Consider the following 56328-nt stretch of genomic DNA (forward strand, 5'->3'; position numbering starts at 1 on the left):
CTACCGGCGCGGGAGGTCGGTACGTCGTGGTCAGAGACCGACCCAGCATCCTCGCCAGCACCCCGCGCCTCGCTCGGCCTACCGGCGCGGGAGGTCGGTACGTCGTGGTCAGAGACCGACCCAGCATCCTCGCCAGCACCCCGCGCCTCGCTCGGCCTACCGGCGCGGGAGGTCGCTACGTCGTGGTGGGAGGTCGACGCAGCATCCGTGTGAGGGCCCGGCACCTCGGTCGGCGTGGCCGCCGGATTGGAGGTCACCCCGGCGTCCTCCCCAGCGCTCCGCGCCGCGGTCGACTTACCTGCCGGGTGAGGCCCACTATCCGCGTGGGCGGTGCGCGGTGCGGGCGGCGTACTGGCTTGGTGGGAGGTCGGTGCGGCGGGCTTTCGGGTGGTGGAGGTGGGGGCGCCGGTTTGGTTGGTGGGGTTGGAGGGCTCGGGGACGGGGTGGTCGGAGTTGGTCGGGTTGGTTAGGCGCTGGTTGCGGGCTTGACGGAGGAGTTCTTCGGTGTAGTGGGAGTCGGTGATGATGCCGACCGCCTCCGAGCGGCGGTGCTGTAGGTTTCTGGTGTCGCCGATGTCCTTCAGCGCTGCGGCGATGCGGCCGATCTTGGCGTTGAAGAGGAGCGCGTTCCCAGAAGACGTGCGGATGAAGATCTTCTTGGTGCCGTGCTCGTCCGAGCGACTCACGTACACGCCGCGCTCCTGAGCCTTCTCCTCGGCATTCTTCCGGGCGCCCTCCGGGTCGGCGTGCTTCTTGGCGGCCTCGACGATCTTCTCCAGCCGGTCCGGGGTGAGCGAGTCCACGATTTTGGCGACGCGGCGGTCAACAGCTCTGGCGGCCTCTTCGGACAAATCCAGGCAGGCGGTGGCGATCTTGCGCGCCTTCCACGGAGTCGCCTCGCCCGCTTGGACCCGAGCCCAGGTGAACGGGAGCCGGTGTCGCAACGCCAGCGCCTGGCCGATGTAGTGCGCGGCGGCACCTGCCGAGACGCCGATCATCACGCCGAACTCGGCCGGCGCGAACTCGGCGATCTCCGGGCAACCCTCACCGCCCAGCACCACGGCTCGTTCGCGGCCATCACTGGACCGGCGGCCCGGCCGCTGCGCGCAGACGTCGGGGTGATGGCGGTCGGCGAAGATCTGGGCATGTTCGATCAGCCGAGCGGCGCGCCGGTTCTCCTCGGCGCGGTGCTCGGCGGCCGACTCCAGCAACTCCGGGGTCGGCAACGAGGTCAGGTCTCCATCGAACATGTGTTCGATCTTACGCCACAGCTCACCGCGAGACAAACCGGAAGATGACCAGAATCCCTTATCCACAAGGCGAAACGTCACACTCTCCTTACTCAGAAACCGGGTATGCATGAGCGCGGAGAGCCGCGCGACTTGGCGGGCGAGGGCGTCGGCTGCTAGGCCGTGTGGCTAAAGGTCTGGACCCAGTGGAGTGTGGCTGCGAGGCACTGCCCGCGTGGTTGTTTCGGGCAGTCTTGTCTGATCGCATTGCGAGCCCACGCCACATTTTCAGCCTGTTGAAGCACGGCTCTACGACGTTGCGGCCCCGGTAGCGCTCACGCTGCTCGTCACCGAAGTCGATCGGCCTCCCGGGCCGCTTGCGGCGGTGGGCGGTCTGGTCGTCACGTTCCGGGATCGTCGCGGCCACACCGCGCTCCCGTGCGCCGGTCCACAGGGAGGGCGGCCTGTTGCCTTCGGCGCCGGGAACAGCGGCCCGATCACCGCCCACGCCTTATCCGAGACCACGTCACGCGACACGAGCACAAGGCTGCGCCCGAGGACATCAAAGACCCTCTAGCAACGCGCCAGGTGACTGACCGAGACTCACTGCCCGCGCGCACCACGAAGCGTCGACTGGTCAGACGGGATCGGTGAACGAGATCGGCTTGCCGGTGGCGCGGGCGTATGCGATCTCCCTGCTCGTGGACTCGCCGATATACCCGCCGGGGTTGACGACGAGAACGCGGTCAGCCAGGTCGATCTTGCGCAGGTGGAGGGCGCCCAACGCGGTCTTCTGCTCGTTGGTGATGAACTCGTTTGCTTCGTGATCCTCGGCGCGCAGGAAGACGCCTGGCGCGACGACGATGACGCCTGCAAAGGTCAAGTCGCGGTTCGCCGCGCGCATCTCGTCCACGAACCGGGTAGAGCCGCAGATGCACACAATCTCAGGTCGGTCAGGCACAGCTCAGTCCTTGGATCGAACGGGTAACCGTCAGTACGCGCGTTGACGTCACGGACAGCAATACGAGCCAACAGTTTACGCAGCGAGATGGAGTGCGCCCGGCTCACCAACTCCCTTTAGCAACACGGCCTAGCGGCGCTGGACTTGGCTGCGGCGGCGCCGGCTTGGCTGCTGGCGGTGGTCGGTGGGGTCAGTCGTTCTGGGGTGCCTGGGGAGCGAGTTCGTCGAGAGGGCGGTGGGCGCGGTCGGCGGGGGCGCGGCGGGTGTGGAGGTTGTGGCGGCGGGTGGATCGGTCGGCGGGGCGGTGGCGGCGGCTGAGGGTGATCAGGAGGGTGATCAGGGGGATGGTGATCAGGTAGGCGGTGCGGAGGTCGGCGACGCGGGCCAGGGCGGCTAGGGCTGCGGGTGTCAGGAGGATTGCTGTGCCGGATGCGAGGGCGCCGATCGCTGCCAGTCGGGTCGGATTGAGGCCGGGAGTGGCGACCAGTGCGGCCAACGTGACCGGGTAGAGCGGCGCGACTCCGACGCCGGCTGTCACCAGGCCGATCGTCACAGCGGCGGGTGCGTCGAAGAGGCTGACGAGTAGCGTGCCGATGATCGCGAGCAGACCGGCGGGCACGACCGGCGACCAGCCGCGCCAGTGGATCGGACCGATCGCGCGTCCAACCGCCATCCCGATCGGGAACGCACTACCCAGGAGCGCGGCCGTTGCCATCGGCAACCCTGCGGCCACCAACCGGGCAACCGCCCAGACGACGAAGCAGAACTCGACCCCAACCGCCAGTACCACCCGCAGCCACCCCAGCGCGATGGTCACAGCCGCAGCCTTGGTCGGTGACGGCTCCCCGCGCAGGGGCTCAGCGCCCGCCTTGCCCTTCACGACGGCGAGAGCGACAAGCGGCGGTACGGCGGCCAGCAGCGCCAGACGGCCGGTGGGACCGAAGGAGTCGACTGCACCGATCGCAATAGGCGCAAGGATGCCCACAGCGCTGGCAACAGCGTTGACGCGACTCAGCCGGGCAGCTGCAGTCGGCCCACGCAGTACGAGTGGAGCGACCAGAACGAGCAGTGCGCCACCCAGCCCGATACACAGCCCGCCTGCGACCGCTACGCCGTACGTGGGCGCGAGAGCAAGCAGAACAGCGCCGACGGCACAGATGAGGGAGCCGATGCGCAGGGCGGTCGTGAGCGGCCACGACTGCAGCAGTCTGGGGCCGACAACCGCGATGACGATCAGCCCGACGGCGAAGGCGGACGAGAGTAGGGCGAGTTTGCCGGTGGGCTCGTTCAGGTCCCGTGCGAGCATCGCAATGCACGCGCCAAGCCCGGTCAGCAGGAAGCCCATCGACGAGAGGCCGACTCCGATCCGGAGCTGGTCCGTCCGGCCGGTCATCCCGCTGACAAGTCGGTAGACCCGGTGTCGGCTGAGAGCAGCTCAGCGAGCTGGTGGAGGTCAGTCAGCTGGATGTCCGCCTGCAGCCCCTTCAGACCCGCTGTGACGGCTCCAGCTGCGCGGCCGGCGGCCAAGCCGACCTCAGCGTCTTCCACGACCAGGCAGTGCTGCGGCGGTACGCCGAGCAGCTCTGCGGCACGCAGGTACCCCTCGGGGTCGGGCTTGCCACGAGTGATGTCTTCGACCGTGACGAGGACAGGTGGTTCGATGCCGGCTACTGCGAGGCGTACCTTTGCCAGCCGGTTGTCCGCACTGGTGACGACCGCCCACGGCAGTCGCAGGGTGCTCAACAGCTCTACCGCGCCACGCGTGGCCACGACGTCGGACAGGTCGTCGTACTGGAGTTCCAGCTGGCGGACCGCGGCGGCGGCTCGCTCTTCAGCGGAGAGGTCGGGGCGAAGACGGTCGACCGTTGACTCGGCCGGACTGCCGTGAGCGATCGCGAGTACGTCGGCAGGGTCCACGCCGTACTCATGCGACCAGATCGTCCACGCGCGCTCGACTGCGGCGTCGGAGTCGACCAAAGTGCCGTCCATGTCGAACAGGACGGCCCGGATGTGCCTCATCACCCCTCCAAATAAACTCGCTCTCCGAGCATAAGGTAGAACGATGCCATGACGACAGGGGTACGCCGCGGCCAGTGGCAGACGGCAGCCGACGTACTGGCGCGGGTGAGCCGCCAGCCTGGGATCACCCGCGCGGCGGTGGCGCGGGAGCTGCGGCTGAGCACCGGTTCGGCGACTGAGATCACTGCTCGGCTGCGCGACGTACACCTCCTCACTGAGGCGCCCGCGCCCAGCCAGGGACGTGGGCGGCCGACCACTGTGCTGCGGGCGCATCCGCAGGGTCCGGTGGCCCTGGCACTCGACCTGCGGCAGGGCAGTTGGCGCAGTGCCGTGGTTTCGCTCGATGGATCGTTCCTGGATCAGCAGTCCAAGCGGCACCGGAGCCGACGGCCGCAGGTGGTACTTGGCAACCTGCAGAGAGTCGTCAAGGACACACAGCAGCAGTACGGCGAGCGCCTGCAGGTGGTGGGCCTCGCAGCACCAGGCACCATCCGTGACAACCGTCTGATGCAGGCTCCGACACTGGACTGGGCGGAGCTGGACCTCGAGACGATCACAGACCTCCCACTGCTTGCCGGGAACGACGCAACGCTCAGTGGTGTGGCAGAAGCTCGCACGGGAGCTGCCGCAGGGGCTGGTACGGCGTTGCACCTCATCGTCGAGGTGGGTATCGGCGGCACCTTGCTCATCGACGGCGTACCGGCGCAGGGCGCCTCAGGAGCTGGTGGCGAGTACGGGCACGTGCCGTTCGGCGACCGCAGTCGGCCATGCCCTTGTGGCGCCAGAGGGTGCTGGGACCTGGAGATCGATGGGCGGGCGCTGGCACGCCATCTGAAGGAGCCGGCCCCGAAGGACCCGTACGGCTACACCGAGGCGGTCCTTCAGCGCACAGACCGCGCAGCCGCGCGCGCTGTCGCCAGAGTGGTCGCCGCACTCGCCGCAGGCATCGCCGGCCTCGTCAACGCGCACGACCCCGACGTGGTGACGCTGGGCGGCCTGGCGATACCACTCCGCGCTGCAGCGGAGTCCACCTTCGAGCAGGCGTACCTAGCCGGCCTGATGAACTTCCATCGCGCCTCTCCCCCGCCAGTGCTCCCCGCTGCGCACCAGCCCGACGGTCCGCTGCGCGGTGCGGCAGCGCTGGCCCTCGACTACCTCACCGCCGAGCCGTTCATAGCTGGCTGGGCGGATCGTCCGTAGCCGCCTCGTCCGGCTTGGGCTTGGGCACAATCGGCGGTTCGACCCGAGCCAGGATCGTGATGATGTCGTGGCGGTGGTGCTGGATCTCGTGAGCCGTGTGCCGGATGATCCAGCCCAGCGTGCGCGGCGCTCGCACCGGGTAGTTGTAGAGGCCCAGCTTGCCCAGCTGAGGCGGTGTGAGCACCCGGGCAGCGGCACCGAACTCCCGTGCGAACCGCATGAGCGCGGCCGCGACCTCCATCGGGTCCTGGTCCTCGTACTTGAGCTGCTTCACCCGCCCAGTTCGGTCCATCGGCGCGTAGACAGGCCGGTCCTCGGCTAGACACTGCGCGATCCGCGCCCGCTGGGTCTCCAGTACGTCGCGCACGTGGCACGCGTATTCGATCGCCGACCACACCTCAGGCTCCGGCCGCAGCCGTACGACGTCCGGGTCGGGACCAGCCGCGGCCTTGGTCAGCGCCATACTGCAGTCCGCAGCCTGCCGGATCAGCGTGGTCACAGTGCCCTGCAAGTCACCCGTGTCGTAGTCGAACCCGCACTCGTCACAGCGCCCGTCCACCGGTGGCTGCTGCTTGGTCAACTGCTACTCCCTCTGAATCGCCAGGCGTGATCGACCGGGCCGATGCCACCGCCGAGTGCGAACCCGGCCGCGATCGCCCCAGTCACGTACTCCTTGGCCGCGCCCACCGCGGCAGGTACGTCGTACCCACGGGCCAGGTACGACGCGATGGCACTGGCCAAGGTGCATCCGGTGCCGTGGGTGTGGCTGTTGTCGTGCCGTGGTGCGCTGTACTCCCGTCGTACGCCGGGACCGTGCAACACGTCCACCGCGACCGGTCCGTCGTCGTGGCCGCCCTTGACGAGCACCCACTTGGCACCGGCCTCCAGCAAAACCTCTGCGGCCAGTTCGCGGTCGTCCACGCCGGAGACCGGACCCAGCTCGGTCAGGTTCGGTGTCAGGACTGTTGCCAGCGGCACGATCTCCGACCGTACGGCGTCCATTGCGTCGGCAGCGAGCAGAGCGTCACCGTGCTTGGACACCGACACCGGGTCGACCACTACCGGCACTGACGGCGGCAGCGTCCGCAGCAGCGAGGCCACGACCCGGACCATCGACGCGGAGGCCAGCATGCCGGTCTTGACCGCGTCTACACCGATGTCGTCCACCACGCTGCGGAACTGCGCCCGGACCTGCTCCTCCGGCAACTCCCACGCGCCCTGGACGCCGAGGCTGTTCTGGGCTGTGATCGCGGTCAGCACGCTCATCCCGTGTACGCCGTTGGCCAGCATCGCCTTCAGATCCGCCTGGATGCCGGCTCCGCCTCCCGAGTCGGATCCGGCGACGGTCAACACTCTGGGCAGCATCTCAACTCCTGAAATGGGCATGGCCGGACTCATAGGCGTACGGCGCGCCGTCCACCGTCACGGTCCCGGCCGGCCGGTCCTCGTTGCCCTCCGCAACCGAACCGATCACGGTCCAGCCCTCGGGCACGTCGGCCGGCTCGAATGTTCCGACCAGTGCGTGGTCCTCGCCACCGGTCAGGATCAACTGCAGCGCGTCCGCCCCGGTCGCAGCCGCCACAGCCTGCAGTGGCTCGGGCACGGTCATCGCCTGCGTGTGTACGTCGATCGTCACCTGACTGGCGACCGCGATGTGCTCGAGGTCGGCGAGCAGGCCATCGCTCACGTCGCACAGCGAGGAGGCGCCTGCGAGCGCCGCACGCGGACCTTCGGCGTACGGCGGCTGTGGCCGGCGGTGCGCATCCACGACGGACCGGGGTGAGCGGAAGCCGCGAGACAGCACCATGTAGCCCGCCTCCGCCCAGCCGAGCCGGCCGGTCACGGCGACCTCGTCACCGGGCCGGGCGCCAGATCGCAGTACGGGCGGACGGCCGTCCAGCGAACCGAACGCGGTCACCGAGACGACGATCTTGTCGGACTGCACGGTGTCGCCACCGACAATGCTCACCTCGACCAGCTCGCACTCGTCGACCAGGCCCTGGTTGAGCTCCAGCGCCCACGCCGTCGGCAGGTCGGCGGGCGCGCCGAACCCGACCACCAGAGAGGTCGGCCGGGCACCCATCGCCATGATGTCGGCCAGGTTCTGCGCGGCGGCCTTACGGCCCACGTCGTACGCCGACGACCAGTCCCGGCGGAAGTGGCGGCCCTCCACCAGCAGGTCCGTCGTGATCACCATCCGGCCGTCCGGCACCGCCACCACGGCCGCGTCGTCGCCCGGTCCGACCAGAACGTCCTCAGCTGTGGACAGCCCCTTGGTCACGGCCGCGATCAGGCCGAACTCACCGGTGCTCCCCAACGTCTCTGTCACGTCAACAGACCTCCCATGTACCCACGGGGAGTCTAGGCGGTACCGTGACCGGGCAACGAAGAGTACGCCCGGCCGTCTCGCAGTACCCCCGCAGTGTCACGGCCGGAGCCCAGCTGAGGACGACTGAGTGGAGAACGACGTGGTGGTCCAGGCCTACATCCTGATCCAGACCGAGGTCGGCAAGGCAGCCGATGTCGCGGCACAGATCGCCGAGGTCCAGGGCGTCACCCTGGCCGAGGACGTCACCGGTCCGTACGACGTGATCGTCCGCGCGGAAGCCCGCAACGTCGACGAACTGGGCAAACTGGTGGTTGCCCGGGTCCAGAACGTGCCCGGCATCACCCGCACCCTGACCTGCCCCGTCGTCCACATCTGACCGATCCGGGGTCCCGCCTCGTTTCCGCATGCCCAAAGTACTCTTCGCCGCACTCGGCTCCGTAGTGGTCGTGGCCGGGTGCAGTCCGGGCCCGGCGCCGGTCGCCGTACCGTCTCCAGCGCCTGAGGTGGTCGCTGCCTGCGCGCAGTTGGTGAAGGCGCTGCCGGAGAAGGTGCTCGACGCAAAGCGGCGCAAGACGTCGCCGGAGAGTCCGTTGACCACGGCGTACGGCGATCCGCCGATCGAGGTGACGTGTGGAGTCGCCCCGCCGGCGGGGATGGCGCAGGCGCAGTCGCAGTGCTTCGAGGTGAACGGCGTGGGCTGGTTCGCCAAGGAGGTCGGCAACGGGGTCATCTTCACGACCATCGGCCGCGAGGTCTATTTCGAGGTCGCGGTCCCGTCGAAATACGCGCCCGAGGCGAACGCGCTGACAGACGTTTCGGACGCTGTCCACAGGTTCGACAAACTCGTCACGCCCTGTACGTGACGACGGCATACTCCAGTCGAAAGCAAAAAGTTCGTCGGCGGTGTCCGGTTCGATCCGGCGGGGGCGACGTACCAGGCGAGAGACACCGCGGTGGTGTCCGGACGACGGGAGATTCCGATGAAGTACATGATCCTGACCTACGCGTCGCAGCAGGACTACGACGGCATGGCGGGCAAGGAGACTCAGAAACCGGCCTGGACGGCCGAGGACTTCGCGGCGATGGGCGCGTTCATGGAGAAGTTCAACGCCGATCTGGCCGAATCCGGTGAGCTGGTCGAGACCCGCGGGCTCGCGGCGCCGGTGCTGACCAGGCGTCTGGGCTCGAAGGACGGCGCTTCGGTGGTGACGGATGGGCCGTACGCCGAAACTCAGGAAGTGCTGGCCGGGTACTGGATCGTCGAGTGCGAGTCGTTCGACCGGGCGACCGAGATCGCGGCCCGGCTCGCCGACACGCCAGCGCCAGAGTCCGTCCGGGCGACCGCGTACGCCGATGTCCGGCCAGTAGTCGAAGGCCGCGACGACATGCTGGGCTGATCACCATGTCCGCTGCTCTCGAGCACCTACTGCGTGAGCTGGCGCCGCAGGTGCTCGGGGCACTCGTCCGGCGGTACGGGCACTTCGACACGGCTGAGGACGCCGTGCAGGAGGCGTTGCTCGCGGCGGCGCAGCAGTGGCCGGCTGAAGGTGTGCCGGACAGTCCGCGGGCGTGGTTGATCACGGTGGCGTCGCGCCGGCTGACGGATCTGCTACGGCGGGAGCAGGCTCGTCAGCGGCGTGAGGATCGGGTGGCTGCCTGGGCTTCGGCGACGGCTGAGCCGATCGCGGACGCCGACGACACCTTGATCCTGCTGTTCATGTGCTGCCATCCGTCGTTGTCGCCGGCATCGCAGATCGCGTTGACGTTGCGCGCGGTCGGCGGTCTGACGACCGCGGAGATCGCCCGGGCGTTCCTGGTGCCAGAGGCAACGATGACGCGGCGGATCAGCCGGGCGAAGGCGAGTGTGAAGGACAGCGGTGCGCGGTTTGCTTTGCCGGCGGACCGGGACGAGCGGCTCGGCGCGGTCTTGAAGGTCGTCTACCTGATCTTCAACGAGGGCTACGCGAGTACGACGGGACCGAGCCTGCAGCGGGTGGAACTGTCCGCCGAGGGCATCCGGTTGGCGCGGATGCTGCACCGGTTGCTGCCGGACGACAGCGAGGTCGCGGGGTTGCTGGCGTTGATGTTGCTGACGGATGCACGCCGTCCGGCGCGGACGGGTCCGTTGGGTGAGTTGGTGCCGATGGACGAGCAGGATCGATCGTTGTGGATCCCCGAGTTGATCCGGGAAGGAGTCGAGTTGATCACCGAAGCGTTGCCTCGCGGTCCAGTAGGGCCTTATCAGTTGCAGGCGGCCATCGCAGCCGTGCACGACGAGGCGCCGTCCGCGGCGGAGACCGACTGGGCGCAGATCGTCGCGCTCTACGAGGTGCTGCTGGAACTGACGGACAATCCGATGGTGGCGCTGAACCACGTAGTCGCGGTGGCGATGGCTCGTGGGGCGGACGAAGGGTTGAAGCTGCTCGCCACGACCTCCACAGACGAGCGGATCTCGACCGATCATCGGATGTTCGCGGTTCGGGCCCATCTGCTGGAGATGTCAGGGGATGTGGTCGGGGCCCGAGCCGCCTATGAGGAAGCGGCGCGCAGGACGACGAGTCTGCCGCAGCAGCGCTACCTCCACGACCGAGCGAGGCGACTGTGACTGGCTACACGATCAGGTCGGCGAAGACCACGAGATTGGCTTCGTACTTTGCCGACACGGAGTCGAGCCCGCCGCAGGTGATCAGTCGCAGCCCGGCGTGGTCGATATCGCCGTACACCGCGGCGCTGGGGAAGCTGGCCTTGGGATACTGCTGGACCCGGCTCACCCGGAATACCGCGGTCGTGCGGTCCTGCCGGGTCACCACGATCGTGTCGCCGGGCTCGAGCCACGCCAGCCGGGCGAAGACGCCCGCCCGGCCGGCCCAGCGGACGTGGCCGGCGATCACGGCTGGGCCTGTCTCGCCCGGTGTCGGGGCCCCGGTGAACCAGCCGGCCGGGAATCCGTTCGGCGGCACCTGCAGACTGCCCTTTCGTGTGATGCCGAGACGAATCAGGCCTGAATCCACCCCGATCGCTGGGATCGTGACCCGGATCGGGGTGGACTTCCGCATCGAAACCGGCTGTCTGCGTCCCTGGCCGGGGGGTGGCCGAGACGGTTCGGCGGATGGCTCCGAGCGGAGCGTCGGGCTGGGCTTGCCTACTGCAGTGGTGCGTTTCGGCGTGCCCACGCTCGGTGTGCTCGGCGCACTTGGTGTGGGTGTGATCACGGTGGTAGTTGGCGCAGCGGTTCCCTCGGGCGCGACGTCGGCCGTAGTGGGGCCGGGCTGAGTCGGCCCCGTGCCCGACTCATTGGTGCACCCGGTTACGGCCAAGGCGGTCGCGAGGAGCAGAACCGCTGCGCCGGTCCTCATGGAGTGCCGGCCCCGATCCAGCCGAACCATGAGGTGCTCTGGGGCTCGACGAGGAAGATCCACGGGCCGGACGCATCACCTGTTCCGACAGGGCCTTCCGGGGTCTCGGTGACCTGCGGCGGCCTAGGCGTGACCGTCGGCACCGGCCGAGAAGTCGGCGGTGAGGTGGGCCGTGTAGTCGGCGGCGTCGTTGGGTGTGTGGTCGGCGGCGTCGTTGGCGGCGTCGTAGGCGGCGTCGTTGGCGGCGTGGTCGGCGGCGTCGTTGGCGGCGTCGTAGGCGGCGTCGTAGGCGGCGTGGTCGGCGGCGTCGTAGGCGGCGTCGTTGGCGGCGTCGTAGGCGGCGTCGTAGGCGGCGTGGTCGGCGGCGTCGTAGGCGGCGTCGTAGGCGGCGTCGTAGGCGGCGTCGTAGGCGGCGTCGTCGGCGGCGTCGTAGGCGGCGTCGTAGGCGGCGTGGTCGGCGGCGTCGTAGGCGGCGTCGTAGGCGGCGTCGTAGGCGGCGTGGTCGGCGGCGTCGTAGGCGGCGTCGTAGGCGGCGTCGTAGGCGGCGTCGTTGGCGGCGTCGTCGGCGGCGTGGTCGGCGGCGTGGTCGGCGGCGTGGTGCTGCACGACGGTTTGGTGATTGTGTTGGTGTCCAGCGTCACGGAGCCGTTGCGAGCCAGCATCCGGCCGACGGCCGTGGCGCCGGTGTCCATGGTGATGGACGTCAACGCCAGGATGGTCCCGCGGAACTGGGTGGCGGTACCGATGGTCGCCGAGCTGCCCACCTGCCAGAACACGTTGCAAGCCTGGGCGCCGTTGGTCAGCACCACGCTGCTGCTGGTCGCGGTGGTGAGGGTGGACCCGGCCTGGAACACGAAGACGGCCCCCGCGTCGCCCTCGGCGTTGAGGGTCAGTGCTCCGGTCAGCCCGATCGAGGAGGCCGAGTTGTAGACGCCCTGGGTCAGCGTCTTGCCACCCAGGTCGTCAGTGATCGGCGTCGGCGGCGACTCCCCGGCGGCGACGTTGTAGGCCGTGACCAGATCCTTCTTGGCCTCCTTGGTCACGTTGTCCCCAGCATGGTTGGTTCCGGTGATCGTCATCGTTCCGGTGCCGGTGATCGACGGGTTCGGGAAGCTGCCGATGTCCCCGGTCAGCACGGTGGGTCCGGTGTTGGTGATTCCCGCCCCGGCGAGAACCACGAAGCTCTCTGCGGTGCCCAGAGGCACCGGCACGGCCGCCGCCTGGGCATTGCCGCCGGTGGCCAACAGACCGCCCGCGGACACGACGAGCGCCGCCGCGACCGCCAGCGCGCTCAGCCGCAACCGGCCGCCAGGTGGCACGTATGTGGACAACTTCATGATCGGTTTCACCCTCAGTCCATCGATAGCCGCCTGATCCGGTGATCGGCACGGCTTGTTATCCGGGCAATGCGTCGTAAAGGAGGATCCGCGGTCGCAGGAACGACATCGAGCGATCCGGGCGGGTCCAGGCCCGGTAACAGGACATCGGGAGACCGCCACGAGCAACAGGACGATTCATGGTCCTGCCATCTTGATGGCACCCCGTTCGATCGGCCGCGGCCTTGCAAGGCCGTCCAGCGCCGATCACAATTCGTTACTAAAGCCAGACGTTAGGTCAAGGGTGACGCACTGTCAACCACTCACTGGATGCATTGGGCAACTATCCGAAGTGGTTGCTTCATTCAACTAGCGCGTTTGCGCTCAGCTACGCACCGGATGTGCCGTTGTGCGGAGACCTGTCCGGGATTGTGGGCAGGCCGAGTCCGACTGCTCGATGAGTCCGGGTGCGTTTGCTGCGAATGAGGTGAAGTTGATGCCGTCGGCCACAGCACGCCGCGGGTGGGGGTTGTGGCCGGCGGCAACTCCGGCGACGCTGAAGTCTGCCCGTCTGGGCAGCGCTCGCGGTGACCTAGCGGAGGCCGGTTGGGCGGGTCATCGCCAGAGTGAGCAGGCGGTCTACCAGCGCGGGGTAGTCCAGGCCGGAGGCGGCCCAGAGCCGGGGGAACATGCTGGTCGGGGTGAAGCCGGGCATCGTGTTGATCTCGTTGATGATGACGCGGCCGTCGTCGTCCAGGAAGAAGTCGACGCGGGCCAGGCCCTCGGCCTCGATGGCATCGAAGGCGGTCAGCGCCTTCGCGCGGATATCGGCTGCGACGTCGTCCGGCAGGTCGGCCGGGACCGACAGCGCGGTGTACTCCTCGCCCTCCGGCAGGTATTTGGTCTCGAAGTCGTAGAAGTCGTGCCCGCCACCAGAGACCGCGACCTCGCCGCAGACGCTGACCTCCGGCTGACCGCCGTTCAGGCCGCCGAGTACGCCGACCTCGATCTCGCGCGGGTGCTTAGCCGACGCCTCGACGATCACCTTCGGGTCGTGCGCGCGCGCCTCGGCGACGGCGTCGTCGAGCTCGTCGAGGTTGTTCACCTTGCTGATGCCCAGGCTGGATCCACCGCGGCACGGCTTCACGAAGACCGGGTAGCCGAGGGCGTCGACCGCCTCCCGGGACGCCTGGGGGTCGCGGATCCAGTCGCGGTCGCGGATGACGACGTACGGGGTGACCTCGAGGCCGGCGGCCTGGAAGACGACCTTCATGTAGTGCTTGTCCATGCCGACCGCGCTGGCGAGGACGCCCGCGCCGACATAGCGGATGTCGGACATCTCGAGCAGGCCCTGGATCGTGCCGTCCTCGCCCCACGGGCCGTGCAGCAGCGGGAAGACCACGTCGACCTCGCCGAGCGTGCTCGGGACCCGGTCCGGCTCGCTGACGACGAGCTCGCGGTTCGCGCCGAACAGCACCGGCAGGGCGGTTACGTCGACCTCCGGCAGCTTGCCGTCGGTGATCGACAGCCGCTCCGGGTCGCCGCTCTCCAGCACCCAGTGACCACTGGTGCTGATGCCGATCGGGACCACGTCGTACTTGTCCCGGTCGATCGCCTGCAGCACGTTGGCCGCGGTCACGCAGGAGATGGCGTGCTCGCTCGACCGGCCGCCGAAGACCACGGCGACACGGGGCTTGCGTTGTTCCCTCGAGTACTCACTCACCGGCTCGACTGTAGCGGTCACGGGATCAGGATCCGATCGGGGTCGGGTTAAGAGCTCTTCAGATCGCAGTCAGTAGCGGCACCGTGGCACGTGACCACAGCGTGATCACGTTGTCACTCCCAGGTGATCGATCTAGTAGTTTGACGCTGCCCCGGATGGCTGTGTTCGAATCCGCGTCCGGGAGAATTCAGCTATGACGCCTGAGCTCGATCCCTCGACCATCGTGGTACACGCCGGACGGCCTGAGCGGGTGCCGAACGCACCGGTCGGTGAGTCGCCTGTGTTCAGCTCGACCTATGTCGCAGGTGGGGACCGGGGTTACGGCAGGTTCGGCAACGACGCCTGGGTGGCGCTGGAGGAGACGCTCGGGCAGCTCGAAGGTGGTCGTGGGCTGACGTTCGCGTCCGGCATGGCCGCCGTCGCCGCCATCGTCGATCTCGTGCCCGTCGGAGGCCGGGTGGTCGCGCCGCAGCATGCGTATTCCGGCGTACTCGCGCTTCTCGACCAGCAGACGGCGACTGGACGGCTGGAGGTGGTGAAGGTGGACATCGCCGACACCGATGCCGTCAGCGCCGCCATCCAAGGGGGCGACATGCTTTGGATCGAGTCGCCGACGAACCCGGCGATGGAGGTCGCCGATCTGCCCGCGATCTCCGCGGCCGGGCGTGCGGCCGGCGCAACAGTTGCCGTCGACAACACGTTCGCGACGCCGCTGCTGCAGCAGCCGCTCCGGCTGGGCGCGGACATCGTGATGCACTCGGCAACGAAGTTCATCGCGGGCCACTCGGATGTCGTCCTGGGCGCGGTCGTCACCGCCGACGACGAACTGTGGTCGGCCGTCGAACTGCGGCGCCGGAGCCTCGGCGCGGTGCCCGGACCGATGGAAGCGTGGCTGGCTTTGAGAGGTCTGCGAACGCTCGCGCTGCGGCTGGAGCGGGCGCAATCCAACGCGGCCTTCCTCGCCGACCGGCTACTCGAACACCCGCGCGTCAGCCGGGTTCGGTACCCGGGCCTTCCGACGGACCCCGGTCACGCGAGGGCGGTCGCGCAGATGTCCGGGTTCGGGGCGATCCTGTCGTTCGAGCTCGGCGGTGACGCCGAGGGTGCTCAGCGAGTGTGTGAAAGTACGGCGCTCTGGGTGCACGCGACCAGCCTCGGCGGCGTCGAGTCGATGCTGGAACGCCGTCGCCGATGGGCGGCCGAGGTACCCACGATCCCGGCCGACCTGATCCGCCTAGCCGTCGGGATCGAGCACCCGGACGATCTGTGGGCCGACCTGGAGCAGGCGTTCAAGACCGCCGGGCTTTGAGCACAGGCCCACCGAAGAACGTCAGCACACACAGCACCACCGGCAGGATGAACGCGATGTTCAGCGGCATCCAGTGCGCCAGGCCGCCGATCAATGCCGGGCCGGCGAGGAGTCCGACGTACCCGAGCCCGACTACGCGGGCCATCAATGCGCCCGCGGCTCGCGGGTCGAGGTTGCCGGCGGCGGTGAACAACTGCGGTACGCCGCCGGCCAGGCCGAGGCCGAACAACGCCCAGCCGAAGAGCGCGACCGGCACCCACGGTACGACGATCACGATGGTGAGCCCGACCGCCGCCATCGCCGCGCCCCACCGGACGATCGCGGCCGGTCCGACGATCGCCGCCACGCGGTCGGTGAGGAAGCGTCCGACGGTCATCGCGACGGCGAAGGCGCCGTACGCGTAGGCCGCCGTACTGACCGAGGTGCCGAGGATGTCGCGGAACTGCAGGGCGGCCCAGTCATTGGCAACGCCCTCGGCCAGCATCAGGCCGAACGCGAGACCGCCGAGGGCCCACACCAGTTTGGCCGGCGGCTTGGCACGATCCTCGTGCTCTTCCGCTTCGTGCGCCGAGGACTCGATCAGGAAGCGGCTCGCGGCCAGGGAGACCACGACGACGAGCGCGCCGCACAGGCTGAGGGTGACCTCGGTCGGTACGCCGGCGCGCAGGGTGGCGGCGCCGATCAGTGCGGCGAACGCCCCGCCGATGGACCACATCGCGTGGAACGCGGCCATGATCGGGCGTGGGTAGCCGCGTTCGACCACGACGGCCTGCGCGTTCATCCCGACATCGAGCGAACCGTTGCCGAAGCCAACGACCATCAAAGCGAGGCCGAGCGTCCACCAGTTGTGAGCGAGGCCGGGCCCGGCGAGGGCGAGGCCGAGTACGACGCCGGCGGCCGGCACGAGGCGGCGCTGGCCGAGGCGGTCGGCCAGTGGGCCGGCGACCTGCATGCCGATGAAGGCGGCGCCGCCGAGGACCAGCAGGAGGAGCCCGAGGGTGCTGTGGGTGATGCGGGTGGCGTGCTCGATGTTGGGGATGTGCACGACCCACATGCCGACGGCGAACCCGTTCAGGCCGAAGTAGGTCCACGTGGCGATGCGGGCGGCTCGTGGCGGTGCGGTCTGCTGCAGTTCCGAGGTGGCGGTCAAGAGGCCACCTCGACGAGCACCCCGCGTTGGGCGAGCATGGTGCGCTGGTCCTCCGGTGCGGTCGAGTCGGTGATGATCAGGTCAGGACGGTCCGCTGGGCAGACATAGGCCAGGGCGGCCCGGTCCCATTTGGCGCCGTCGGCAAGCACCATCGAACGAGTGGAGACGGCGAGCGCCTCCAGCTTGACCTCGGCGTCGCCCAGGTCGAACGCGGTCAGCCCAGCGTCCAGACTGAAGGCGCACGGGCTCAGCACGGCCAGATCGAAGCGCAGCGCCCGCAGGGAAGCGACGGTCAGCGGGCCGACCAGCGACAGCTCTCCCCTGCGCGCCTCTCCCCCGGGCATCAGCAGCCGGATCCGCGGCGCGTCGGCCAACTCTTGGGCAATGCGCAGCGACAGAGGCATGACGGTGAGGGCGCGGTCATGCAGGAGCTTGGCGACTTCGAGAGCCGTCGTACCGCTGTCGAGGACGATCGTCTCGCCATCGTGGAGGTGCTCGACTGCAGCCGCGGCGATGGCCTGCTTCGCGGCGACGGCCGCCTGGGCGCGCAGCGAGTACGGCGGCTCGACACCGGTGGGCATCGCCGAGACCGCTCCGCCGTGGATGCGCTTCAACACGCCCTGGGCGGCCAGGAAGTCGAGGTCGCGGCGGACCGTCATGTCCGACGCTTCCGTTGCCTCGACCAGTTCCTGGACCGACACTCGGTCCGCCCTGCGTAGTCGTTCTACGATCACTTGGTGCCGTTCTGCGCTCCTCACGCACAGAAATCTACCATTCTGATGTGCGATCGAACAAAGGGAATGTTTGCCTGTGGCTGATCTGGTCCGCCGGTCCCGGTACGCTGTCGCCGCGGTGTTCTGCGTGCATGGGGCGGTGACGGGTTCGTTCGCCACCCGGGTGCCGTGGATCCAGGAGCACACCGGGGTGTCGGCCGGTCAGCTGGGATTGGCGCTCGCCTTCCCGGCGCTGGGCGCGGCGCTGATGATGCCGCTGGCTGCCCGAGTCACCCACAGCTTCGGTAGCAGGACCGCCCTCCGCGGCCTGCTCGCGCTCTGGACGCTCGCACTGGTGCTGCCGTCCCTCTCCCCCAACCTGCTCACGCTGTGCGGCGCATTGTTCGTGTACGGCGGCACGGCGGGGATGGCGGACGTCGCGATGAACGCACTAGGCGTGGAGGTCGAGCACCGGCTGGACAGGTCGATCATGTCCGGCCTGCACGGCATGTGGAGTGTCGGTGCGCTGATCGGGTCAGCGGTGGGCACAGTCGCGGCCCACACCGGGCTGAGTGCGCAGGTCCACCATGCGCTGGCGGCCGCCGTACTGACGGTCGTCGGTGTGGTCGTGTGCCAGTTCGTGCTGAATCTGCATCCGCATGAGGACGAGGAGCCGCCGGCGCGGTTCGCGTTGCCGCCGCGGTCGGCGCTGCTGATCGGAGCGGTCGGGTTCTGCGCGGTGTTCGCGGAGGGTGCGAGCCTGGACTGGTCGGCCGTCTACCTGCGCGACATCCTCGACAGTTCGGCGGGCGTGGCGGCGGGTGCGACTACGGGCTTCACGCTGACGATGGCGATCGCCCGGATCACCGGCGATGCTGTGGTCGACCGGTTCGGCGCCGTACGCACGGTTCGGTGGAGCGGGGTGATCGCGACGGCCGGTGGCGCGCTGGTGGTGGTCGCTCCGAGCCCGGTCGTCGCCATGGCCGGGTTCGGGCTGATCGGCATCGGCATCGCGGTCGTCGTACCGCTGGCGTTCGCAGCGGCTGGTCACACCGGCCCCAACCCGAGCCACGCCATCGCCGGCGTCGCCACCGTCACCTACGCGTCCGGCCTGGTGGCGCCTTCGATCATCGGCGGCATCGCCCAGACGACCAACCTGACCATCTCGTTCCTGGTCGTGACCGCGCTCGCCTTCGGACTGGCGTTGTTCGCTCCAGTACTGCGAACCAGGAGCAGAACTCGGGCAGCCTAGTACCCGGCTCTAGCGCCTGGGCCGGGGAGGATGTCGACGTCGGCTGCGTGCATGGGCTTGTCGCAGTGGGTGCAGTGAAGGTCGACGTCGGCGATTTCGCCGCAGGCGTGGTGGCGGTAAAGCACCGGCGGGCCGGCCGCGCCCGCGAGCCACTTGTCGCCCCAGCCCTTCATGACCATGAGCAGGTCGACGAGTTCGGCGCCCTTCTCCGTCAGGTGGTACTCGTACCGCGGCCGGTTGTCGTACGGCCGGCGCTCGAGCACGCCGTGGTCGACGAGGTGGCCGAGCCGCTCGGTCAGCACCTTGCGCGAGATCTTGAGATCGGCCTGGAGTTCGTCGAACCGGCGCATCCCGACCCACACGTCGCGCAGGATCAGGGGCGACCACGGCTCCCCGATCACGTCGAGCGTACGCGCGATCGAGCAGACCATCTCGCCGAAATTGGTGCGCTGCATGACCTCAGCGTAACAGGCAGGGTTCCCTTACAGAACTCCATCTGCTACGGTCGTGGAGTCTCTTCACGGAACTCAGCTGAAGGAGTACGGCGATGAGCAAGGTCTTGAGCGCACTGTCGGTCTCGGTCGACGGCTACATCACCGGCCACAACCCCGGTCCTGGGCACGGGCTCGGCGACGGCGGGATGCTGTTCGACTGGTACTTCGCCGGCGACGTACCCAGCCAGGTGATGGACGGCTTCAAGCTCAGCGAGCCGAGCGCCCAACTGTTCGACACCCTCGCCAGTCGCGTCGGCGCTTCCCTCGCGGGTCGCAACACCTATGACGATTCCGAAGGATTCGGCGGCGGCAGCCCGCACCCGACCGCATCGCTCGTCGTCCTCACGCACCGGCCGGTGCCGGAGGCGAGTGACCGCCAGACGATCGTCACCACCGGGATCGAGGACGCGGTCGCGGCAGCCAAGGCGCAAGCCGGCGACAAGGACGTCGCGCTGATGGGCGGCGGTGTCGTGACCGAGGCTCTCAAAGCGGGCCTCGTCGACGAGTTGGTGCTCCACCAAGTCCCGATCCTGCTCGGCCGCGGCCGTCCGTACTTCCAGGAACTGCCTGAGCACATCCAACTGCGCCTGATCGAGGCCGTGCCGGCCGCGGGCGTTACCCACCTCCACTACGAGGTCCAGCGATGATCCCCTGCCCTACTTGTCGGTGGCGAAGGCCGCGTCGAAGGCGGCTGCGGGCTTGTCGAAGGCCATTGCGCGGATGACGTTGACGGCCTCGGCAGCGCCCACCTTGCGCTCCATCCCGGCGTCTTCCCACTCGACCGAGATCGGGCCGTCGTACCCGATGGAGTTGAGGACGCGGAAGCAGTCCTCCCACTGCACGTCGCCGTGGCCGGTCGAGTAGAAGTCCCAGCCGCGCCGCGGGTCGCCCCAGGGCAGGTGCGAGCCGAGCCGGCCGTTGCGGCCGCCGCCGGTCCGCATCCGGGTGTCCTTGCAGTCGACGTGGTAGATCCGGTCCTTGAAGTCCCACAGGAACGCGACCGGGTCGATGTCCTGCCAGACCATGTGGCTAGGGTCCCAGTTCAGGCCGAACGCCTCCCGGTTGCCGACCGCCTCCAACGCGAGCTTGGTGGTCCAGTAGTCGTAGGCGATCTCGGACGGGTGCACCTCGTGCGCGAACCGTACGCCGACCTCGTCGAACACATCCAGGATCGGGTTCCACCGGTCCGCGAAGTCCTGGTAGCCGGCGTCGATCCGGGCAGCAGGCACCGGCGGGAACATCGCGACGTACTGCCAGATCGACGAACCGGTGAACCCGATCACCGTCTTCACGCCGAGCTTGGCCGCGGCCCGCGCGGTGTTCTTCAGGTCCTCGGCGGCCCGCTGCCGGACGCCTTCGGGATCGCCGTCGCCCCAGATCCGGGACGGCACGATCGCCTGGTGCCGGAAGTCGATCGGGTCGTCGCAGACCGCCTGGCCGACCAGGTGGTTGGAGATCGCCCAGACCTTCAGGTTGTACTTCGCCAGGATGTCGTGCCGGCCCTGGACGTACGAGTCGTCCTCGATCGCCTGCTGGACGTCGAAGTGATCACCCGAGCAGGCGATCTCGACACCGTCGTACCCCGATTCGGAGGCGAACTGGCAGACCTCCTCGAACGGAAGGTCGGCCCACTGGCCCGTGAACAACGTGATCGGACGTGGCATCTGACTGGCTCCTAAGAGTTCTCGACGGTGATCCAGGCGCTGTCCGCGGCGGCGGACCGGAGTACGGCGTCAACCAGGCGAGCCGAGCGCGCGCCGGCGGCGAAGTCGGGCAGGCCGTCCGGGCGGTCCCCCAGTACGGCGGCATAGCTGTCGGCGACAAAGCTGTCGAACGCGTCCTGGTAGCCCTGCGCGTGGCCGGCCGGCAGCCGGTTGACTCGCGCAGCGGGCGGGCTCAGCGTTTCGGGGTCGCGGGTGAGCAATTGTGATGCGGTACGACGGCCGACCCACAGGCGGTCCGGGTCCTCCTGGTCGAAGCCGAAGCTCGACTCGGTGCCGGAGACCTCCAGGTAGAGGCGGTTCTTGCGGCCGGCCGCGACCTGGCTGACCACGATCGTGCCGACCACGCCGGCTTCCGTGCGGAACTGCGCGGTGGCCAGGTCTTCCGTGCGTACGTCGGCGCCACCACGGCTACCTCGGATGGTCCGCAGCTGCGCACTGATCGCGTTGATCCGGTCGCCGGTGACGAACTCGGTCAGGTCGCACCAGTGGGAGCCGATGTCGGCGAACGTCCGCGACGGACCGCCGGCTTCGTCGTCAACCCGCCAGTTCTGGTCGTCCTCGCCGGCCAGCCAGTCCTGCAGGTACGACCCGTGCAGGCTGGTGATCACGCCGGCTTCGCCCGCGGCGATGCGGGTGCGCAGCTCGCGGACCATCGGGTGGTAGCGATAGACGAACGGCACGGTGCCGACCAACTCGGCCTCGCCCGCAGCGGCGAGCAGCCCGGCCGCGTCCTGCACCGACGTCGCCAGCGGCTTCTCGCACACGACGTGCTTGCCGGCTTCCAGCGCCTTCAACGTCACCGCGAGGTGGGTGTTGTTCGGCGTACAGACGTGAACGACGTCGATGTCGGCGGCAAGCAATTCGTCGAGGCTCTCGAAGCCGCGCTCGGCGCCGGTGGCCTCCGCCGCGGCCTCTGCGCGGCCCGGCGATGACCCGACCGCGCCGGCCACCTGTGCGCCCGCGACCAGCGCGGACCTGCCGTGGACACGACCCATGAAGCCGCCGCCGACGATCCCGACCCGGAGCTTGCGCGCACTGGTGGACACGTCGAAGGACGCTATGTGAGACTTTTGAATCCTGTCAAGCAAAAGTCCGGCGACTCGGAGACGGAAGTCCATGAGCGATCTCAGTGGTCCAGTACTGCGGCTGCTGCTGGACGGGCAGCCGCGGACCCGGGCCGAGCTGATCGATCTCAGCGGGCTGGCCCGGTCGACGGTCACGGGCCGGATCGAGGAGCTGGTCGCGGCGGGTCTCGTCGTACCGTCCGGAGAAGCGGCGTCGACCGGTGGGCGGCCGCCGGCGCGGTTCCGGTTCAACCCGGAGGCGCGGCTGATTCTGGCCGCGGACGTGGGTGCGACGCATCTGTCGGTCGCGCTGACCGATCTGACGGGCGAGATCCTCGATCGGTCCACAACGGCACTCAACATCGCGAAAGGGCCCGAGGCGGTGCTCAGCGCGGTCGTACGCGCGGGGCACGCACTGCTCAAGAAGGCCCAGCGATCGGCCGACGACTTGGCCGGCACCGGAGTCGGACTGCCGGGCCCGGTCGAGCACAGCACCGGCCGGCCGAACCATCCGCCGATCATGCCGGGATGGGACTCGTACGACGTCGTCGCGCGGCTGGCAGGTGAATTCGCCGGACCGGTCCTGGTCGACAACGACGTGAACATCATGGCGCTCGGCGAGCACGCGACGGCGTACCCGGAGGTCGAGCACCTGCTGTTCGTGAAGGTCGCGACCGGCATCGGCGCGGGCGTGATCAGCGGCGGGCGGCTGCATCGCGGCGCGCAAGGCGCGGCCGGGGACATCGGCCACATCCAGGCGCCGGGTCACACCGAACTCTGCCGCTGCGGCAACACCGGCTGTCTCGAAGCCGTGGCGTCGGCCGCTGCCATCGCCGCGCAGCTCAACACCTCGACCAGTCAGGACATCGTCGAGCTCGTACGCGCGGGCAACGCCGCTGCGACGGCGGCCGTTCGACAGGCGGGTCGCGAGATCGGCACCGTACTCGCGGCCTGCGTGAGCCTGCTCAACCCGTCGGTGATCGTGGTCGGCGGCTCACTGTCGCAGGCCGGCGACAGCCTGCTGGCCGGCATCCGGGAAGCGATCTATGCCCGATCGTTGCCCCTGGCCACGACCGATCTTCGCGTCGTGACCTCACGCACCGGTCGAGACGCGGCTCTCCGCGGCGCCGCGGCGCTGGTCCTTCAGCACCAGCTGACCGCGAGCTGATCCGCCAGCGCGATGATGCGATCCAGGAGCGGACCGCTGCGAGCGCGGCCGAACCCGTAGCGCCTGCCGTGGAAGGCCGCCTGCACAAGCTGGAGATGCGCCCACCGCCGGACGCGTTCGCGATCAAGCTCCGCAGCCTCGGCAAACACGTCCAGCTCGCGTTGCAGAGCCTTCGTCAGGTCCGCGGAGTCGATCAGCGCCAACGCGCGAGGCTTGAGCAACGTACCGCCGTCGTACGCCGGATCGCCCACGTACCCCTTGGGATCGACCGCTAGCCACGGTTCGCGCTCGGCCCGGAGGATGTTGCGCGGATGGAAATCGCCGTGCAGAAGGAGATCCGGTTGAGACCGGCCCAGCTCGTCAACCACCGCCAGCGCGGCCTCGACCACCGCAGCAGGCAACGCGTCCGGGAAATCCGCGGCACCTCGGCGCAGCTCGTCTTCCCAGCTGTCGGCCTGATCCGCCAGGCGGGGTAGTTCGGGAGGCGCCGGAATCGACAGCCGACGACTGAGGCTTCCCGCCACGGCAGCGATCTCGTCGCCGGCGCCGAGCTCGGCAAGCGTCGAAGGATGCACTCGCTCGAGCAGCATGGCGAACCGCTCGTCGTCACGCTCGTACAACCGCACCGCGCCCTGCCCGTCCCAGGCTGTGAAGGCGTCGGGCTCGTGCACGTTGCCTGGATGGGGAAACGACACCTTGATGACAGCATCCTGAACAGGCACGACCACGCCGACCCGGCCATGCACCACCGGCCCATCAGGCTTGCATCCCCAACGCTCCATCAGCTCAGCCACGATCCCGGGGAGCTCGGCGAGCCAGGTCGCGCCTGCCTCACCTTCGCGTTCGATCGTGGACCGGGTGAAAGCTTCGGGGATCATCCCCAGCGTTCTGACTTGGCGGAGCGGGAGACGAGGCTGAAGAGCATGTCTTTGGGGGTCATTTCGCCGGAGACGACCTTGGTGACGTGTTCGACGATGGGCATTTCGACGTCGTGATGGTGGGCGAGTTGGGTGATGGACGCGCAGGACTTCACGCCCTCGGCGACCTGGCGGGTGGCACCGGCGATCTCGGCGACGGTCATGCCCTGGCCGAGTTTCTCGCCGAACGTACGGTTGCGGGACAGCGGCGACGAGCAGGTCGCCACCAAGTCACCCAGTCCTGCCAGGCCGGAGAACGTGTGCTCGTCAGCACCGAGCGCCGTACCGAGGCGAGCGGTTTCCACCAGACCGCGGGTGATCACCGACGCGCGGGCGTTGTCGCCGAAGCCGAGACCGACGGCCATCCCCACCGCGAGCGCGATCACGTTCTTGGTGGCGCCACCGAGCTCGCAGCCGACGACGTCGTTGTTTGTGTACGGGCGGAAGGTCGGTGAGTGACACAGCTTCTGCAGCCGGGTCGCGGTCCCCTCGTCGGCACACGCGACCACCGACGCGGCCGGCTGTCCTTCGGCGATCTCGCGCGCAAGGTTCGGACCCGACACCACCGCGATCCGCTCCGGACCGGCACCGGTCAGCTCGGCGATCACCTCGCTCATCCGCTTCGTCGTACCGACCTCGACGCCCTTCATCAGGCTCACCAGCGGTACGGCATTCGGCAGCACCTCGGCCCAGTCCTTCAAATTGTCGCGCAGTGATTGCGACGGAACCGCGAGTACGACGGCTTCCGCGCCATCGGCTGCGACGGCCGGATCGTGGGTCGCGGTGATCGCGTCCGGGAGGCGCAGCCCGGGCAGGTAGTCGGGGTTCTCGTGCCGGGTGTTGATCGCCTCGCACAGCGATTCACGCCGGCCCCAGATCGACACCTGGTTTCCCGCGTTGGCCAGCACCGTGGCGAACGCCGTACCCCAGGAGCCCGCCCCGAACACCGCGACTTTCGTCATGCCTTCTCCTCACCGTCGTCCTTCTCAGCAGCCCGGGCTTTCCGGAGGTCATAGAGCTCCTTGGGCGGGGTCTCCCCGCGCAGCTCGCCCAGTGTCTCGGCGACCGCCATCATGATCACCTCGGTTGCCTCGTGCAACAGCTGGTTCGTGATCGGCTTGCCCCGGAAGGCGCTCAGATCGACCGGCTTGCCGGCCCGCACCTGGATCGTCTTGCGCGGCAGCAGCCGGATCCGCAGCTTGCCGGTGTAGGACTGGAAGATCTCGTGCGCACCCCAGTTGGCCAGCGGGATCACGGGGCAGCCGGTCATCAGCGCGATCCGGGCCGCGCCGGTCTTACCGGTCATCGGCCACAGTTCCGGGTCACGCGTAATCGTGCCCTCGGGGTAGACGCCGACACACTCGCCGCGCTCGACCGCGGCAACCGCGTCACGGAAGGCGTCCGCGGCGTGGATCGAATCCCGGTAGACCGGGATCTGCCCGGCGCTGGAGATGATCCGCCCGACCACCGGCACCTTGAAGACCGACGCCTTGCCGAGGAACCGCGGGATCCGGCGGCACTCCCAGATGAAGAAGCCGAGCACCACCGGGTCGAAGTGGGAGATGTGATTGGGCGCGAAGACCACGCCGCCGGAGCGCGGCATGTTCTCGCGGCCGGTGAACCGCGGCTTGGTGAAGACGAGCAGGAACGGCTTGACGATGGCGACCACGAGCCCGAACCAGAAGCCCCGGCGCGGCCGAGGGTCCCGTGCGTCCACTGGTGCCTCCTGGTGCTGGTCGTGCGCGTCCGTCATGGGAGAATCCTGCCTGATGGCAGACGTACAGGTCGCTCCCTGGACCCTGGTAGTCCCGGTGAAGCGTACGGCGATCGCGAAGAGCCGGCTCGCTGCCGCCTACCCACAGCACCGTCCGGAGCTCGCTCGCGCCTTCGCGGTCGACACTACTGCGGCCGCGCTCGCCTCTCCCCTGGTCCGCGCCGTACTGGTCGTCACCGACGATCCTGTCGTCGCCGCGGACGTCACGGCCGTGGGTGCGCGGGTGATCCCAGACCTGCCCGCCACGGGTCTCAACGAGGCCTTGCTGCACGGAGCCGCTGTCGCCGCTGCGGAGTTCCCGGACAACGGAGTCGCTGCCCTCTCGGCCGATCTCCCCGCCCTGCGCCCCGCCGAACTGACCGCCGTACTCGCGGCCTGTGTGGCGCCGCGGTCGTTCGTCGTCGACCTTCCTGGCACCGGTACGACGTTGCTCGCGGCGACTCCGGGTGCCTCGCTGGATCCACGCTTCGGCGTGGGTTCCGCACTAGCCCACCAAGCGTCCGGTGCGGTCTCGATCGAACTGACGGGCATCGAGTCGGTACGGCGTGACGTCGACACCGCGGCTGATTTGGCCCACGCCGTACAACTTGGAGTGGGTCCAGCAACAGCGGAGGTGATGTCGCTGGTGCTCGGTGCCGCGACGGGGACCGAGGGTCTAGCCTGCTGACATGCAAGCAACTGTGAGCCGCTACGACACCGAGACCTTCTCGGGTGCGGTGCTGACCGATACCGGTGTCGAACTGCCCTTCACCGTGCACGCCGTTGCCGACACCCCGGTGCGTCATCTCCGCGTCGGGCAACGGGTTCGCCTGCAAACCACGGGTTCCGGAGCAGGTCTCAGCATCACCAAGGTGGACTTCATCACCGAGCTGTAAACGTTGCCGGAGGCATCGTGACAGAGCGAAGGCCGGTCGCCCCTGGAGTGGGGTGACCGGCCTTCGCTGGTGTTGCGGTGCTGCAGTGCTTGAAGGTCAGCGGGCGGTTGCGCGCTTCGCCGGAGCCTTCTTGGCGGGGGCCTTCTTGGCCGGCGCCTTCTTGGCAACGGTCGCCTTCTTGGCCGGAGCCTTCTTGGCAACGGTCTTGGCCGGCGCCTTCTTGGCAACGGTCTTGGCCGGGGCCTTCTTGGCCGGCGCCTTCTTGGCGACGGTCTTGGTGGCTGCGGTCTTGGTCGCCGCGGCGGCCTTCTTCGCCGGGGCGGCCGCCTTGGTGGCGGTCGCGGCCGGCTTCGGCACGACCAGCTTCGGCAGCTTCTTCGCACCGGAGACAACGGCCTTCAGCTCCGCACCGGCGCGGAACTTCGGAACCGTGGTCTTCTTGGCGCGCTTGGTCTCACCGGTCCGCGGGTTGCGGACGATGCGAGCACCACGCTCGATGGCCTCGAAGGCACCGAACCCGGTGATGGCGACCTTGCCGCCCTTCTTGGTCAGCTCACGCTGGACGGTGTCGATCACCGATTCCAGCGCGTGCTGGGCCTGGCGGCGGTTTCCGTCGAAGTGCACTGCGAGCGCTTCGACCAACTGGCTCTTGTTCACTGCTTCCCTCCGTGAACACTAGGCGTCGAGCACAGCGCTCGATCTCACGTGAACGTTATGGACTCAACACGCCGTTCACAAACACCAACGCGGCAATTCGTCCTTGTTTTGGGCGATTCGTGCCACAATTTCGCCCGAATCGGCCCGGATCGGGTCCCCGAATCCCTTCAGAGCAACGATCCGGTCCCCAACAGTGACCACTCGAGGGACCACCTCATCAGCGCTTGCCGCGCACTGTTCGCAGGCCTGAGCGGGCCATGTCGAGGCCGCGGGTGACCCCGGACTCGCCCTTCCTGGCCCGCAACTCGTCACTCACTTTGCCCAGCAGGTAATCCAGCAACGGTACGGCGATCGCCAGCACCACCCACCAGATCAGTCGCCGGCGCAGGAACAACCACATGGTCCGCCTCCAAAGCTCAACAGGTGACTCAGGAGACTAGTGCCCGCGCCGGGCCGCCCGCATTCAGAGCCAGCCGCGGCGCTTGAAGATCTGGTGCAGACCTCCACACACCAACGCCATCAAGGCGATCGCGAACGGGTACCCGTACTGCCAGTGCAGTTCCGGCATGTTGTCGAAGTTCATCCCGTAGACGGTGCCGATCAGGGTCGGCGCGAACAGGATCGCCGCCCACGCGGAGATCCGCTTCACCTCTTCGTTCTGCTCGCTGCTGGCGATCGCGAGGCTCTTCATCTCCTCGTTCTGCTGCTGCGCGACCAGGGTCGCGTTCACGGTCAGGATGTCGCGCAGCAGTTCGCGGAACCCGTCGACCTTCTCCACCACCTCGGTGACGTGGTCGGCGACGTCACGCAGTGAACGTTGCAGTTCCTCGTCGACGCCGTACTTCTCGAAGCCGCCGCGCAAAGCCTCGAGCATGCCGACCAGCGGCCTGGTGGCGCGCTGGAACTCGATCACCTCGCGGGACAGTTCGTAGATACGCCGCGACACCTTGGGATCGCCGCGGAACACCTCGGTCTCGATCTCGTCGATGTCGTTCTCGAGACCGGCGACCACCGGCGCGTAACCGTCCACGACCTTGTCCATGATCGCGTAGAGCACGGCTTCGGTACCGCGGTTGAGCAACTCGGGGTCGCGCTCGACCCGGCGCCGTACGGCGGCCAGATTCGGCGCTTCGGCATGCCGGACCGTCACCACGAAGTCCGGGCCGACGAACACGTGCACCTCGCCGAACTCGACCTCCTCGGTCGCGTCCCGGTAGCGAGCGGCCTTCAGTACGACGAACAACGTGTCGCCGTACCGCTCCAGCTTCGGCCGCTGGTGGGCCTCGTTGGCGTCCTCGATGGCGAGCTCGTGCAGGTCGAACTCCTGGGCCAGGGAGGCGAGTTCGCGGCGGTCCGGCCGATACAGGCCGATCCAGGCCAGGCTCTGCGGCGCCTTGTGCAGGACGCGATAGGTCTCGGCCAGCGACTCCGGCGACGCGACCCGGCGGCCGTCACAGTAGATCGCACTGTCGACGACGCTGTGTCCCTTGGGCTTCGGGGCGGTGTCGCGGATCTGCAGCTCGGCCGGCTCCGGAGCGGGCCGGCGGGGAGCGCGGAAGGGGGTGCGGCTGAACGCACGCAGCGGACGGATACGAAGGTCGGACATGAGTCCCCCAGATGCGGTGGTGCGGGTGTGTGGGCACGCGTCTGCCCGACCCCCGCGACCCAGAGGGCCGCATCAAGAAAAGAGAGAGAACTCAGATCTCAAGGTCGAGCGAGATCGGTATGTCTGGAGGGTTCGCTGCTGTTCATCAGCGCCTCACCTCCCTGATCTCGCAAGCCTTGTACTGACAACCCCAGAAGGGTAACACCAGAGTTATCGCCACGGATGTTCTGTCCGTTACACAAAGGTTTCGCCCACCCCCACAGTGGGGATGGGCGAAAGCTCGGCGTACGAACTAGGCCTTGGCGGGCAGGGTGGCCGGCTTGAAGGACGGCCGGGTCGCTTCGTAGGCAGCGATCTCGTCCGCGTGCGACAAGGTGATGCCGACGTCGTCCAAGCCGTTCAGCAGCCGGTACCGGGTGTAGTCGTCGATCTCGAACGGTGCGGACACGTCCCCGGCCGAGATCGTCTTGTTCTCCAGGTCAACCGTGACCTTGGTGCCCGGGTCGGCCTCGATCGTGGTCCACAGCTGCTCCACGACGTCCTGCGTCACCAGGGCCGCGAGCAGCCCGGCCTTGCCCGAGTTGCCGCGGAAGATGTCACCGAACCGCGACGACACCACGACCCGGAAGCCGTAGTCGAGCAGGGCCCAGACCGCATGCTCCCGCGACGATCCGGTGCCGAAGTCCGGCCCGGCCACGAGCACCGAGACACCGTCGTACTCGGGCTGGTTGAGTACGAAGGACGGATCGTTGCGCCAGGCCGCGAACAGGCCGTCCTCGAAGCCCGTCCGAGTGACCCGCTTCAGGTAGACGGCCGGGATGATCTGGTCGGTGTCGACGTTGCTGCGGCGCAGCGGAGCCGCCGTACCGATGTGCTGGGTGAAGGCTTCCATGATTCCGTTGCTCCTCAGACGTTCTCGGGTACGGCGACGTCGACCGGCGGCAGATCCGCCGGGGCCGCGAGGGTTCCGGTGACGGCGGTGGCGGCGGCAACCAGCGGCGAGACCAGGTGGGTCCGGCCGCCCTTGCCCTGCCGGCCTTCGAAGTTGCGGTTCGAGGTGGAGGCGCTGCGCTCACCCGGGGCGAGCTGGTCCGGGTTCATGCCCAGGCACATCGAGCAGCCGGCGCCACGCCATTCCGCCCCGGCGTCCTTGAAGATGCGGTCCAGACCCTCGGCCTCGGCCTGCAGCCGGACCCGGCCCGAACCCGGGACCACCAGCATCCTGGTGCCCTCGGCAACCTTCCGGCCGGCCAGCACCCCGGCCGCGGCCCGCAGGTCCTCGATCCGGCCGTTGGTGCAGGAGCCCAGGAACACCGTGTCCACGTGGATCTCGCGCATCGGCGTACCGGCGGTCAGGCCCATGTACTCCAGCGCACGCTCAGCCGCGACCTTGTCGTTCTCGTTGTCGAAGTCGTCCGGCGACGGGACGTTCTCCGACAGCGGGATGCCCTGGCCGGGGTTGGTGCCCCAGGTGACGAACGGGGCGATGTCCTCGGCGCGCAGGACGACCTCGCGGTCGAAGGTGGCGTCCTCGTCGGTGGCGAGGCTCTTCCAGTACTCGACCGCGGCTTCCCAGTCGACACCCTGCGGCGCGTGCGGCTTGTCCTGCAGGTAGGCGAAGGTGGTCTCGTCCGGCGCGATCATGCCGGCCTTGGCGCCCCACTCGATCGACATGTTGCAGATCGTCATCCGGGCTTCCATGCTCAGCGCGCGGATCGCCTCGCCGCGGTACTCGACGATGTAGCCCTGGCCGCCGCCGGTGCCGACCTTCGCGATCAGCGCCAGCACCAGGTCCTTCGCGGAGACGCCGTCGGGCAGTACGCCGTCGACCGTGACAGCCATCGTCTTCGGCCGGGCCTGCATCAGGGTCTGGGTGGCGAGCACGTGCTCGACCTCGCTGGTGCCGATGCCGAAGGCGATCGCGCCGAACGCACCGTGGGTGCTGGTGTGGCTGTCACCGCAGACCACGGTCATACCGGGCTGGGTCAGGCCGAGCTGCGGGCCGATGACGTGGACGACGCCCTGGTCCGGGTCGCCCAGGGTGTGGATCCGGATGCCGAACTCCTCGGCGTTCTTGCGCAGCGTGTCGACCTGGGTCCGCGACACGGGGTCGGCGATCGGCTTGTCCACGTCGTACGTCGGGACGTTGTGGTCCTCGGTGGCGATGGTCAGGTCCGGGCGCCGTACTGGCCGGCCGGCCAGCCGGAGGCCGTCGAAGGCCTGCGGGCTGGTCACCTCGTGCACCAGATGGAGGTCGATGTAGAGGAGGTCGGGCTCTCCGTCGGCATGGCGCACGACGTGCGCATCCCAGACCTTTTCCGACAACGTCCTACCCATCAGACTTCTCCTCCTTGGATACTTTTCCCGCCCCACCGCCCCGGTCGGGTGAGTCTTGTGGTGAGGTGCTCTCGCTCACAGTGCTCCGACTGCGTCTTCGTAGCGTGCTCCGCATTAGGCACCGGAAGCGACTTGCGTTCCACGATTCGAGACGGCAATATCGTCTCATGGACAACTCTAGCGGAGTCGGCGTTCTCGACAAAGCAGCCCTGGTTCTGTCCGCGCTCGAGTCCGGGCCGGCGACCCTGGCCGGACTGGTGGCGGCCACGGGACTGGCCCGACCAACGGCACACCGCTTGGCGGTGGCGCTGGAGCACCACCGTCTGGTCGGCCGGGACATGCAGGGACGGTTCGTGCTCGGACCGCGACTCAGCGAGTTGGCCTCGGCTGCTGGTGAGGACCGGCTGCTCGCGACGGCGGGTCCGGTGCTGGCGCGACTGCGCGACATCACCGGTGAGTCGGCGCAGTTGTTCCGCCGGCAGGGTGAGTACCGCGTCTGCGTCGCCGCTGCAGAGCGTCCGTCGGGTCTTCGGGACACGGTCCCAGTCGGCAGTCAGCTGACCATGGCGGCCGGGTCGGCTGCGCAAATACTGCTTGCCTGGGAGGACCCGGAGCGGATGCACCGCGGTCTCCACAACGCCACCTTCAACGCCGCGGCGCTGGCCGGCGTCCGACGCCGTGGCTGGGCCCACTCCGTCGGCGAACGCGAGCAGGGCGTCGCGTCCGTCTCCGCTCCGGTCCGCTCCCCCAGTGGCAAGGTGATCGCCGCAGTCTCCGTCTCCGGCCCGATCGAACGTCTCTCCCGCCAGCCCGGCCGCATGCACGCCCCCGCCGTGATGGCCGCCGCCGAACGCCTCTCCGAAGCCCTCCGCCGCGCCTCCGAGTAACTAGAGCGGCCAGACCTGCCCCGTGCCGCTGTCGATCAAGGCGGCATGGTCAGCAGTCGTCTCGAGCGGCAGTACGTCGTACACGGCCGCCGCAAGAATCGGCAGCGCGACCAGTGGCACGCGAGGTGCGAGGGTGCAGTGCGGCACCCAGCGACCCGGTTGGTAGTGCCGATGCAGATCGGCCCCGGTCGCAGTGACCGCCGAAACCGCCTGCTCCTGTCGGTGCAGCACCTCCACACCAACCGCAGGCACCAGCCAGGCCCGGCCGCGCCGGAACGTTCCGAGCGCATCGAAGTAAAGGTTGACAGGCCCGCCGTCCATCAGTGGCTGGACAGCCTTCATCACTTTGTCGTGGTCCCACTCGCGCAGCACCGCGAGCGACAGGTGCGGCACGTGCCGACCGTGCGTGTGTGACTTCAGGGTCGGTACGCCGAGCTCCTCCAGCCGATCCCAGAGTCCCCGAAGGATCCGCTCGGACCGCCGGTCGAACAGCAAACACACGGCGAGTGCCACACCACCACGGTAGGCCGGATCGCCAGAACAGCATGCAGGCCTGGACGGCGGGCCTACAGTGAGTGCTGTGGCGTTGCGAGTTGTCTTTGCGGATGACAACTTCCTCGTGCGCGAAGGCATCTCCGCGCTGCTGACCGAGGCCGACGATGTCGAGCTCGTCGACGTGGTCACCGATCCTGCCGCACTGCTGGAGTCCGTGGCCCGGTACCGGCCGGACGCCGTCCTGACCGACATCCGGATGCCGCCCACATTCACGACCGAGGGCATCGACGCCGCCAAGCGGATTCGCGCCGACCACCCGTCGATCGGGGTCGTCGTGCTGTCCCAGTACGTCGAGGACGACTACGCCTTCGACCTCCTGTCCGACGGCGTCGCCGGCCTCGGGTACCTGCTGAAAGAACGGGTGTCGCAACGCGACGAGCTGCTGCGAGCCCTGTACGACGTTGCGCGCGGCGGCTCCGTCCTCGATTCCAGAGTCGTCGAGGGTCTGCTGGCGCGAAAGGCACAGGAAGCGCGGTCGCCTTTGCCCGGCCTGACCGATCGGGAGCGCGAGGTCCTCCAGGAACTCGCCGCCGGCCGCAGCAACGAGGCGACGGCCAAAGCCCTCTTCATGAGCACCCGGGCCGTCGAGAAACACATCAGCTCGGTCTTCCAGAAACTCGGCCTGGCCGACGAGTCCGACGTCAACCGTCGCGTCATGGCCGTCCTCGCCTTCCTCGAGGCGACCGGAGGGCCGGCCGAGCACTGACGACGGTGGGGGTCAGCCGCACCAGTCAGGCGGACAACACCATGTCGCCTCGGTGCCTTATCGGCCACGATGGCGGTGAGGAGGTGAGCCAGTGGCCGACGTACGCGTCCTGATCGTGGACGACCAGGAGCCGTTCCGCCGGGCGATCGCCGCCGTCGTGTCGGAGACGGACGGTTTCGTCGTCGTCGCGTCCACCTCGTCCGGCGAGGAGGCGCTGCTCGCCGTCACCAGCCTGCGCCCGGGCCTCGTGCTGATGGACGTCAACCTGCCTGGCATCAATGGCATCGAGGCCACCCGGCGGATCACCCGGGACGCCGACCCGCCGATCGTCGTACTGCTCTCGACCTATGACCAGGACGATTTCGACATCTCCGGCTGTGGAGCTGCGTCGTACCTGGCCAAGGCCGCGTTCGGTCCGGACTTGCTCACTGCCGCGTGGGCTCGTCGGCGTCGACCGGAATTCTGACCGACAGCAGACCCGCCTCATCGAGCCACAGCCGGCCACCCGCCGCCTCGACCCGGTCGACGATCGCCTGTACGTCGATCTGGTCGCGGGCCACGCCACGGATCTGCACGACCAGCTCCGCTGCGACGATCCGGAGGTCGATCCGGGCCGCCACGGTGCCGGCGCGCACGGACTCCACACAGCAGAAGTAGACCGCCGCCTCGACCCGCGTCGCGAACCGCCGGTCGGCCGACGGCTCGACGTGCAGCGCGATCGCCTGACCGTTCCGCGCCAGGTGTGACCTGAGCGCGCGGGCCAGCCCTGCCCTGGCAAGCTGGGTGGGGAACAGCCCCCGGGTCAGTACGCGCAGCGACTCGAGTGCCGCGTTTGTATCGTCGACGAGTTGCTCGATCTCGTCCGTCGCCGCGCTTCCCGACTCCGCCACGCTGAGGCCACTCAGCCGCCCGGGCATCAGCTCGAGATGGGACAGCACCTCCTGGGAGATCGCGGACTCCAGTTCGCGGCGAGTGGCGTCATCGGCAGCGATGATCCTTCGCCTGGACTCCGCCAGCGCATCGGTCGTGCGATCGAGGGCAGCGACATGCCCTGCCAGTTCGGACTCCATCGCAGCGTTGCGGAATGCCAGCGCGGTTTGGTCGGCCAGATCGTGCAGCAGTTGCTCGTCCGCGGGCCGGAGCCCGCGCCCCTTCGGCATCGTGACGCCGATGCTGCCGAGGGTGTCGCCACCTTGCCGGACAGGCACCTGGAAGTCCGGTGTTCCGCCGGCAGGGCCGGGCCAGACGCCCGAGATTCCCACCCGGTCTGGAACCTGCAGGACTGCGGTCGAGGTCCGCGCGGAAACCGCGCGCCCGGCCGCTTCCGCGACAGCAGGCAGCAGGGCACTCGGTGACGGGGGTTCCGCGAGCCGACGGCCGAACTCGGAGAGCGCCTCGTAAGGCAGCGCCCTGGCGCCATAGGCCAGCCGGTTCGCCACCCGGACGATCCGTTGACGGAGCGGCTGGAACGCGACAGCGACCAGCGCGGTGGCGAGCAGCGACAGCCAGAATCCACTGGTCCGGGTGTTGAGGAGGGCTGCGACCGCAAGGACCAGACCGGCGTAGCCGATGCCGGCAAAGATGGTGCCCAGGGCAAGGACGACGGCCCGGTTGATGATCAGGTCCAGATCGAACAGCCGGTAACGCAGGACCGCGACGGCGAACAGCAGCGGTAGACAGAAGTAGGAGAAGAACAGTGGGAGGCTCGCGATCCAGGTCTGCCGTCCGCCATTGAAGAGCTGGACGACGAGAAGGAAGACGAAGCTCAGGGCAACGAACACCACCGACAGTGCGATCAGCCGCAACTGCTGCCGCTGCACTCCCCGGCTCCGGCGCAGCCGGAGGACCATGGACACCATCGAGGCGACCAGGCCGCCGGCGATGAAAGGCAGACCCACCAGGGACAACAGACTGCCGATCGGCCCGCCGACCTCCTGCCGATCGATGTCGAACTCGGCCGGCGACAGGGTGAGCAGGCTGCCGGCGTAACCGGCGTACCCCACCAGCGCCACGACCACCGCGGCGCGCCAACGGCGGGACAGGAGCCGGCCGTCCGGCGCAACCAGGAAGAGGATGGTCAGCAGAGCCAGGGCACACTGTCCACCCAGCAGGGCGGCGATCCAGCCTGCGATTCCGCCGAGGCTCCGCGACCCCGGCCCGTCGGCCGAGACCACCCACACGCCGTACGCCTCGGTCAGCAACGAGATCGACGAGAGGAAGCCGGTCAGGCAGAGCAGCCAGCCGATCGGGTGCCGCGCCCACCGGGCCACGATCAGCGCGCCCATCGCCGCGCATCCCACGACCGCGGCGGTGACAAACGGGAACCCGTGGACGGCGACGGCTTCCTCGGACAGCAGCGGCCGGTAGGCCGAGGTGACCCAGACGTCGCCGCCGGCGATGAGCACAGTAAGCGCCGTCAGCACCCAGGCCGCTCGCGCGTACATGTCAGTCCCCCGGCCGGCGCGCACCCGGCAGGCTCGCTGCTACCAAGGTGCCGCCCGAGGGTGTCGTCTCGATGGTCAGCGTGCCACCGGCGGACTCGACCCGATCACGCATGTTGATCAGACCTGTGCCGGCCGGCGCGGCCTTCAGATCGAACCCGGCACCATCGTCTTGGACCGTCACCTCCAGGAGTGCGGGACCGCCCCGCAGTTCCAGGCGGATCGCCTTCGCCGATGAGTGCTTGGCGGAGTTCTGCAGCGCCTCCAGCGCGCAGAAGTACGCCGCGGCCTCAACGCCCGCCGGGTATCGGCCGACGTCACCCGCGACCAGTTCGGCCGGCAGCGGGCTCCAGGAGATCGCCGTCCGGAGCGCGACGGCAAGCCCTTCGTCGACGAGCAGGCTCGGGTAGATGCCGCGCGAGAGACTGGTGATCGTCTCGATGGTTACGGTGGCCGCCTTGCACTGCTCCGCAAGCAGCCGATCGGCCCGCTCAGGCGACCGTCCGGCCAGGGTGTGGGCAAGCCTCAGGTTGACTGCGAGCGCGACCAGATGCTGTTGAGCGCCGTCGTGGATGTCGCGCTCCAGCCGTTTCCGCTCGGCGTCCTGAGCGTCGACGAGTCGTTGCCTCGACCTTCGCAGTTCCTCCGCCAGCCTGGACAGTTCCGCGAGCCGGTGCACGAGCTCGGCCCGTAACCGCGCGCCGCGCAGGACCATTCCGGCCTGGTTCGCCAGTCCTGCGAAGAGCCGTTCCTCGACCGGAGTGAGCGGTACGTTCTCGTGTTCCTGCACGACCAGAACGCCCAGCAGTTCGCCGGCCTGGCGCACCGGCAACTCCCGTCGGCCGGGCACGTCGCCGACTGCGGCTCCATCGGCGGGCCAGGTTGCGGCGAGCCTCAGTCGGCCGTCCACCATCAGCCACACCTGCGCTGCCTTCGCTCCCGTCCCACCGGCCAGTACTTCAGCCATCCTGGCCGGTAGGTCATCCTTCGCCGAACCGCCGGTCACCGCCGGCGAGAACCGGCTCAGGACCTCGTACGGCGACTGCGATCCGCCATGCACCAACCGCGACATGACGTCCTCGAGCCGTGACTGCACCCGCCCGAAGGACAACGCCACCACCGCGGTCGCCAGCACCGACAGCCCCGCGTGCGGCGACGAGGTGTGGCCGATCAGCGCACCGCCGCCCAGAACGATGACGACGTACACCAGCACCACGAACACCACGAGCCCGCCCAGCACCAGCAGAGCGGCGAGTTGTTCACGGCCGGTCCGCCAACGCCCCCACAACTTCACCTCTGCAGTGTGCGCCCACCGACGCCGGGATGGGAGTACCCGAACCCCCAGGGTGGGGTCAGCCGCACGATCGTCCGCCGATTGCCCGCGGCCAGCGCCCAGGTGCCGTGTGCCCAGCCCGATGGGATCAGGCGACAGGAACGTCTTTGCTGGGATCACACCGCTCGACCGGGGGGTCGAAACCAGGCACCACGAATCCAGGCACAGGGAGAAATCACACATGTCTGCCACCATCAGCATGACCGGAAGCAGCACCGCTCCGGTGACGGCCGCAGCCCGGGCCGAGGGCGTCAGCAAGTTCTACGGCACCGGCGACGCGACCATCGCCGCGCTCAAAGACGTCTATGTCAGCCTCGAGGCCGGCATGTTCACCGCGATCATGGGGCCGTCCGGCTCGGGCAAGTCGACCTTGCTGCACATGCTCGCCGGCCTCGACCGGCCCACCTCGGGTGAGGTGTTCCTCGGCGACACTCAGCTCACCTCACTCAACGACAAGGCGCTCACGCTGCTGCGCCGAGACCAGATCGGCTTCATCTTCCAATCGTTCAACCTGCTGCCGACGATGAGCGCCGCGGAGAACATCGTCCTGCCGATCCGCATCGCCGGGCGCAAGCCCGACGAAGTCTGGGTCAAGTCGATCGTCGACAAGCTGGGGCTCGCCGACCGGCTGACCCATCGCCCGACCGAACTGTCCGGTGGGCAGCAGCAACGGGTGGCCGCGGCTCGCGCGCTCGCTTCGCGTCCGCAGATCGTCTTCGCGGACGAGCCCACCGGTGCGCTCGACTCCGCCGCGGGAACCGAACTGCTCGGCTTCCTGCGCAAAGCCGTCAAGGAGCTCGGCCAGACGGTCGTGATGGTCACCCACGACCCGACGGCCGCCAGCTACGCCGACCGGGTCCTGTTCCTGGCCGACGGGCACGTCGTCGACGAGATGTTCGAGCCGACGGCCGACGCCGTACTCGACTTCATGAAGCACCTAGGAGCCTGAGCCATGTTCACCGCAACGCTGCGCGGCATGCTCGCGCACAAGGTGCGACTCGTCCTGACCGTGGCCTCGATCGCGCTGGGGGTCGCGTTCCTGGCCGGCACCCTCGTCCTGACCGACACCATGCGCCTGGCCTTCGATCAGCTGTTCGGCAAGGTCTCCGCCGGTACCGACGCGGTCGTCCGCGCCGAAGCCGCCTACAGCCAGTCCGAAGGCATCAGCACCAGCCGGGCGCCCATCCCCGCCGGCGTTCTCACCCAGGTACGCAAGGCCGACGGGGTCCGCACCGCCGAGGGCTCGGTGAGTGGCTATGCGCTGCTGACCGACAACGCCGGCCGTGCCGTGCTGACCAGCGGCGGAGCTCCCACCATGGGCTACAGCCTGCCGGCCGATCCCGCGCTGCGAGGTGACGTCAAGCTCCTCACCGGCGCCGCGCCATCAGGTGCGCACCAGGTCGCGATCGACGCCACCAGCGCCGAGGAGCACCACATCGCGCTCGGTTCCACCATCAAGGTGCTCTTCAACGGCCCGACGCAGATCTTCACTGTGGTCGGCACCGTCGGCTTCGGCGGCGAGAAGAATCTCGGCGGTACGACGGGGGCCTACTTCGACTCCGCCACCGCCCAGCAGGTGCTGGGCGCACCCGGCGTGTTCGACTCGATCAGCGTCAGCGCCGAGCCAGGTGTGGCCCCGGCCGAGCTGGCGCAACGGATCAACGCGGTGCTGCCTGACGGCGCCGAAGCCGTCACCGGGGCGACCGTGGTGAAGGAATCCGCCGACGCGGTGAACGAGGACCTCAAGTTCGTCACCGTGCTGTTCATGATCTTCGCCGGTATCGCCCTGTTCGTCGGTTCCTTCATCATCTGGAACACGTTCACCATGACGATCACCCAGCGGTCCCGCGAGATCGCCCTGCTGCGAGCCATCGGCGCCACCCGGCGGCAGGTGAACCGGAGTCTGATCGTCGAGGCTCTGCTGCTCGGCCTTCTCGCCTCGGGCGTCGGCCTCGGTCTCGGCCTGCTTGTCGCCAAGGGCCTCAATCTCCTGATGGATGCGGTCGGCTTCAGCCTGCCCAGTACGTCGATGCAGGTGGAACCCCGCACCATCGTGGTGTCGCTGCTGGTCGGCACCCTGGTCACCGTCGTGGCGGCTCTCGTCCCGGCTTACCGGGCCACGAAGGTGCTACCGGTCGAGGCTTTGCGTGATGCGGTGCCTGGCGCCGGCAACCCGACGAAGAAGCGCATCATCGCCGGTGCCGTCGTGACCAGCTTCGGTCTGGCCGGGCTGTTCTCGACCCTCTACGCCGACCTGAGCATGAAGCTGTTCGGTCCCAGCCTGCTGGCCATCATCGTCGGCGTCCTGATGCTGCTGCCGGCTGCCGCCCGTCCGCTCGCATCGCTGATCGGCATTCCGCTGCGGCTGCGAGGCATGCCCGGCGAACTGGCCAGGCAGAACGCGATGCGCAACCCACGCCGTACGTCGTCCACCGCGGCCGCGCTGATGGTCGGTCTGACGCTGGTCGTCAGCATGGGCGTGTTCGCCTCGTCGCTGAAGGCCTCCTTCGGCGACGTGATCGGGGACTCGATCAATGCCGACCTGTTCGTCACGACGTCGAGCGCCCAGGCACCTGGGTTCAGCCCCGAGGTGATCAAGGTGGTCAAGGGCGTCTCCGGCGTCAGTTCGGTGACTGCCAGCGGCTGGGGCGAGGCACGCTTCGACGGAGCGGATTCGAGTTACTCGGCTGTCGACCCGGCAACCGCGGCGGACGGGCTGAACCTGGGCGTGTCGGCCGGCTCCGTCGCAGCACTCGGCACTTCCGGAGTCGTGGTGGCGCAGTCCGCCGCTACGTCCCACGGGTGGAAGCTCGGCGACGTCATCCAGAGTGAGTTCGCCGCAACGGGCAAGCACGACCTGCGCATTGTCGGCATCTACAACGGCAAGGGCTGGATCGGCGACGACTTCATCATCAGCATCGCGGCCCAAACAGCCGCCGCCGGCCAGCAGTTGACCAGCTCGGGCCTGGTCAGGCTCGCGCCGGGCGCTGACCGGTCGACCGTCCAACAGGCGATCACCGCGGCTCTCGCGGACCACCCTGACGCGAAGGTGCTCGACCGCAAGGGATTCGAGAAGGAGGCGAGCGGGTTCATCGACAAGCTGCTCACCTTCGTCACAGTGATGCTGCTGCTGGCGGTCCTGATCGCCCTGCTGGGCATCGTCAACACCCTGGTGCTGTCGGTTTTCGAGCGGACCCGCGAGCTGGGCCTGCTCCGGGCGGTCGGCATGACGCGGAACCAGGTCCGGGCGATGGTGCGCTGGGAGGCGGTGGTGATCTCGCTGATCGGTGCGCTGGCCGGCGCCGCCCTCGGTATCGGCTTGGGGCTCGCCCTTTCGCAGGCACTCGCGGACGAGGGCATCAAGGCCATCTCGATCCCCGGCGTGCAGGTGACGCTGTACGTGGTCCTCGCCGCGGTGGCCGGAGTGCTGGCGGCCATCGGGCCGGCCCGATCCGCCGCGAAGGTCGACGTACTCAAGGCGGTGGTGGCGGACTGAGAAGGGCGATTGCCGAAGGCCCGGACCTCGTGGTCCGGGCCTTCGGGTTCTGTTGGGGTGCGGGCGCTTGGACGTACCCTCACGTCATGAGGGTGGGGATCCTTGGGGCGGCGGAGGTCCTTCGGGACGGGGCGCCGGTGGAGCTTGGTGGCCGGAAGCAGCGGATGCTGCTTTCGGCTTTGGCGCTGTACGGCGGCCAGCCGGTGGCGGTGGACAGCTTGATCGACATGCTGTGGCGGGACTCCCCTCCACCGAGCGCGCTGCCGACGCTGCAGGTGTATCTCGCCGGCGTACGCAAGGCACTGGAGCCGGGTCGTCCGGCCCGCACGCTGCCGACCGTGGTGGTCACAGTCGCACCGGGATACGCCCTTCGGCTGCCCGAGCACGGCATCGACTCCGGGTTGTTCGCCTCGGCCGTGAACGCGGCCCATCGTCGACTCGGCAACTGGTCGGACGAGGCGTCAGGGTCGATCACCGCACCCGATCTCGCCCCTGGCGAACTGAACAGCGTCGTCAGTGAGCTCGACGATGCGCTGGCGCTGTGGCGAGGTACGCCGTACACGGACCTGGACGACATCCCGGTGGCTACTGCGGAACGCGCCCGGCTCGAAGAGCTGCGGCTGGTGGCGCTGGAGGACCGTGCGGTCGCCCGGCTGGCACTCGGCCAGCACCTGACCGTGGCCGCCGAGTTGGAAGCGCTGACCGCCGAACACCCTTTGCGGGAACGGCTCTGGACGTTGCGGGTGCTGGCACTGGCCGGCGCCGGCAGGCAGGCCGACGCCCTCGAGGCGTTGCGCCGGGTACGCCACGTCCTGGCCGACGAGCTGGGGCTGGACCCTGGTACGACGCTGCGCGGCTTGGAGACCGCCGTACTGCGTCAGGACCCGGCGCTCGTCTGGCGATCGAAGCCGATCAACGGAGCCCCACGCGCTTCCGCCTCCTTTGTGGGCAGGGCAGCCGAGATCGAAGCGCTCGAGCAACTGCTGGACCAGGCGACGGCGGAGCCGCAGTTCGCCGTACTGGTTGGAGAACCGGGGATCGGCAAGTCCAGGCTGGCGGCGGAGCTCGGGGCGCGGGCGCGTTCGCGTGGGTTCGCCGTACTGACTGGGCGGTGTTCGGAGGACGAGGGTGCTCCCCCGATGTGGCCGTGGATGGGAGTTCTGCGGGGACTGGCTGACGATCTGCCCGCAGCGGCCGAGCTGATGGGGCGGTTGGAGTCCGGTGATCAAACGCTTCCGGAGGACGTGGAGGCGGCGCGGTTCCGGCTGTGGAACCTGATGGCGGACGTTCTCGTCGCGGCATCGGCGGTGCGACCGCTGCTCGTGATCCTTGACGATCTGCACTGGGCTGCACCGTCTTCGCTCAAGTTGCTTGGGCATCTGGCGGACATGCTCGACACCGGTCGGCTGCTGGTCGTGGCGACGCGCAGAGCCGCTCCCGAGCTGACGGGTCCGCTCGCACAGGTGGCTGAGAGCCTTGGGCGGCGGCACGCGCTGCGCCTCGACCTGCAAGGGCTGTCGACGGCCGAGGCGGCTGCTCTGATCGAGGTCGCGACGCATCGCAAGCCCGGCACCCGTGAAGCCGAGGCGTTGCGCGAGCGTACGGATGGAAACCCGTTCTTCCTCGTTGAGCTTCTCCGTGACGGCAGCAGCGAGGTGCCCGCAGCGGTAACCGATGTCGTTGCCCGCCGGGTGGCGCGGCTGCCGGAGCCGACCGGCGATCTGTTGCGAACCGCTGCTGTCATCGGGCGTGAGTTCGACCTTGCCGTACTCGCGGCAGCCGGTGGGCGCGACGAGGACGACGTACTGGACCAGCTCGATCCTGCGCTGGCTGCGGGGGTGATTGCCGAGGGAGACCGGGTGGAGCGGTTCCGGTTCGCTCATGCGCTCGTGCGGGACGTGGTACACGCTGGTCTGCCGGCTGCCCGGCGCGCTCGCCGTCATGCGGCGATCGCGAGTGTGCTGGACGGTGCGGGCGCGGCACCGTCGGAGACGGCGCGGCACTGGCTGGCTGCCGGGCCGGCGCATGCGGCACGAGCGTGGCGTGCAGCGGCTGAAGCCGCCGAATTGGCGGGGCGGCTGTACGCGTACGAGGAGGCCGCGGCGCTGCTCGCAGACGCACTTGAGGTGCAGCAAGCGGACGGATCCGCCACTCCGCTCGACCGGTACGACCTCTTGATGGCACGAGCCGACGCTTGCCGTTGGTCGGTCGATCGGGACGGCGTGAATGCTGCACTCACAGCTGCTGCCCATCAGGCGGCGAAGCTGGGGGACGTCGTACGCATGACGCAGGCCGCCGTCGGCACCACAGAGGCCGCCTTGTGGCAGACACGTGTCTACGGGCAGTCGGATCAGTACATGATCGCCGTACTGCGACGTGCGCTGCGGGAGCTGCCGGCCGAGGACGGTGAGCTGCGCTGCCGAGCACTTCTCGTCCTGGCGACCGAGCTGTACCACACCGACGCGCCGGCGTACCGGGAAGCGTTGGTGGAGCAGGGCATGGCGATGGCACGCAGACTCGGCGATCCCGCCCTGCTGGTGTGGGCGTGTCAGGCGGCGTTCATCGCCAGCTGGCGTCCGGCGACCGGACCGGACCGGCTTCGGCTGGCCGACGAGGCCATCGCCATCGCGGTCGAGCGAGCCGATCCGATCCGGGAGGTGCTCGCCCGGACCCTCCGGGCCATTGTTGCCGGTGAACTCGGGCTGGTCGCGGAGATGTGGGACGAGATCAGCCGCACCAGGGCGATCGCTGAGCCGCGGCGGCTGTTGTATGCGCTGATCGTGCTGGGCGAGCTCGAGTCACCGTGGCTGGCGATGCAAGGGCGATTCGCCGAAGCCGAGCGGATCATCGAGGCGAGGCGCGAACTCATGACCGGTGCTTCGATGCCGCAGCGGCACGAATCGATAGTCGCCGGCTACGCGTGCAACAAACTGTGGCAGGGCCGCATCGCAGACATGATCCCGGCGTTCCAAGCGCTGGTGGGGGTCAGTCCGATGCCGTTCGACCTCACGATCCAGTGGATGCTCGTGCGGGCCGGCCGGCTGGACGAGGCGCGCGCACTGGGCACTGGCTACCTGGCCCCCTCGACTGATGACTGGGTGGCGATGCACCACCACTGCATCGCGGCCGAGGTCGCCTTCGCGCTGGAGCAACCCGAGGCGGGGCGAGCGCTGTATCAGTGGCTGAGCCCGTACGCCGGACGAGTCTGCAGCGCCGGGTTCTCGGTGGCGATCGGCCCGGTGGACGCCTTCCTGGCCTTGGCCGCCAGGGCCGCGGGCGAGCGGGACATCGCTGCCCGGCACGCCGCGAGGGCGCTGGAGCTGTGCGCGGAATGGAAGATCCCGCTGGTCGCGCAATGGATGCGTGAGCAGCGGGATCTCTTCTGAGTCACACGTAGCGGAACGCACGGCGCTCGCGGCGCTCGAAGGGCCGTCGCCAGAAGAGCCGCCAGACCAGTTCCATCGGACGACCTGCCATCGAGTCGCGCACGTGACGGAACTGTTCGGCCGGTAGCTCATGCAGCGCCCACGACGCGACGAACGGGATGTCCCGCGGACCGTACGCCGGTTGGAATGTCTCCTTCTCGAGTCGAAGCCAGTCGTCGTTGACCAGGTAGCGCTGCACCAGGGCGAGGGCGTCGCACTCCTCGTGAGCCAGATGCCGTGCCAGGTGCTCGCCGAGTGCGACCACCCGCACCTCCAACGCGTCCCGTGCGTCGGCATCGGCGTACGACGCCAGCCGGTCGAATCCCGCCGTACAAGCCGACAGCAGCGGGTCGATCTCGGCATGCTCGCCCTCCATCGCCTCCAGCGTCTCCCGGTCGGCGGCGTCCGCCCTGGACATGAGGAGAGGCCACAGAGCGTCGTCCTCACCCGTGTGGTGCTTGTGCAGGATCTCGACGAACTTGCCCCACCGGGCGGCGAGTGCCTTCCACGTGGTGCGGTCCTCGAGCGGCGTACCGACCACGGCGGCTTTGAAGGCGGCCAGGTCACGGCGAAACGCATGGTGCATCACGTACATTGAGGTGAGATCCACCGGCCCGGGCGGAGCCGCAGCCTGCCCCGGCAACATCAGTTCAGTATTCATGGCCTTACGGTCGACCCGTCCACTTGGAAACCACTTGTGGTCCCGACCCCAAGCCGCCCCCAAGCGGCCGAGTTGATGCTCATCGCATCACTCGATCCAAGGGGAACCTTCCATGAATACGCTGTCCGTCTCGCTCTGGCCAACGGCCGTCATGCCGACCCTCGAGCGGGCCCTCACCTGTGAGTACGCGTCACTCACCCGCTCCGGTGCACCGATCACGTGGCCGCTCACGCCGTACTACGACCCCGGTGCGGCCACGATCGACGTCAGCACCGGGCTTACGTATCCGGCCAAGGCGGAGCGTGCCCGGCGGGATCCGCGCGTGGCTCTGTTGTTCTCCGACCCGACCGGTTCGGGCCTAAGCGATGCACCAGTTGTGCTGGTCCAGGGACTGGCGACCGTACGAGATGCCGACCTGCAGGCCAACACCGATCTGTATGTACGCCGCGTGCTGGAGAAGCTGCCGGAGACCGTGGCGGGGCAGCCGTGGTTCGTCGTACGGCAGCAGAAGTGGTACTGGTCCCGGCTGTGGATCGAGGTCACTCCGCTGAAGATCCTGTGGTGGCCGGGTGGTCGGCTCGACACGGATCCGCTCCGCTGGGAGGCATCCGCCGGCACGGCCGCACCGCCGTCCGATCCGGCGCCGGAGGGCGCCGCTCCCCCGCCGTGGGCTGCGCCGCCCGCCGACTGGCGCCCGGGAGCGGATCGCGCGATGCAGCTTGGCAACCCGGTGCTGACCGTTCGCGACGCTGATGGCTGGCCGCTGCCGCTGCGGTCGCTGGGAGTCGAGCGGGTGGACGACGGCTTCGTGGTGCGCACCGGTGCTCTCGGTGCGGCCGCCAGTGGCCGGGCTTGCCTGACGTTCCACGCGCATCCCGAACAGTTCACCGGCCAGCAGAACGCCGCATTCGTCGGCACCGCGACACCCACTGCGGACGGCGTACACGTCCGGGTAGACCGAGCGCTCGCGGACTTCAGCCTTCCGACCGGGCGCTTCGGCCAGCTGCGCACGTTCCTGGCCAGCGGCCGGGCTCTCACGCCGCGCCTCAGCCACGAGGCCGCTCGCCGCCACCAGCCGGTTCCCGTCGTACGACGACCGGCCGGCTGACGCAAGAAAGGCCTCCCGCTCCGAAGAGTGGGAGGCCTTCTTCTCTGGTAGCCCCGACGGGATTCGAACCCGCGCTACCGCCTTGAGAGGGCGGCGTGCTAGGCCGCTACACAACGGGGCCAGAGGGTTGTCGACCGGTCCTTCCGGACCGGGCAACGAGGTTGAACTCTACCGATTTCCATCGGCGCGGTCCAATCCGCTGGGGTACTAGGACTCGAACCTAGACTAACTGAACCAGAATCAGTCGGGCTGCCAATTACCCCATACCCCAAAGGCATTTCACTGCTGCTGTGAGTTTGTCTCCGCCCTCACAACCTGGCCCGCTGAGCCTACCCGAGCAAACCCCGAGAAACCAAAACGGGGTCCCGGTGGCGCGATGTCACTCCTGTCACACCAGCCTCTTGCCCGGCAACTCGGCAGCCACCAACGGCAGGTCGCAGACCGTCGCCAGCTTCGCTCGCCGCGCCAGCCAGACCGCGACCGCGCCGAACGCCGCGAACTTCACCACGTCCACCGTCACCAGCGACCACGGCGCGTCCTTCGCCCCCAGACTGGCCCCGACGCTGTTCGTCAGCGCCGCGAAGACGAACGTCACCACGTTGTTCGCCGCATGCGCCGCGATCGACGCCTCCAAGCCGCCAGTACGTACGACGAGGAAGCCGGCGACCAGTCCGAAGGCGAACCGATCCAGGAACAGCGCCGGGCTCTGCCAGGGCCAGATCCCATGCGCCATCGTGAACAGCACGGTGGTGACGAGCACCGCCACCACCGAGCTCCGCACCAGCGCACCGACCGCCTGCAGCAGGTAACCGCGGAAGAAGTACTCCTCCCCCGCCGCCTGGAAGGTCGACGTCAGCAGCGTGACAGCGATCACCCCGGCCACGTCCGGCGCGACCCCGGTGCCGCCGTCGCCCAAGAGCTCGACGCCCCCGACCTTGATCACTCCGAGCATCACCAGCTCGAGCACCAGCGCCGCCACCCCGAACCACGCCAGCGGCCGCCACCGCAACCGCGCGACCACCGATGACAAAAGCCCCGGCGCCTGCCGGTTGAGGTAGCGCGCGACAACCATGCTCAGCGGGATCAGCACGACCAGCGACAAGTTCGTCGCCAGCAGCCCGAACCAGGACATGGTGCCCTCGGGGTCCGTCCGGATCGCCCGCTGCACGGACAGGATCACCACACTGGCGACCATCCAGCCGGTCAGGATCGCGAACGCCCCGAGGATGACGTACCCGCGCGGAGAGACCTCGTTCCGCAGCAGCCGGTGGTACGGCAGTGCCATTTACTCGGCCCGGGCCTGGTTGAGCCGGTGCAGCGACTTCTCCCGGCCGAGCAGCTCCAGCGACTCGAACAGCGGCGGCGAGATCCGCCGCCCCGAGATCGCCACCCGGACCGGCCCGAACGCGTTCTTCGGCTTCAGCCCGAGCCCGTCGATCAGCGCCTCCCGCAGCGCCGCCTCGATCGCCTCGGTCGTCCACTCGACGTCCGTCAGCGCCTTGGCCGACGCCTCCAGTACGGCGCCCGCGTCGCCGGTCAGCACCTTCGCCGCGGCATCCGGATCGAGCGCGAACGCGGCCTCGTCGACGAACAGGAACCCGAGCATGTCGACCGACTCCGACAGCGTGTTCATCCGCTCCTGCACCAGCGGTACGGCGGCCCGCAGTACGGCGAGCTGGTCCGCCGACGGCTCGACCGGCAGCACACCGGCCTTGGCCAGGAAGGGGATCATCCGCTGGGCGAACTCATCTGCGGGCAGCAGCCGCATGTGCGCCGCGTTGATCGCCTCGCACTTCTTCGGGTCGAAGCGGGCCGCATTCGCGTTCACCTTGCGGATGTCGAAGGCCTCGATCATCTCATCCATGGTGAACACGTCGCGGTCCTCGGCAATCGACCAGCCGAGCAGGGCCAGGTAGTTCAGCAGGCCCTCGGGCAGGAAGCCGCGCTCCATGTACTCGCCGAGGCCGGAGCCCGGGTCGCGCTTGGACAGCTTCTTGTTGCCCTCGCCCATCACGAACGGCAGGTGGCCGAATCGGGGCGTGCGGCCGTTGCCGATACCGATCTCGGCCAGCGCCTCGTAGAGCGCGATCTGACGCGGCGTCGAAGGCAGCAGGTCCTCGCCGCGCAGGACGTGGGTGATCTCCATCAGCGCGTCGTCGACCGGGTTCACCAGCGGGTAGAGCGGATAGCCGTTCGCGCGGACTAGAACGTAGTCGCCGAGGTTCTCGGGCAGGAAGGTGATCTCGCCGCGGACCAGGTCGTCGAACACGATCGGGCGGTCGGGCATCCGCAGCCGGACCACCGGTCGGCGGCCCTCGTCGACGTACGCCTGGATCTGCTCCTCGGTGAGGTTGCGGCAGTGACCGTCGTACCCGCTGTGCTGGCCGGCGGTGCGAGCGGCCTCGCGGCGCTGGTCGAGCTCCTCCTGGGAGCAGTAGCAGTGGTAGGCCTTGCCGGCATCCAGCAGCTTGGTGACGACGTCGGCGTACAGGTCCATCCGCTCGGACTGCAGGTAGGGGCCGAACTCGCCGCCGACCTCGGGGCCCTCATCCCAGTTCAGGCCGAGCCAGCGGAGCGACTCCAGTGTGTACTGCAGCGCTTCGGGAGTGTTCCGGGACTGGTCGGTGTCCTCGATCCGGAGCACCAGCTTGCCGCCGTAGTGGCGGGCGAACGCCCAGTTGAACAGGGCGCTGCGGATGTTGCCGACCGTCAGCAGGCCGGTCGGGGACGGTGGGAACCGCACCCTCACCTGGTTCGGTTCGAGGCCGCCAAGAACGCCGCCGTCGTCGTCGAAGGAAGCAGCGGCAGGCCGGTCAGTCACGCACGATCACCTTGTTCGTCAGAGTTCCGATTCCTTCGATGCTGACCGAGACCTCGTCGCCGGGCAGCATCGGGCCGACACCCGCCGGGGTGCCGGTGAGCACCACGTCGCCGGGCAGCAGCGTGGTGAAGGAGGTGATGTAGGCCAGCACCTCCGGGATGCCGAAGATGAACTGCGAGGTCCGCCCGTCCTGCTTCGGCTCGCCGTTCACTTCTGTGGTCACCCGTACGTCGGACACGTCCAGCTCGGTCGTGATCCACGGGCCGAGCGGGCAGAACGTGTCGTACCCCTTGGCCCGGGCCCACTGGCCGTCGGTCTTCTGCAGGTCGCGGGCGGTGACGTCGTTGGCCACGGTGTAGCCGAAGATCACCTCGTTGACCCGCTCCTTGGGTACGTCGCGGCAGATCCGGCCGATCACGATCGCCAGCTCGCCCTCGAAGTGCAGGTCGTTGGTCTGCTCCGGGTAGACGATGCCGTCGTGCGGGCCGATCACCGACGTGTTCGGCTTCAGGAAGATCATCGGCTCCTTGGGGACCTCGTTGCCGAGCTCCTCGGCGTGAGCCTGGTAGTTGCGGCCGACACAGACGACCTTGCTGCGTGGGATCACCGGCGCCAGCAGCCGGACGTCGGCCAGCTGCAGCTTCTCCCCGGTGAACTGGACCGGCCGGTAGAGCGGGTCCGAGTCGAGCACGGAAACGGTGCCGGCGAGTCCCTCGGGGTCGTCGGTCTCGACGACGCCGTACTTCGGTTCGTCGTCCACGGAGAATCTGGCGATACGCACGGGCCGAGCCTACCGTCGGCTGGGGATGAGACAGTTATCCGGTGACTGTACAGATCCGGCCGGCGCTGCCAACCGAGTACGACGCGGTGGGCGACCTCGTCGTGGAGGCGTACGCGTACGACGGCTTCCTGCCGGCCGGCTCCGACTATGCGCTGACCCTGCGGAACGCGGCGGACCGTGCCGCCAAGGCCGAGCTGTGGGTCGCGGCGAACGCTACGGAACTGCTCGGCACAGTTACTTACTGTCCACGTGGCTCGGTCTACCGGGAGATCGCCGAGGACGACGAGGGCGAGTTCCGGATGCTCGGTGTCTCCTCGCGGGCGCGTGGGCTGGGTGTCGGGACCGCATTGACGGTGAAGTGCGTCGAGCGTTCGCGGGAGCTCGGGCTGGCCCGTCTGGTGATGTCCAGCGCGTCGTACATGACGACGGCGCACCGCATCTACGAACGCCTCGGCTTCATCCGGCTGCCTGCGCGTGACTGGTCCCCGATCCCTGGCGTCGACCTGTACGCCTTTGCTCTGGACCTGTGACCATCACGCTCAGCCCCGCCGAATGGACGTCGTACAAGACGGCCCATCGGACCCGTGTCGACCTGTTGCTGGCTGATCACATGGAGCGGCGGAAGCGGCGCGAACCGCATCCGGTCGAGGACTTCCTCTTCACCTACTACCCGACCCGCCCGAATCAGCTCCGCGTCTGGCATCCCGGCCCTGGCGTCCGGTTGCTCGGGGCTACTGAGTACGACGGTCGGCGCGGCTACCGGTATGTCGACGGCGCTGCGTCGGTGGATCCGGCGGAGGTCGAGCGCCGGGCCGACAGTATTCAGTGGATCCGGCGGTTGCTCGCGGCGACGGCGGATCGGCAGCCGCAGTTCGGGTGTTTCGGGCTGCACGAGTGGGCGATGGTCTACCGGACAGCCGACGTACGGCATCAGGCCTGGCCGTTGCGACTAGGTGTCGAGGGCACCGATCGGGTCGTCGAGTCGCACAAGGTCGCCTGCTCGCACTTCGACGCCTTCCGCTTCTTCACTTCCGCCGCGCGTCCTTTGAACGTGTTGCAGCCGACCCGTGAGTCCCAGCCTGTGCTGGAGCAGGGCGGTTGCCTGCACGCCAACATGGATCTGTACAAGTGGGCGTGCAAGCTGATGCCCTTTACTCCCAGCGAATTGGTGCTGGACTGCTTCGAGCTGGCTCGGGACATTCGTACGCTCGACATGCGTGCGTCGCCGTACGATCTGGCCGGGCTCGGCTACACCGCCGTACGGATCGAAACTCCAGCGGGCAAGGCGGAGTACGCCGCCGCGCAGCGTGGCTTCGCCGCCCGCGCGCGGCCGTTGCGGCACCGACTCGTGGAGCTGTGTGACCGCTTGCATGCTTCAATGCCCCGGTGACATCGCAGGCACACGGGACGTCTCTTCGTGGCGACGTCCGGCATCACCGCCGATGCGGCCGATTACTTCGGCCTGCCCCGCGATCGCGTCGTGATCATGGGCTCGCACATCAACATCTAGCGCTTTGTGCGGATGACCGCCCACTGGTAGTGCATCGGGCCGTCGGCCTGCCAGGTCAGCCACTCGTCGACGGTGCCGTGCTGCGCTAGGGCCTCTTGGATCGCTTCGTCGGTGCGGATGCTGAAGAAGCGGGGCGGGCCGAAGTCGGTGCCGTCGTTCCATTCGCGCTCGCCGCCGACCTTGTCGCCCCACAGGCCGATCGCCAATGGTGCACCGGGCTTGAGAACCCGGACGATCTCCTCGAGTGCTTTGCCGAGGTCGTCGTCCGCGACGTGCAGCAGCGTGCTCATCGTCCAGCCGGCGTCGAAGGTCGCGTCGTCGAACGGCAGGTCCAGCGCGGAGCCGACGCACGCGTCCAGGCCGAGTCGGCGGCAGGCCTCGACGCTTGCCGGCGCGAGATCGACACCGGTGTAGGTAAGTCCGGCCGCGGCGAACGCTTCGCCGTCCCGGCCGGGTCCGCAACCGATCTCGACTGCCGTGCGACGACCGTCACGATGCAGCTGGTCCACGTACGTCGTACGCCGATCGACTCTGAAGTCCGGCAGCTCCCGGCTGACGCGAGCCTCGACCTCGTTCGTGTAGTAGGTGATGAGGTCGCTCTCACGCTGCGCGCGAGTCGTCATGCGGCTTGCTCCTAGGCGGCTTTGGTGGCCTTGGTGGCTTTGAGGGCGAACAGCAGCGGTACGCGCGGGGCCTCGTCGGGGAGGGTCCACCAGCCTTCGGGGGTCTGCCGCATCGATGGCCAGCGGGGCCATTGGAGCACTTCGGACTCGCGCAGGCTGCTGATGTGAAGGCCGGCTTGGGCGAGGGTGGTGACGAGTTCGCCTAGGCCGTGGCGCCATTCGTAGCTGCGCTGGCGGCCTGGGACCTCGTCGCCGGTGTAGGTGACGGTGGAGTCGTGGGCGAGGGGACCTCGGCCTTCGAGATAGTCGGTGCGGATGGTGAGGTCGTCGGTCTCGCCTGGGAGCGCGACGGGACGGAGCGCGTTGAGGAGTGGGTGGAACTCGACGATGTACAAGGCACCGCCGGGCTTGAGGAGGTTGCGGACGACCTCGGCCCAGGCTTTCAGGTCGGGCAGATAGCAGAGCGCGCCCTTGCCGGTGTAGACGATGTCGAACTGGCGACCCTGCAGCGCTTCTCCGGCGTCGTACACATTGGCATGGACGTACTCGACGTCCAGGCCGGCGTCGGAGGCGATCAGGCGCGCTTCGTCGAGCGACTTGGCGGACAGGTCGAGACCCGTCGCACGGGCACCGCGGCGGGCGAACGCGATGGTCTCGGTACCGAGGTGGCACTGCAGGTGCAGCACGTCGCGACCCTCGAGCGAGCCCAGGTCTTCCCACTCGTAGTCGGCGAACCAGTACTCGGCCGGTCGATCGTAGAACTGGCTCGCCGCATGCAACGGCGCCCGCGCATCCCAGTCCGCCTCATTGGCCGCCACCATCCGCAGCGCATCCGCGTCCAACGTCACCGGCGCCTCCGTCAGTCCACGTTCAGCCTGGGCCCAGTCTGCCCAACCCTGGGTCCACACCTCGGCACTCATGCTCATCTACTCGTCCTCACCCACAGTCGCGGCGCGGCGGCCGGAATTGGGCAGGCTGCTCCTGGTGCTGCGTCACGATTCCCCCTCGGAAACGGTTCAGATGAGTGCGCGCCGCCGACCTCTCGGTCGTGCCCCCGGCGCGTTACTCCGTGTGACAATACCGCAGATCGCGACGCTGCGTAATCACGAACGCATCTCTTCTCAGCCTTTGACTCGGCAGCGTCTTGTTCAAGGTTATGGAGTAAGCTTGAACAAGAGGTGGTGACATGGCGCGGGTTGAGTTGCATCGGTGGCCTGGGCATCCGGACGGATTCACCCGGGCGGAGCGGTTGGGCGGGTCGTACGAGTTGTACTTCCCGGATCCGCTGGTCGGGCGGGTGTTCGACTTGAGCGACGAAGTGCTGGCCGCGTTGGAGGACGCCGCCGGGGATCTCGGCCGGCTAGACGCGACGGCCGCCGTACTGACGAACAGCGAGGCGCTCGCGCGGCTGCTCTTGCGCGCCGAGGCGGTGGGGTCGTCGCAGATCGAGGGGCTGGTTGTCGGGGCGCGGCGATTGCTCAAAGCGGAGGCGCTGGGGGAACGGCAGCACGACGTGACCGCCGAGGAGGTGCTCGGCGCGGTCGACGCGATGACGTGGGTGACCGAGTCCGTTCAGGCCGGCGACAAGCTCGAGGTCGAGCATCTGCTCGAGGCGCATCGACGACTGATGGCGCATTCGCCGGCGCCCGAGTTCGGCGGGGAGATCCGCTACCTGCAGAACTGGATCGGCGGCCGCTCCCCCGCCGAGGCGTACTACGTCCCGCCGCCGGCGCAACTGATCCCCGATCTCCTGGCGGATCTGATGTCCTTCGTGCGCGAGTCCAGCCTGCCGGTGCTGGCGAAAACCGCGATCGCGCACGCGCAGTTCGAGACGATCCATCCCTTTGCCGACGGCAACGGCCGGACCGGGCGGGCGCTGATCCACTTGATCCTGCGCGCCGAAGGCCTGGTCGAGCGGACCGTGCCACCGGTGTCGCTCTCGCTCGCCACGCACGCGACGCAGTACATCGAGGCGCTCACCGCGTTCCGCTACACCGGCAAGCCGACCAGCCCACGCGCCCGCGCGGCGGCGAACGAATGGCTGTTGATGTTCGCGACCGCTTGCAGCCACGCGACGGCAGAGGCAGCCCGGTTCGAGCGGACCGCGGCCGAACTCAAGACCGCCTGGCGCGAGCGGGCCGAGCCTGTCCGCGCCGGGTCGGCAGTGGAACTGTTGATCGAGACATTGCCGGCGGCGCCGGTGCTCACTCTGGGCGCTGCGGCGCGACTGATCGCCAGGTCGCAGCAGGCCGCCAACCAGGCGCTCGCCCGGCTGGTCGAGGTCGGCGTCCTGCGCGAGGTCACCGACGGCCGCCGCAACCGCGTCTACGAGGCGCCCGAACTGATCGACGCCTTCACCTTGCTGGAACGGCGGTTCGCCAGCCCGGCCGCCGACACCAGGGTCGAACCACCTAGCAGACCAGTGCCGCCAAGACCAGAACCAACACGCCGAGCACATTGACTTTCTCCTCCCGCTCGAGACAGAATTCGAACACATGTTCGACGATCTGTCCAAATCCGTCCGGGGAGCGTGGGGAAAGTGATGCCGGAGCCGTTCGACTGGGAGATCCTGCACCGCCCGTCGGCGCTCGCGATGGTCAGGGGGCAGCTCGGCTTCAGCTGGATGGTGTTGTCCGGCCGGCTCGCGCAGCTGACCGACGAGCAGTACTTCTGGCAGCCGAGCCGCGAGGCGCTGACCGTCGTACGGCGCCGTGACGGCAGCCGGTTCCGATTGCTCGGATCCGGCGAATGGGTCGCGCAGTGGCCGAACGAGCCGGATCATCGTGGGCCACGGACAATCGCCTGGCTGATCGCGCATCTGACCGAGATGTTCTTCGAGCGCTGGGAGTGGACCTTCGGCGAGAGCCGGCAGGGGCGCGCCGACATCACCCTGCACGGCAACGCGCGAGACGCGGTCGCCTGGCTGACCCACTGGGTCGACGCCTGGCAGGAGTCGATCGCCGGCCTCAGCGAGGAGCAACTGATGACGGTCGGCCTCAGCCAGGCAACCGAGCTGGACGCGTCCGAACCATTCGGCCACGTCGCCCTCCGTCTCAACCGCGAGCTCATCCATCACGGCTCGGAGATCATGACGCTCCAGGATCTGTACGCGACGGCCGCGTGAGGGACACAAGATGTGCGACACGCGGCGTGGCGCTACCACAAGATGTAGGAGTGTCCACCTAGCATCACTACTGCTGGTGGTTCGGAGCGGTCGGCACCACAAGATGTGGGCCGCTTCGAGGCAACAGGGGAATCCGGTGCGAATCCGGAGCTGCCCCGCAACGGTGAGCGGAAGGCCTCCGCAAGCCCGGATACCTGCCACCGGCGCGCGCACCGCCGGTGCGCGCGGTCCGAGACCTCGCGGGTGGGTCGCAGGGCGTGACGGCAGCTGTCCCGGCCGGAGCTGCCGGTCCCGTCATGCGCCCCGCTCGCGCGGTGTCCCCTGCCTTGGCGCGGGACGCCCGGTCGCGGCCCTTCCGACTTGTGTGGAGAGAGCTTCTGTGACCATCGCCTCCCAAGCTGTCCATCAGACAGCGGAGCAACCGATCCAATTGACCGTCGTACGACGTGACGGCAGCAGCACCGCCTTCGACCAGACCAAGATCTCCGTCGCCATGACCAAGGCGTTCCTCGCCGTCGAGGGCGCCGACGCCGCCACCACCCACCGGGTCCGGGACCTGGTGGCCGACCTGACCGGCCGGGTCGCCGACGCCCTGACCAGTCGCGGAGACGCGCGACGCAGTGTTCAGGTCGAGGACATCCAGGATCAGGTCGAGCTGGCCCTGATGCGCGCCGGTGAGCACCAGGTCGCCCGCGCGTACGTCCTCTACCGCGAGGAACGCACCAAGGCCCGCACTCCTGCCGATCCTGCGGGTGTCACCGCGAAGCCGGCGATCACCGTCCGTGCGGCCGACGGCAGCGCGGCGCCGCTCGACGTCGACCGGTTGCGGGTCATCATCGCGGAGGCCGCCGACGGCCTCGACGCGGTCGATCCCGAGCAGATCCTCGACGAGACCATCGGCTCCTGTTACGACGGCATCGCCCAGCACGAGGTGGAGCTCGCCCTGGTGATGGCTGCCCGGTCGTACGTCGAGACCGAGCCGCAGTACAGGTTCGCCGCCGCTCGCCTGTTGCTGGACCAGATCCGCCGTGAGGCGCTCGGCCGCGTCCACGGCGAGCCGCGGCAAGCGAGCCAGGCTGACATGGCAACGGCGTACGCGGACTACTTCCCGCGCTATGTGCAGCTCGGCATCGAGGCCGGGCAGCTCGATCCGAGGCTGGCCGAGTTCGACCTGGCCAGACTGGCCGCGGCGATCCGGCCGGAGCGCGACCTCGACTTCGCGTTCCTCGGCCTGCAGACGCTCTACGACCGGTATCTGCTGCACATCGACAAGGTGCGGTTCGAGTTGCCGCAGGCCCTGTTCCTCCGGGTCGCGATGGGGATGGCGCTGCGCGAGGACGACCGCGAGGCCAAGGCCATCGAGTTCTACGAGGTGCTCAGCTCGTTCCGGTTCATGGCGTCGACGCCGATCCTGTTCAACTCCGGCACCACCCGGCCGCAGCTGTCGGCGTGCTTCCTCACCACCGTCGAGGACGACCTGGCCGGCATCTTCACCGGCATCCGCAACAACGCCCTGCTCGCCAAGTACTCCGGCGGCCTCGGCAACGACTGGACTCCGGTGCGCGGCATCGGCGCCCGGATCCGCGGCACCAACGGTGAGTCGCAGGGCGTCGTACCGTTCCTCAAGATCGCCAACGACACCGCCGTCGCGGTCAATCAGGGTGGAAAACGTAAGGGCGCGGTG

56 protein-coding genes, 2 tRNA genes, 1 pseudogene and 1 riboswitch (1 of these 60 only partly in view) are annotated in these 56328 nt (G+C 68.6%); of the genes and pseudogenes, 24 read left to right on the forward strand and 35 right to left on the reverse strand.

All coding sequences use genetic code 11. The features are described 5' to 3' along the window. The 4 genes from EV646_RS26595 to EV646_RS26620 form a co-directional block, all read right to left on the reverse strand. Positions 1-1250, reverse strand: a 1250-nt coding sequence (locus EV646_RS26595) for a DUF222 domain-containing protein (RefSeq protein ID WP_132153255.1), incomplete at its 3' end; no start/stop codon positions are given. Between the two features lie 616 nt (positions 1251-1866). Beyond that, complete coding sequence (locus tag EV646_RS26605; protein ID WP_132153257.1) at positions 1867-2190, reverse strand: hypothetical protein; 324 nt, start codon at positions 2188-2190, stop codon at positions 1867-1869. Between the two features lie 190 nt (positions 2191-2380). After that, positions 2381-3583: an MFS transporter gene (locus EV646_RS26615; RefSeq protein ID WP_199237214.1), complete on the reverse strand. Its 1203-nt coding sequence runs from the start codon at positions 3581-3583 to the stop codon at positions 2381-2383. Further along, a complete protein-coding gene (locus EV646_RS26620; protein WP_132153259.1) occupies positions 3580-4209 on the reverse strand; it encodes an HAD-IA family hydrolase in 630 nt (209 codons plus the stop codon). Before EV646_RS26620 ends, EV646_RS26615 begins: the two co-directional genes overlap by 4 nt. A 48-nt stretch (positions 4210-4257) precedes the next feature. On the opposite strand from EV646_RS26620, the gene EV646_RS26625 reads away from it, so the two are divergent. After that, the gene (locus EV646_RS26625) at positions 4258-5409 is read left to right on the forward strand and encodes an ROK family transcriptional regulator (protein ID WP_132153261.1); all 1152 of its coding nucleotides are present in this window, start codon (positions 4258-4260) and stop codon (positions 5407-5409) included. On the opposite strand, the gene EV646_RS26630 is transcribed toward EV646_RS26625, so the two are convergent. From EV646_RS26630 to EV646_RS26640, 3 genes are read right to left on the reverse strand one after another with little or no spacing between them, the layout of a single operon-like run. Next, positions 5381-5989, reverse strand: coding sequence for a DinB family protein (locus EV646_RS26630; protein WP_132153263.1), 609 nt, complete (start codon positions 5987-5989; stop codon positions 5381-5383). The two genes, EV646_RS26625 and EV646_RS26630, sit on opposite strands and share 29 nt — an antisense overlap. After that, a complete protein-coding gene (thiD, locus tag EV646_RS26635; protein ID WP_132153265.1) occupies positions 5986-6774 on the reverse strand; it encodes a bifunctional hydroxymethylpyrimidine kinase/phosphomethylpyrimidine kinase in 789 nt (262 codons plus the stop codon). Before thiD ends, EV646_RS26630 begins: the two co-directional genes overlap by 4 nt. Before the next feature lies 1 nt (position 6775). Further along, the gene (locus EV646_RS26640; protein WP_132153267.1) at positions 6776-7738 is read right to left on the reverse strand and encodes a thiamine-phosphate kinase; all 963 of its coding nucleotides are present in this window, start codon (positions 7736-7738) and stop codon (positions 6776-6778) included. A gap of 139 nt (positions 7739-7877) precedes the next feature. Between EV646_RS26640 and EV646_RS26645 the strand changes: the two genes are divergently transcribed. From EV646_RS26645 to EV646_RS26660, 4 genes are all read left to right on the forward strand, one after another. Continuing rightward, positions 7878-8114, forward strand: coding sequence for an Lrp/AsnC family transcriptional regulator (locus EV646_RS26645; RefSeq protein ID WP_184806149.1), 237 nt, complete (start codon positions 7878-7880; stop codon positions 8112-8114). Positions 8115-8142: 28 nt separating this feature from the next. Beyond that, a complete protein-coding gene (locus EV646_RS26650; RefSeq protein ID WP_132153269.1) occupies positions 8143-8601 on the forward strand; it encodes a DUF3515 domain-containing protein in 459 nt (152 codons plus the stop codon). A 117-nt stretch (positions 8602-8718) separates the two neighbouring features. Beyond that, on the forward strand, positions 8719-9135 hold the full coding sequence (locus EV646_RS26655) for a YciI family protein (RefSeq protein WP_132153271.1): 417 nt from the start codon (positions 8719-8721) through the stop codon (positions 9133-9135). 5 nt (positions 9136-9140) lie between these two features. Continuing rightward, positions 9141-10343: an RNA polymerase sigma factor gene (locus tag EV646_RS26660; protein ID WP_132153273.1), complete on the forward strand. Its 1203-nt coding sequence runs from the start codon at positions 9141-9143 to the stop codon at positions 10341-10343. Between the two features lie 4 nt (positions 10344-10347). Here EV646_RS26660 and EV646_RS26665 read toward each other — a convergent pair whose 3' ends face one another. The 3 genes and pseudogenes from EV646_RS26665 to EV646_RS41030 all read right to left on the reverse strand — a co-directional run. After that, positions 10348-10794 (reverse strand): class F sortase, encoded by a 447-nt coding sequence (locus EV646_RS26665; protein ID WP_132153276.1) that lies wholly within the window; start codon positions 10792-10794, stop codon positions 10348-10350. A 423-nt stretch (positions 10795-11217) separates the two neighbouring features. Next, positions 11218-11700, reverse strand: coding sequence for a hypothetical protein (locus EV646_RS40255; RefSeq protein ID WP_241996342.1), 483 nt, complete (start codon positions 11698-11700; stop codon positions 11218-11220). A 68-nt stretch (positions 11701-11768) separates the two neighbouring features. Next, positions 11769-12272: pseudogene (locus EV646_RS41030) on the reverse strand (ice-binding family protein); the annotation flags it as partial. Here EV646_RS41030 and EV646_RS40265 point away from each other — a divergent pair. Then, positions 12163-12468, forward strand: a complete 306-nt coding sequence (locus EV646_RS40265; RefSeq protein ID WP_241996344.1) for a hypothetical protein — start codon at positions 12163-12165, stop codon at positions 12466-12468. The pseudogene EV646_RS41030 and the gene EV646_RS40265 overlap by 110 nt on opposite strands. A 534-nt stretch (positions 12469-13002) precedes the next feature. On the opposite strand, the gene EV646_RS26675 is transcribed toward EV646_RS40265, so the two are convergent. Then, positions 13003-14133 (reverse strand): D-alanine--D-alanine ligase family protein, encoded by a 1131-nt coding sequence (locus EV646_RS26675; protein ID WP_132153280.1) that lies wholly within the window; start codon positions 14131-14133, stop codon positions 13003-13005. Between the two features lie 193 nt (positions 14134-14326). On the opposite strand from EV646_RS26675, the gene EV646_RS26680 reads away from it, so the two are divergent. Beyond that, the gene (locus tag EV646_RS26680; RefSeq protein ID WP_199237216.1) at positions 14327-15442 is read left to right on the forward strand and encodes a trans-sulfuration enzyme family protein; all 1116 of its coding nucleotides are present in this window, start codon (positions 14327-14329) and stop codon (positions 15440-15442) included. Here EV646_RS26680 and EV646_RS26685 read toward each other — a convergent pair. Both EV646_RS26685 and EV646_RS26690 read right to left on the reverse strand, forming a co-directional pair. Next, a complete protein-coding gene (locus EV646_RS26685) occupies positions 15423-16592 on the reverse strand; it encodes an MFS transporter (RefSeq protein ID WP_132153284.1) in 1170 nt (389 codons plus the stop codon). The two genes, EV646_RS26680 and EV646_RS26685, sit on opposite strands and share 20 nt — an antisense overlap. Beyond that, positions 16589-17350 (reverse strand): DeoR/GlpR family DNA-binding transcription regulator, encoded by a 762-nt coding sequence (locus EV646_RS26690; protein WP_132153286.1) that lies wholly within the window; start codon positions 17348-17350, stop codon positions 16589-16591. The genes EV646_RS26685 and EV646_RS26690 overlap by 4 nt, the downstream gene beginning before the upstream one ends. A 52-nt stretch (positions 17351-17402) precedes the next feature. Between EV646_RS26690 and EV646_RS26695 the strand changes: the two genes are divergently transcribed. Next, positions 17403-18557 carry an MFS transporter gene (locus tag EV646_RS26695; protein WP_241996346.1) on the forward strand — a complete coding sequence of 385 codons (1155 nt, stop codon included), beginning with the start codon at positions 17403-17405 and terminating at the stop codon, positions 18555-18557. Here the strand turns inward: EV646_RS26695 and EV646_RS26700 are convergent. Next, positions 18554-19012, reverse strand: a complete 459-nt coding sequence (locus EV646_RS26700; protein WP_132153290.1) for a winged helix-turn-helix transcriptional regulator — start codon at positions 19010-19012, stop codon at positions 18554-18556. The two genes, EV646_RS26695 and EV646_RS26700, sit on opposite strands and share 4 nt — an antisense overlap. A 92-nt stretch (positions 19013-19104) precedes the next feature. On the opposite strand from EV646_RS26700, the gene EV646_RS26705 reads away from it, so the two are divergent. Beyond that, positions 19105-19698 (forward strand): dihydrofolate reductase family protein, encoded by a 594-nt coding sequence (locus EV646_RS26705; RefSeq protein ID WP_132153292.1) that lies wholly within the window; start codon positions 19105-19107, stop codon positions 19696-19698. 9 nt (positions 19699-19707) lie between these two features. Here EV646_RS26705 and EV646_RS26710 read toward each other — a convergent pair whose 3' ends face one another. Together EV646_RS26710 and EV646_RS26715 are read right to left on the reverse strand one after the other, a co-directional pair. Continuing rightward, positions 19708-20715 carry a sugar phosphate isomerase/epimerase family protein gene (locus tag EV646_RS26710; protein ID WP_132153294.1) on the reverse strand — a complete coding sequence of 336 codons (1008 nt, stop codon included), beginning with the start codon at positions 20713-20715 and terminating at the stop codon, positions 19708-19710. Between the two features lie 11 nt (positions 20716-20726). Beyond that, on the reverse strand, positions 20727-21821 hold the full coding sequence (locus EV646_RS26715) for a Gfo/Idh/MocA family protein (protein ID WP_241996347.1): 1095 nt from the start codon (positions 21819-21821) through the stop codon (positions 20727-20729). 70 nt (positions 21822-21891) lie between these two features. Between EV646_RS26715 and EV646_RS26720 the strand changes: the two genes are divergently transcribed. Beyond that, positions 21892-23007, forward strand: coding sequence for an ROK family protein (locus EV646_RS26720; protein WP_132153298.1), 1116 nt, complete (start codon positions 21892-21894; stop codon positions 23005-23007). On the opposite strand, the gene EV646_RS26725 is transcribed toward EV646_RS26720, so the two are convergent. The 3 genes from EV646_RS26725 to EV646_RS26735 are packed head-to-tail and all read right to left on the reverse strand — an operon-like array spanning position 22983 to position 25677. Then, on the reverse strand, positions 22983-23885 hold the full coding sequence (locus EV646_RS26725) for an aminoglycoside phosphotransferase family protein (protein ID WP_199237217.1): 903 nt from the start codon (positions 23883-23885) through the stop codon (positions 22983-22985). The two genes, EV646_RS26720 and EV646_RS26725, sit on opposite strands and share 25 nt — an antisense overlap. Then, complete coding sequence (locus EV646_RS26730; RefSeq protein WP_132153302.1) at positions 23882-24886, reverse strand: NAD(P)H-dependent glycerol-3-phosphate dehydrogenase; 1005 nt, start codon at positions 24884-24886, stop codon at positions 23882-23884. The genes EV646_RS26725 and EV646_RS26730 overlap by 4 nt, the downstream gene beginning before the upstream one ends. Next, positions 24883-25677 (reverse strand): lysophospholipid acyltransferase family protein, encoded by a 795-nt coding sequence (locus EV646_RS26735; RefSeq protein ID WP_132153304.1) that lies wholly within the window; start codon positions 25675-25677, stop codon positions 24883-24885. The genes EV646_RS26730 and EV646_RS26735 overlap by 4 nt, the downstream gene beginning before the upstream one ends. A 16-nt stretch (positions 25678-25693) precedes the next feature. Between EV646_RS26735 and cofC the strand changes: the two genes are divergently transcribed. Together cofC and EV646_RS26745 are read left to right on the forward strand one after the other, a co-directional pair. Beyond that, a complete protein-coding gene (gene cofC, locus EV646_RS26740) occupies positions 25694-26365 on the forward strand; it encodes a 2-phospho-L-lactate guanylyltransferase (RefSeq protein ID WP_132153306.1) in 672 nt (223 codons plus the stop codon). A gap of 1 nt (position 26366) precedes the next feature. After that, on the forward strand, positions 26367-26573 hold the full coding sequence (locus tag EV646_RS26745) for a hypothetical protein (RefSeq protein WP_132153308.1): 207 nt from the start codon (positions 26367-26369) through the stop codon (positions 26571-26573). A 96-nt stretch (positions 26574-26669) separates the two neighbouring features. On the opposite strand, the gene EV646_RS26750 is transcribed toward EV646_RS26745, so the two are convergent. The 5 genes from EV646_RS26750 to leuC all read right to left on the reverse strand — a co-directional run bounded on the left by EV646_RS26750 (position 26670) and on the right by leuC (position 31173). Continuing rightward, positions 26670-27230, reverse strand: coding sequence for an HU family DNA-binding protein (locus EV646_RS26750; RefSeq protein WP_132153310.1), 561 nt, complete (start codon positions 27228-27230; stop codon positions 26670-26672). Positions 27231-27447: 217 nt separating this feature from the next. After that, on the reverse strand, positions 27448-27630 hold the full coding sequence (locus EV646_RS26755) for a hypothetical protein (RefSeq protein WP_132153312.1): 183 nt from the start codon (positions 27628-27630) through the stop codon (positions 27448-27450). Positions 27631-27693: 63 nt separating this feature from the next. Beyond that, entirely contained in the window at positions 27694-28836 is a 1143-nt protein-coding gene (gene corA, locus EV646_RS26760) for a magnesium/cobalt transporter CorA (protein ID WP_132153314.1), read from the reverse strand. 292 nt (positions 28837-29128) lie between these two features. Then, positions 29129-29728, reverse strand: a complete 600-nt coding sequence (gene leuD, locus EV646_RS26765) for a 3-isopropylmalate dehydratase small subunit (protein WP_132153316.1) — start codon at positions 29726-29728, stop codon at positions 29129-29131. Positions 29729-29742: 14 nt separating this feature from the next. Then, the gene (gene leuC, locus EV646_RS26770) at positions 29743-31173 is read right to left on the reverse strand and encodes a 3-isopropylmalate dehydratase large subunit (RefSeq protein ID WP_132153318.1); all 1431 of its coding nucleotides are present in this window, start codon (positions 31171-31173) and stop codon (positions 29743-29745) included. A 167-nt stretch (positions 31174-31340) separates the two neighbouring features. On the opposite strand from leuC, the gene EV646_RS26775 reads away from it, so the two are divergent. Further along, complete coding sequence (locus EV646_RS26775) at positions 31341-32060, forward strand: IclR family transcriptional regulator (RefSeq protein WP_012922430.1); 720 nt, start codon at positions 31341-31343, stop codon at positions 32058-32060. On the opposite strand, the gene EV646_RS26780 is transcribed toward EV646_RS26775, so the two are convergent. Then, positions 32061-32573, reverse strand: coding sequence for a 2'-5' RNA ligase family protein (locus tag EV646_RS26780; RefSeq protein ID WP_132153320.1), 513 nt, complete (start codon positions 32571-32573; stop codon positions 32061-32063). Between the two features lie 67 nt (positions 32574-32640). Between EV646_RS26780 and EV646_RS26785 the strand changes: the two genes are divergently transcribed. After that, complete coding sequence (locus tag EV646_RS26785; RefSeq protein ID WP_132153322.1) at positions 32641-33321, forward strand: response regulator transcription factor; 681 nt, start codon at positions 32641-32643, stop codon at positions 33319-33321. A gap of 91 nt (positions 33322-33412) precedes the next feature. Then, the gene (locus EV646_RS26790; protein ID WP_132153324.1) at positions 33413-33787 is read left to right on the forward strand and encodes a response regulator; all 375 of its coding nucleotides are present in this window, start codon (positions 33413-33415) and stop codon (positions 33785-33787) included. Here the strand turns inward: EV646_RS26790 and EV646_RS26795 are convergent. Then, the gene (locus EV646_RS26795) at positions 33747-35765 is read right to left on the reverse strand and encodes a hypothetical protein (RefSeq protein ID WP_132153326.1); all 2019 of its coding nucleotides are present in this window, start codon (positions 35763-35765) and stop codon (positions 33747-33749) included. The two genes, EV646_RS26790 and EV646_RS26795, sit on opposite strands and share 41 nt — an antisense overlap. Position 35766: 1 nt before the next feature. Further along, positions 35767-37056, reverse strand: a complete 1290-nt coding sequence (locus EV646_RS26800; RefSeq protein WP_158291026.1) for a GAF domain-containing sensor histidine kinase — start codon at positions 37054-37056, stop codon at positions 35767-35769. Positions 37057-37276: 220 nt separating this feature from the next. Between EV646_RS26800 and EV646_RS26805 the strand changes: the two genes are divergently transcribed. From EV646_RS26805 to EV646_RS26815, 3 genes are all read left to right on the forward strand, one after another. Next, positions 37277-38044 carry an ABC transporter ATP-binding protein gene (locus tag EV646_RS26805; protein WP_241996348.1) on the forward strand — a complete coding sequence of 256 codons (768 nt, stop codon included), beginning with the start codon at positions 37277-37279 and terminating at the stop codon, positions 38042-38044. Positions 38045-38047: 3 nt separating this feature from the next. Next, a complete protein-coding gene (locus EV646_RS26810) occupies positions 38048-40591 on the forward strand; it encodes an ABC transporter permease (protein ID WP_132153330.1) in 2544 nt (847 codons plus the stop codon). Between the two features lie 86 nt (positions 40592-40677). Then, a complete protein-coding gene (locus EV646_RS26815) occupies positions 40678-43977 on the forward strand; it encodes an ATP-binding protein (RefSeq protein ID WP_132153332.1) in 3300 nt (1099 codons plus the stop codon). 1 nt (position 43978) lies between these two features. Here EV646_RS26815 and EV646_RS26820 read toward each other — a convergent pair whose 3' ends face one another. After that, the gene (locus EV646_RS26820) at positions 43979-44677 is read right to left on the reverse strand and encodes a hemerythrin domain-containing protein (RefSeq protein ID WP_132153334.1); all 699 of its coding nucleotides are present in this window, start codon (positions 44675-44677) and stop codon (positions 43979-43981) included. 112 nt (positions 44678-44789) lie between these two features. Here EV646_RS26820 and EV646_RS26825 point away from each other — a divergent pair, with 112 nt between their 5' ends. After that, the gene (locus EV646_RS26825) at positions 44790-45785 is read left to right on the forward strand and encodes a pyridoxamine 5'-phosphate oxidase family protein (RefSeq protein ID WP_132153336.1); all 996 of its coding nucleotides are present in this window, start codon (positions 44790-44792) and stop codon (positions 45783-45785) included. Positions 45786-45830: 45 nt separating this feature from the next. Here EV646_RS26825 and EV646_RS26830 read toward each other — a convergent pair. The 5 genes from EV646_RS26830 to EV646_RS26850 all read right to left on the reverse strand — a co-directional run bounded on the left by EV646_RS26830 (position 45831) and on the right by EV646_RS26850 (position 49387). After that, positions 45831-45906, reverse strand: a tRNA-Glu gene (locus EV646_RS26830). Between the two features lie 78 nt (positions 45907-45984). Beyond that, positions 45985-46056, reverse strand: a tRNA-Gln gene (locus EV646_RS26835). Between the two features lie 117 nt (positions 46057-46173). Continuing rightward, on the reverse strand, positions 46174-47070 hold the full coding sequence (locus EV646_RS26840) for a CPBP family intramembrane glutamic endopeptidase (RefSeq protein ID WP_132153338.1): 897 nt from the start codon (positions 47068-47070) through the stop codon (positions 46174-46176). Next, positions 47071-48606, reverse strand: coding sequence for a glutamate--tRNA ligase (gene gltX / locus EV646_RS26845; protein ID WP_132153340.1), 1536 nt, complete (start codon positions 48604-48606; stop codon positions 47071-47073). Continuing rightward, positions 48599-49387 carry a fumarylacetoacetate hydrolase family protein gene (locus tag EV646_RS26850; RefSeq protein WP_132153342.1) on the reverse strand — a complete coding sequence of 263 codons (789 nt, stop codon included), beginning with the start codon at positions 49385-49387 and terminating at the stop codon, positions 48599-48601. The genes gltX and EV646_RS26850 overlap by 8 nt, the downstream gene beginning before the upstream one ends. A gap of 41 nt (positions 49388-49428) precedes the next feature. Between EV646_RS26850 and EV646_RS26855 the strand changes: the two genes are divergently transcribed. Continuing rightward, positions 49429-49917 (forward strand): GNAT family N-acetyltransferase, encoded by a 489-nt coding sequence (locus EV646_RS26855; RefSeq protein WP_132153344.1) that lies wholly within the window; start codon positions 49429-49431, stop codon positions 49915-49917. Next, positions 49914-50777: a 3-methyladenine DNA glycosylase gene (locus tag EV646_RS26860; protein ID WP_132153346.1), complete on the forward strand. Its 864-nt coding sequence runs from the start codon at positions 49914-49916 to the stop codon at positions 50775-50777. The genes EV646_RS26855 and EV646_RS26860 overlap by 4 nt, the downstream gene beginning before the upstream one ends. Positions 50778-50893: 116 nt before the next feature. On the opposite strand, the gene EV646_RS26865 is transcribed toward EV646_RS26860, so the two are convergent. Both EV646_RS26865 and EV646_RS26870 read right to left on the reverse strand, forming a co-directional pair. Further along, a complete protein-coding gene (locus EV646_RS26865; protein WP_132153348.1) occupies positions 50894-51520 on the reverse strand; it encodes a class I SAM-dependent methyltransferase in 627 nt (208 codons plus the stop codon). Positions 51521-51531: 11 nt separating this feature from the next. Then, positions 51532-52446: a class I SAM-dependent methyltransferase gene (locus EV646_RS26870; protein WP_241996349.1), complete on the reverse strand. Its 915-nt coding sequence runs from the start codon at positions 52444-52446 to the stop codon at positions 51532-51534. A gap of 260 nt (positions 52447-52706) precedes the next feature. Between EV646_RS26870 and EV646_RS26875 the strand changes: the two genes are divergently transcribed. The 3 genes from EV646_RS26875 to EV646_RS26885 form a co-directional block, all read left to right on the forward strand. Then, entirely contained in the window at positions 52707-53981 is a 1275-nt protein-coding gene (locus EV646_RS26875; protein WP_241996350.1) for a Fic family protein, read from the forward strand. Positions 53982-54062: 81 nt separating this feature from the next. Beyond that, entirely contained in the window at positions 54063-54644 is a 582-nt protein-coding gene (locus tag EV646_RS26880; RefSeq protein ID WP_132153349.1) for a DinB family protein, read from the forward strand. A gap of 60 nt (positions 54645-54704) precedes the next feature. After that, a riboswitch (cobalamin riboswitch) is annotated at positions 54705-54860 on the forward strand. Between the two features lie 163 nt (positions 54861-55023). Continuing rightward, positions 55024-56328: the start of a ribonucleoside-diphosphate reductase subunit alpha gene (locus EV646_RS26885; protein ID WP_199237218.1), read on the forward strand. It continues 1509 nt past the right edge of the window; 1305 of the gene's 2814 nt are visible here — the first part of the coding sequence; it begins with the start codon at positions 55024-55026; its stop codon lies off the right edge, out of view.

The sequence above is a fragment of the Kribbella antiqua genome, from assembly GCF_004345665.1.
Classification (GTDB): Bacteria; Actinomycetota; Actinomycetes; order Propionibacteriales; family Kribbellaceae; genus Kribbella; species Kribbella antiqua.

Bases quoted from the DNA above. Each gene is read 5' to 3' on its own strand.
- EV646_RS26615 (WP_199237214.1), bottom strand. From the start codon at position 3,583: ATGACCGGCCGGACGGACCAGCTCCGGATCGGAGTCGGCCTCTCGTCG.
- EV646_RS26620 (WP_132153259.1), bottom strand. From the start codon at position 4,209: ATGAGGCACATCCGGGCCGTCCTGTTCGACATGGACGGCACTTTGGTC.
- EV646_RS26625 (WP_132153261.1), top strand. From the start codon at position 4,258: ATGACGACAGGGGTACGCCGCGGCCAGTGGCAGACGGCAGCCGACGTA.
- thiD (WP_132153265.1), bottom strand. From the start codon at position 6,774: ATGCTGCCCAGAGTGTTGACCGTCGCCGGATCCGACTCGGGAGGCGGA.
- EV646_RS26650 (WP_132153269.1), top strand. From the start codon at position 8,143: ATGCCCAAAGTACTCTTCGCCGCACTCGGCTCCGTAGTGGTCGTGGCC.
- EV646_RS26655 (WP_132153271.1), top strand. From the start codon at position 8,719: ATGAAGTACATGATCCTGACCTACGCGTCGCAGCAGGACTACGACGGC.
- EV646_RS26660 (WP_132153273.1), top strand. From the start codon at position 9,141: ATGTCCGCTGCTCTCGAGCACCTACTGCGTGAGCTGGCGCCGCAGGTG.
- EV646_RS26665 (WP_132153276.1), bottom strand. From the start codon at position 10,794: ATGCGGAAGTCCACCCCGATCCGGGTCACGATCCCAGCGATCGGGGTG.
- EV646_RS26680 (WP_199237216.1), top strand. From the start codon at position 14,327: ATGACGCCTGAGCTCGATCCCTCGACCATCGTGGTACACGCCGGACGG.
- EV646_RS26700 (WP_132153290.1), bottom strand. From the start codon at position 19,012: ATGCAGCGCACCAATTTCGGCGAGATGGTCTGCTCGATCGCGCGTACG.
- EV646_RS26705 (WP_132153292.1), top strand. From the start codon at position 19,105: ATGAGCAAGGTCTTGAGCGCACTGTCGGTCTCGGTCGACGGCTACATC.
- EV646_RS26710 (WP_132153294.1), bottom strand. From the start codon at position 20,715: ATGCCACGTCCGATCACGTTGTTCACGGGCCAGTGGGCCGACCTTCCG.
- EV646_RS26720 (WP_132153298.1), top strand. From the start codon at position 21,892: ATGAGCGATCTCAGTGGTCCAGTACTGCGGCTGCTGCTGGACGGGCAG.
- EV646_RS26725 (WP_199237217.1), bottom strand. From the start codon at position 23,885: ATGATCCCCGAAGCTTTCACCCGGTCCACGATCGAACGCGAAGGTGAG.
- EV646_RS26730 (WP_132153302.1), bottom strand. From the start codon at position 24,886: ATGACGAAAGTCGCGGTGTTCGGGGCGGGCTCCTGGGGTACGGCGTTC.
- EV646_RS26735 (WP_132153304.1), bottom strand. From the start codon at position 25,677: ATGACGGACGCGCACGACCAGCACCAGGAGGCACCAGTGGACGCACGG.
- cofC (WP_132153306.1), top strand. From the start codon at position 25,694: ATGGCAGACGTACAGGTCGCTCCCTGGACCCTGGTAGTCCCGGTGAAG.
- EV646_RS26745 (WP_132153308.1), top strand. From the start codon at position 26,367: ATGCAAGCAACTGTGAGCCGCTACGACACCGAGACCTTCTCGGGTGCG.
- EV646_RS26755 (WP_132153312.1), bottom strand. From the start codon at position 27,630: ATGTGGTTGTTCCTGCGCCGGCGACTGATCTGGTGGGTGGTGCTGGCG.
- corA (WP_132153314.1), bottom strand. From the start codon at position 28,836: ATGTCCGACCTTCGTATCCGTCCGCTGCGTGCGTTCAGCCGCACCCCC.
- leuD (WP_132153316.1), bottom strand. From the start codon at position 29,728: ATGGAAGCCTTCACCCAGCACATCGGTACGGCGGCTCCGCTGCGCCGC.
- leuC (WP_132153318.1), bottom strand. From the start codon at position 31,173: ATGGGTAGGACGTTGTCGGAAAAGGTCTGGGATGCGCACGTCGTGCGC.
- EV646_RS26775 (WP_012922430.1), top strand. From the start codon at position 31,341: ATGGACAACTCTAGCGGAGTCGGCGTTCTCGACAAAGCAGCCCTGGTT.
- EV646_RS26795 (WP_132153326.1), bottom strand. From the start codon at position 35,765: ATGTACGCGCGAGCGGCCTGGGTGCTGACGGCGCTTACTGTGCTCATC.
- EV646_RS26805 (WP_241996348.1), top strand. From the start codon at position 37,277: ATGTCTGCCACCATCAGCATGACCGGAAGCAGCACCGCTCCGGTGACG.
- EV646_RS26810 (WP_132153330.1), top strand. From the start codon at position 38,048: ATGTTCACCGCAACGCTGCGCGGCATGCTCGCGCACAAGGTGCGACTC.
- EV646_RS26815 (WP_132153332.1), top strand. From the start codon at position 40,678: ATGAGGGTGGGGATCCTTGGGGCGGCGGAGGTCCTTCGGGACGGGGCG.
- EV646_RS26820 (WP_132153334.1), bottom strand. From the start codon at position 44,677: ATGAATACTGAACTGATGTTGCCGGGGCAGGCTGCGGCTCCGCCCGGG.
- EV646_RS26825 (WP_132153336.1), top strand. From the start codon at position 44,790: ATGAATACGCTGTCCGTCTCGCTCTGGCCAACGGCCGTCATGCCGACC.
- EV646_RS26840 (WP_132153338.1), bottom strand. From the start codon at position 47,070: ATGGCACTGCCGTACCACCGGCTGCTGCGGAACGAGGTCTCTCCGCGC.
- EV646_RS26865 (WP_132153348.1), bottom strand. From the start codon at position 51,520: ATGACGACTCGCGCGCAGCGTGAGAGCGACCTCATCACCTACTACACG.
- EV646_RS26870 (WP_241996349.1), bottom strand. From the start codon at position 52,446: ATGAGCATGAGTGCCGAGGTGTGGACCCAGGGTTGGGCAGACTGGGCC.
- EV646_RS26875 (WP_241996350.1), top strand. From the start codon at position 52,707: ATGGCGCGGGTTGAGTTGCATCGGTGGCCTGGGCATCCGGACGGATTC.
- EV646_RS26880 (WP_132153349.1), top strand. From the start codon at position 54,063: ATGCCGGAGCCGTTCGACTGGGAGATCCTGCACCGCCCGTCGGCGCTC.